Annotated in this window: 52 protein-coding genes, 1 other RNA gene and 1 pseudogene (1 of these 54 running past the window's edge); 31 read left to right on the forward strand and 23 right to left on the reverse strand. The window is 67.1% G+C overall.

The window, feature by feature from the left end:
* A partial coding sequence (locus tag AC56KL_RS19145) for an ISNCY family transposase (protein ID WP_497181761.1) occupies positions 1–877 on the forward strand: 877 nt, incomplete at its 5' end.
* A gap of 93 nt (positions 878–970) precedes the next feature.
* Here AC56KL_RS19145 and AC56KL_RS19150 read toward each other — a convergent pair.
* A complete protein-coding gene (locus AC56KL_RS19150; protein ID WP_497181762.1) occupies positions 971–1,855 on the reverse strand; it encodes an alpha/beta hydrolase in 885 nt (294 codons plus the stop codon).
* Between the two features lie 211 nt (positions 1,856–2,066).
* On the opposite strand from AC56KL_RS19150, the gene AC56KL_RS19155 reads away from it, so the two are divergent.
* The 6 genes from AC56KL_RS19155 to glk all read left to right on the forward strand — a co-directional run bounded on the left by AC56KL_RS19155 (position 2,067) and on the right by glk (position 11,193).
* Positions 2,067–3,404, forward strand: coding sequence for an MFS transporter (locus tag AC56KL_RS19155; RefSeq protein WP_497181763.1), 1,338 nt, complete (start codon positions 2,067–2,069; stop codon positions 3,402–3,404).
* 102 nt (positions 3,405–3,506) lie between these two features.
* Positions 3,507–5,150, forward strand: coding sequence for an alpha-D-glucose phosphate-specific phosphoglucomutase (locus AC56KL_RS19160; protein WP_497181764.1), 1,644 nt, complete (start codon positions 3,507–3,509; stop codon positions 5,148–5,150).
* A 25-nt stretch (positions 5,151–5,175) separates the two neighbouring features.
* Positions 5,176–6,843, forward strand: a complete 1,668-nt coding sequence (locus tag AC56KL_RS19165; protein ID WP_497181765.1) for an alpha-amylase family glycosyl hydrolase — start codon at positions 5,176–5,178, stop codon at positions 6,841–6,843.
* A 146-nt stretch (positions 6,844–6,989) separates the two neighbouring features.
* Complete coding sequence (locus tag AC56KL_RS19170; protein ID WP_497181766.1) at positions 6,990–8,165, forward strand: sensor histidine kinase; 1,176 nt, start codon at positions 6,990–6,992, stop codon at positions 8,163–8,165.
* A gap of 70 nt (positions 8,166–8,235) precedes the next feature.
* Complete coding sequence (locus tag AC56KL_RS19175; RefSeq protein ID WP_497181767.1) at positions 8,236–9,261, forward strand: alpha/beta fold hydrolase; 1,026 nt, start codon at positions 8,236–8,238, stop codon at positions 9,259–9,261.
* Positions 9,262–9,336: 75 nt separating this feature from the next.
* Entirely contained in the window at positions 9,337–11,193 is a 1,857-nt protein-coding gene (gene glk / locus AC56KL_RS19180; protein ID WP_497181768.1) for a glucokinase, read from the forward strand.
* 22 nt (positions 11,194–11,215) lie between these two features.
* Here the strand turns inward: glk and AC56KL_RS19185 are convergent, their stop codons facing one another.
* The 3 genes from AC56KL_RS19185 to AC56KL_RS19195 form a co-directional block, all read right to left on the reverse strand.
* Positions 11,216–11,425 (reverse strand): hypothetical protein, encoded by a 210-nt coding sequence (locus tag AC56KL_RS19185; RefSeq protein WP_497181769.1) that lies wholly within the window; start codon positions 11,423–11,425, stop codon positions 11,216–11,218.
* Positions 11,426–11,491: 66 nt separating this feature from the next.
* Positions 11,492–11,743, reverse strand: coding sequence for a hypothetical protein (locus AC56KL_RS19190; protein ID WP_497181770.1), 252 nt, complete (start codon positions 11,741–11,743; stop codon positions 11,492–11,494).
* Positions 11,744–11,949: 206 nt separating this feature from the next.
* A complete protein-coding gene (locus AC56KL_RS19195; RefSeq protein ID WP_497181771.1) occupies positions 11,950–13,110 on the reverse strand; it encodes a glycerophosphodiester phosphodiesterase family protein in 1,161 nt (386 codons plus the stop codon).
* 375 nt (positions 13,111–13,485) lie between these two features.
* On the opposite strand from AC56KL_RS19195, the gene AC56KL_RS19200 reads away from it, so the two are divergent.
* The 7 genes from AC56KL_RS19200 to AC56KL_RS19230 all read left to right on the forward strand — a co-directional run bounded on the left by AC56KL_RS19200 (position 13,486) and on the right by AC56KL_RS19230 (position 18,463).
* Positions 13,486–14,346, forward strand: a complete 861-nt coding sequence (locus AC56KL_RS19200; protein WP_497181772.1) for an alpha/beta fold hydrolase — start codon at positions 13,486–13,488, stop codon at positions 14,344–14,346.
* Positions 14,347–14,493: 147 nt separating this feature from the next.
* Positions 14,494–15,528 carry an ABC transporter substrate-binding protein gene (locus AC56KL_RS19205; RefSeq protein ID WP_497181773.1) on the forward strand — a complete coding sequence of 345 codons (1,035 nt, stop codon included), beginning with the start codon at positions 14,494–14,496 and terminating at the stop codon, positions 15,526–15,528.
* Positions 15,525–16,097 (forward strand): SCO family protein, encoded by a 573-nt coding sequence (locus AC56KL_RS19210; RefSeq protein ID WP_497181774.1) that lies wholly within the window; start codon positions 15,525–15,527, stop codon positions 16,095–16,097. The genes AC56KL_RS19205 and AC56KL_RS19210 overlap by 4 nt, the downstream gene beginning before the upstream one ends.
* Entirely contained in the window at positions 16,098–16,547 is a 450-nt protein-coding gene (locus tag AC56KL_RS19215) for a cupredoxin domain-containing protein (protein WP_497181775.1), read from the forward strand.
* A 13-nt stretch (positions 16,548–16,560) separates the two neighbouring features.
* Complete coding sequence (locus AC56KL_RS19220) at positions 16,561–17,319, forward strand: ABC transporter permease (RefSeq protein ID WP_497181776.1); 759 nt, start codon at positions 16,561–16,563, stop codon at positions 17,317–17,319.
* Position 17,320: 1 nt separating this feature from the next.
* The gene (locus AC56KL_RS19225; protein ID WP_497181777.1) at positions 17,321–18,058 is read left to right on the forward strand and encodes an ABC transporter ATP-binding protein; all 738 of its coding nucleotides are present in this window, start codon (positions 17,321–17,323) and stop codon (positions 18,056–18,058) included.
* 90 nt (positions 18,059–18,148) lie between these two features.
* Positions 18,149–18,463 (forward strand): hypothetical protein, encoded by a 315-nt coding sequence (locus tag AC56KL_RS19230; protein WP_497181778.1) that lies wholly within the window; start codon positions 18,149–18,151, stop codon positions 18,461–18,463.
* Between the two features lie 12 nt (positions 18,464–18,475).
* Here AC56KL_RS19230 and AC56KL_RS19235 read toward each other — a convergent pair whose 3' ends face one another.
* Complete coding sequence (locus tag AC56KL_RS19235) at positions 18,476–21,187, reverse strand: alpha-1,6-glucosidase domain-containing protein (protein ID WP_497181779.1); 2,712 nt, start codon at positions 21,185–21,187, stop codon at positions 18,476–18,478.
* 130 nt (positions 21,188–21,317) lie between these two features.
* Positions 21,318–22,907: a POT-type proton-dependent oligopeptide transporter gene (locus tag AC56KL_RS19240; protein WP_497181780.1), complete on the reverse strand. Its 1,590-nt coding sequence runs from the start codon at positions 22,905–22,907 to the stop codon at positions 21,318–21,320.
* 260 nt (positions 22,908–23,167) lie between these two features.
* Here AC56KL_RS19240 and AC56KL_RS19245 point away from each other — a divergent pair, with 260 nt between their 5' ends.
* Both AC56KL_RS19245 and AC56KL_RS19250 read left to right on the forward strand, forming a co-directional pair.
* Positions 23,168–24,823 carry an alpha-glucosidase gene (locus tag AC56KL_RS19245; protein WP_497181781.1) on the forward strand — a complete coding sequence of 552 codons (1,656 nt, stop codon included), beginning with the start codon at positions 23,168–23,170 and terminating at the stop codon, positions 24,821–24,823.
* The gene (locus tag AC56KL_RS19250) at positions 24,823–26,730 is read left to right on the forward strand and encodes a glucokinase (RefSeq protein WP_497181782.1); all 1,908 of its coding nucleotides are present in this window, start codon (positions 24,823–24,825) and stop codon (positions 26,728–26,730) included. Before AC56KL_RS19245 ends, AC56KL_RS19250 begins: the two co-directional genes overlap by 1 nt.
* Before the next feature lie 163 nt (positions 26,731–26,893).
* Here AC56KL_RS19250 and AC56KL_RS19255 read toward each other — a convergent pair whose 3' ends face one another.
* Both AC56KL_RS19255 and AC56KL_RS19260 read right to left on the reverse strand, forming a co-directional pair.
* Positions 26,894–27,286, reverse strand: a complete 393-nt coding sequence (locus AC56KL_RS19255) for a hypothetical protein (protein WP_497181783.1) — start codon at positions 27,284–27,286, stop codon at positions 26,894–26,896.
* A 173-nt stretch (positions 27,287–27,459) separates the two neighbouring features.
* Positions 27,460–27,840 carry an energy transducer TonB gene (locus AC56KL_RS19260; RefSeq protein ID WP_497181784.1) on the reverse strand — a complete coding sequence of 127 codons (381 nt, stop codon included), beginning with the start codon at positions 27,838–27,840 and terminating at the stop codon, positions 27,460–27,462.
* 140 nt (positions 27,841–27,980) lie between these two features.
* On the opposite strand from AC56KL_RS19260, the pseudogene AC56KL_RS19265 reads away from it, so the two are divergent.
* A pseudogene (locus AC56KL_RS19265) lies at positions 27,981–29,405 on the forward strand (IS1182 family transposase); the annotation flags it as partial.
* 244 nt (positions 29,406–29,649) lie between these two features.
* On the opposite strand, the gene AC56KL_RS19270 reads toward AC56KL_RS19265, so the two are convergent.
* The 6 genes from AC56KL_RS19270 to AC56KL_RS19295 all read right to left on the reverse strand — a co-directional run bounded on the left by AC56KL_RS19270 (position 29,650) and on the right by AC56KL_RS19295 (position 36,390).
* Positions 29,650–30,516, reverse strand: a complete 867-nt coding sequence (locus tag AC56KL_RS19270; protein WP_497181785.1) for an alpha/beta fold hydrolase — start codon at positions 30,514–30,516, stop codon at positions 29,650–29,652.
* An 84-nt stretch (positions 30,517–30,600) separates the two neighbouring features.
* Positions 30,601–31,068, reverse strand: coding sequence for a hypothetical protein (locus AC56KL_RS19275; protein WP_497181786.1), 468 nt, complete (start codon positions 31,066–31,068; stop codon positions 30,601–30,603).
* A 58-nt stretch (positions 31,069–31,126) separates the two neighbouring features.
* Positions 31,127–33,169: a S9 family peptidase gene (locus AC56KL_RS19280; RefSeq protein WP_497181787.1), complete on the reverse strand. Its 2,043-nt coding sequence runs from the start codon at positions 33,167–33,169 to the stop codon at positions 31,127–31,129.
* A 10-nt stretch (positions 33,170–33,179) separates the two neighbouring features.
* Positions 33,180–35,018: a hypothetical protein gene (locus AC56KL_RS19285; protein WP_497181788.1), complete on the reverse strand. Its 1,839-nt coding sequence runs from the start codon at positions 35,016–35,018 to the stop codon at positions 33,180–33,182.
* A 10-nt stretch (positions 35,019–35,028) separates the two neighbouring features.
* Positions 35,029–35,946: an ABC transporter ATP-binding protein gene (locus tag AC56KL_RS19290; protein WP_497181789.1), complete on the reverse strand. Its 918-nt coding sequence runs from the start codon at positions 35,944–35,946 to the stop codon at positions 35,029–35,031.
* A 33-nt stretch (positions 35,947–35,979) separates the two neighbouring features.
* Complete coding sequence (locus tag AC56KL_RS19295) at positions 35,980–36,390, reverse strand: GntR family transcriptional regulator (protein WP_497181790.1); 411 nt, start codon at positions 36,388–36,390, stop codon at positions 35,980–35,982.
* Between the two features lie 116 nt (positions 36,391–36,506).
* On the opposite strand from AC56KL_RS19295, the gene AC56KL_RS19300 reads away from it, so the two are divergent.
* Positions 36,507–37,277, forward strand: coding sequence for a helix-turn-helix domain-containing protein (locus AC56KL_RS19300; RefSeq protein WP_497181791.1), 771 nt, complete (start codon positions 36,507–36,509; stop codon positions 37,275–37,277).
* A gap of 82 nt (positions 37,278–37,359) precedes the next feature.
* Complete coding sequence (locus AC56KL_RS19305) at positions 37,360–38,601, forward strand: glycosyltransferase (RefSeq protein WP_497181792.1); 1,242 nt, start codon at positions 37,360–37,362, stop codon at positions 38,599–38,601.
* Positions 38,602–38,605: 4 nt separating this feature from the next.
* Here the strand turns inward: AC56KL_RS19305 and AC56KL_RS19310 are convergent, their stop codons facing one another.
* Positions 38,606–39,502 (reverse strand): LysR family transcriptional regulator, encoded by an 897-nt coding sequence (locus tag AC56KL_RS19310; RefSeq protein ID WP_497181793.1) that lies wholly within the window; start codon positions 39,500–39,502, stop codon positions 38,606–38,608.
* A gap of 85 nt (positions 39,503–39,587) precedes the next feature.
* On the opposite strand from AC56KL_RS19310, the gene gstA reads away from it, so the two are divergent.
* Together gstA and AC56KL_RS19320 are read left to right on the forward strand one after the other, a co-directional pair.
* Positions 39,588–40,202 carry a glutathione transferase GstA gene (gene gstA, locus AC56KL_RS19315; protein WP_497181794.1) on the forward strand — a complete coding sequence of 205 codons (615 nt, stop codon included), beginning with the start codon at positions 39,588–39,590 and terminating at the stop codon, positions 40,200–40,202.
* Positions 40,199–40,873 (forward strand): glutathione S-transferase family protein, encoded by a 675-nt coding sequence (locus AC56KL_RS19320; RefSeq protein ID WP_497181795.1) that lies wholly within the window; start codon positions 40,199–40,201, stop codon positions 40,871–40,873. The genes gstA and AC56KL_RS19320 overlap by 4 nt, the downstream gene beginning before the upstream one ends.
* Here AC56KL_RS19320 and AC56KL_RS19325 read toward each other — a convergent pair.
* Positions 40,865–41,425 (reverse strand): YdeI/OmpD-associated family protein, encoded by a 561-nt coding sequence (locus AC56KL_RS19325; protein WP_497181796.1) that lies wholly within the window; start codon positions 41,423–41,425, stop codon positions 40,865–40,867. The two genes, AC56KL_RS19320 and AC56KL_RS19325, sit on opposite strands and share 9 nt — an antisense overlap.
* The gene (locus tag AC56KL_RS19330) at positions 41,422–42,327 is read right to left on the reverse strand and encodes a LysR family transcriptional regulator (RefSeq protein WP_497181797.1); all 906 of its coding nucleotides are present in this window, start codon (positions 42,325–42,327) and stop codon (positions 41,422–41,424) included. Before AC56KL_RS19330 ends, AC56KL_RS19325 begins: the two co-directional genes overlap by 4 nt.
* A 72-nt stretch (positions 42,328–42,399) precedes the next feature.
* Between AC56KL_RS19330 and AC56KL_RS19335 the strand changes: the two genes are divergently transcribed.
* A complete protein-coding gene (locus AC56KL_RS19335; protein ID WP_497181798.1) occupies positions 42,400–42,864 on the forward strand; it encodes a DoxX family protein in 465 nt (154 codons plus the stop codon).
* On the opposite strand, the gene AC56KL_RS19340 is transcribed toward AC56KL_RS19335, so the two are convergent.
* Genes AC56KL_RS19340 through groES form a run of 3 tightly spaced genes read right to left on the reverse strand, consistent with a single transcriptional unit; the run spans position 42,798 to position 45,320 of the window.
* On the reverse strand, positions 42,798–43,328 hold the full coding sequence (locus tag AC56KL_RS19340) for a hypothetical protein (RefSeq protein ID WP_497181799.1): 531 nt from the start codon (positions 43,326–43,328) through the stop codon (positions 42,798–42,800). The genes AC56KL_RS19335 and AC56KL_RS19340 overlap by 67 nt on opposite strands.
* 3 nt (positions 43,329–43,331) lie before the next feature.
* Positions 43,332–44,978 (reverse strand): chaperonin GroEL, encoded by a 1,647-nt coding sequence (gene groL / locus AC56KL_RS19345; protein ID WP_497181800.1) that lies wholly within the window; start codon positions 44,976–44,978, stop codon positions 43,332–43,334.
* Between the two features lie 51 nt (positions 44,979–45,029).
* Positions 45,030–45,320 carry a co-chaperone GroES gene (gene groES, locus AC56KL_RS19350; RefSeq protein WP_036244728.1) on the reverse strand — a complete coding sequence of 97 codons (291 nt, stop codon included), beginning with the start codon at positions 45,318–45,320 and terminating at the stop codon, positions 45,030–45,032.
* A 379-nt stretch (positions 45,321–45,699) separates the two neighbouring features.
* Between groES and AC56KL_RS19355 the strand changes: the two genes are divergently transcribed.
* The 6 genes from AC56KL_RS19355 (at position 45,700) to AC56KL_RS19380 (ending at position 49,326) form a co-directional block, all read left to right on the forward strand.
* A complete protein-coding gene (locus tag AC56KL_RS19355; protein ID WP_497181801.1) occupies positions 45,700–45,957 on the forward strand; it encodes a hypothetical protein in 258 nt (85 codons plus the stop codon).
* Positions 45,954–46,265 (forward strand): cell division protein ZapA, encoded by a 312-nt coding sequence (locus tag AC56KL_RS19360; RefSeq protein WP_497181802.1) that lies wholly within the window; start codon positions 45,954–45,956, stop codon positions 46,263–46,265. The genes AC56KL_RS19355 and AC56KL_RS19360 overlap by 4 nt, the downstream gene beginning before the upstream one ends.
* A 45-nt stretch (positions 46,266–46,310) precedes the next feature.
* Positions 46,311–46,491: non-coding RNA, 6S RNA (gene ssrS, locus AC56KL_RS19365), on the forward strand.
* A 172-nt stretch (positions 46,492–46,663) separates the two neighbouring features.
* Positions 46,664–47,134: an EVE domain-containing protein gene (locus tag AC56KL_RS19370; RefSeq protein WP_497181803.1), complete on the forward strand. Its 471-nt coding sequence runs from the start codon at positions 46,664–46,666 to the stop codon at positions 47,132–47,134.
* Positions 47,134–47,940: a sulfite exporter TauE/SafE family protein gene (locus tag AC56KL_RS19375; protein WP_497181804.1), complete on the forward strand. Its 807-nt coding sequence runs from the start codon at positions 47,134–47,136 to the stop codon at positions 47,938–47,940. The genes AC56KL_RS19370 and AC56KL_RS19375 overlap by 1 nt, the downstream gene beginning before the upstream one ends.
* A 219-nt stretch (positions 47,941–48,159) precedes the next feature.
* Positions 48,160–49,326, forward strand: a complete 1,167-nt coding sequence (locus AC56KL_RS19380) for a hypothetical protein (protein WP_497181805.1) — start codon at positions 48,160–48,162, stop codon at positions 49,324–49,326.
* Between the two features lie 7 nt (positions 49,327–49,333).
* Here AC56KL_RS19380 and AC56KL_RS19385 read toward each other — a convergent pair whose 3' ends face one another.
* The 3 genes from AC56KL_RS19385 to AC56KL_RS19395 are packed head-to-tail and all read right to left on the reverse strand — an operon-like array spanning position 49,334 to position 53,356.
* Positions 49,334–51,565, reverse strand: a complete 2,232-nt coding sequence (locus AC56KL_RS19385; protein WP_497181806.1) for a xanthine dehydrogenase family protein molybdopterin-binding subunit — start codon at positions 51,563–51,565, stop codon at positions 49,334–49,336.
* On the reverse strand, positions 51,565–52,053 hold the full coding sequence (locus tag AC56KL_RS19390) for a (2Fe-2S)-binding protein (protein ID WP_497181807.1): 489 nt from the start codon (positions 52,051–52,053) through the stop codon (positions 51,565–51,567). The genes AC56KL_RS19385 and AC56KL_RS19390 overlap by 1 nt, the downstream gene beginning before the upstream one ends.
* Positions 52,054–52,066: 13 nt before the next feature.
* The gene (locus AC56KL_RS19395) at positions 52,067–53,356 is read right to left on the reverse strand and encodes a c-type cytochrome (RefSeq protein ID WP_497181808.1); all 1,290 of its coding nucleotides are present in this window, start codon (positions 53,354–53,356) and stop codon (positions 52,067–52,069) included.
* 112 nt (positions 53,357–53,468) lie between these two features.
* Between AC56KL_RS19395 and AC56KL_RS19400 the strand changes: the two genes are divergently transcribed.
* The 3 genes from AC56KL_RS19400 to AC56KL_RS19410 form a co-directional block, all read left to right on the forward strand.
* Complete coding sequence (locus AC56KL_RS19400; protein ID WP_497181809.1) at positions 53,469–53,684, forward strand: DUF4287 domain-containing protein; 216 nt, start codon at positions 53,469–53,471, stop codon at positions 53,682–53,684.
* Between the two features lie 34 nt (positions 53,685–53,718).
* Positions 53,719–54,063, forward strand: coding sequence for a hypothetical protein (locus AC56KL_RS19405; RefSeq protein ID WP_497181810.1), 345 nt, complete (start codon positions 53,719–53,721; stop codon positions 54,061–54,063).
* 89 nt (positions 54,064–54,152) lie between these two features.
* Positions 54,153–55,868: the 5' portion of a hybrid sensor histidine kinase/response regulator gene (locus tag AC56KL_RS19410; RefSeq protein WP_497181811.1), read on the forward strand. The gene runs 450 nt beyond the window's last position; 1,716 of the gene's 2,166 nt are visible here — the first part of the coding sequence; its start codon is at positions 54,153–54,155; the stop codon falls past the right edge of the window.

Consider the following 55,868-nt stretch of genomic DNA (forward strand, 5'->3'; position numbering starts at 1 on the left):
CGACGGTAGCCGCCATGCGTGGTTTGAGAAGCGCCGCGCACCATGTTCGGTTCTGGTTTTCATCGACGATGCCACCGGGCGCATTCTCCATTTGCACTTTTCCGAAACGGAGTGCACTGACGGCTATTTTGAGGCGCTACAGGCGTATTTGCCGCAGCACGGCAAGCCGCAGGCGTTCTATGCCGACAGGGCGTCCGTGTTCCGCTCCCCGTCTGCAAACAAACATATCCCAACGCAATTCCAGCGCGCTGCCGATGAGCTTGGCATTGAACTCATCTGTGCCAATTCACCGCAGGCAAAAGGCCGCGTCGAACGCGTCAATCGCACGTTGCAAGACCGCCTTGTCAAGCAGATGCGACTGGATGACATCAAGGATATCGACACCGCCAACAAGTGGGTCTGGCAGTTCATCAAGCGGTATAACGAGCAGTTTTCCTGCGTGGCGCGCAGCCAGCTCGACATGCACATTCCGCTGCGTCCTGCCGAAGACCTAAAGCGCATCCTGTCGATCCGGGATACCCGTAAGCTTAGCAACAAGCTGACGCTACAGCATAACCAGCAGCAGTACATCCTCCAGGATGAGCCATGGCTGCGTACCATGATCGGCCAACCGATTGCCATCCACAGCTACCGCGATGGCCAGGTCGAATTACGCGCCAATGGCGTGACCGTGCAGTATTCCACGCTGCAGCTTCTCAAGCGATCCAAGCGCACTCTCGTGGATGACAAATCCCTGCATCACTGTGTCGACGAACTAACGGCAGCGGCGCCCCGGCGCGTACGTCCGTATCGCGAAAACCAGACTCAGGCGATGGTGTCAACAGGCGTCGTCGCAGCAAAGAAAATGTCCGCTCAAAAGCGCGTTAGCTCGCGCTAACCTGGGCAACCAAGCGGACATTTCAACTTTGCCAGAAGCGGACATTTCAACTTTGCCTTTACAGGGTGGGCGGGTCCCCCGCCCACCCTACAGTTAACGGCTGCTTGCGACTTTGGTTTCTGTTGGTGCAAACATCCACAGCAGCGCCTCGCGCAGTTCCCCCGCCCAGAACGCCTCGTTGTGCTCCGCCTCCGGCACGATCTTCAGCACTGTGCCGGACGCCGGATGCCCGGTCTTCTGCACCACCTGCGCCATGCGCTTGACGTCCGACACCATTTGCGGACCTTCCTTCTCGCCCATCAGCATGAATACGCGTGCATCCTTCGGCACCGGCTTTTGCGCCACGAAATCGAATGCCGGCTGCGCCGTCCAGTAAGCCGGCGAGAACACGCCTGCCTTGCTGAAAACGTTCGGATACTGCACCAGGGCATAGTGCGAGGCCAGGCCGCCCATCGAGCTGCCCATGATGGCCGTATGTTCGCGGCCCGGCAGGGTGCGGTACTTCCCGTCGACCATCGGCTTGACGGTCTTGACGATGAAGTCCGTGTAGTCGCGGCCTTCGCCCTTGCCGAACCGCTCGTGGTCCCAGGCATTCAGCTCCGTCATGCGTTTTTCCTGGCCGTTGTCGATACCGACCACGATCATTTCCAGCTTGCCTTCCCTGGCAAGCGCGTCGAGCGTCTCGTCCACCTTCCATTCGCCGGCATAGGCCGTGGCCTCGTCGAACAGGTTTTGGCCGTCGTGCATGTAGAGCACCGGATAGCGCTTGCCGGAAGTCGCATAACCCGGCGGCAGGTAGATGCGCAGCTGGCGCTCGCGCTGCAAGCCCGGCATGACGATCGGGTTGCCCAGCAGGCTCACACCCGGCAGCGCGGTCGAGGTTTTCGGCTTCTCGGCAGGTTGGTAGGCAACGGCGGCGACAGTGCCGACGACGGCCGCCAGGAGCAGGGGAAGGGCAAAGGTGCGGAACGACGGCATGCAAGGGTCTCCTTGGTCAATTCTTCTGTTGTTTGACTACAGAGTCGCCGTTTCGGGACAGCTCTGTTGTGGCGATTCTACTATGAGAGCTCTTCGATTGACACTTAGAAATCGCCATGTTATTTTGCTACAACTATCTGTAGGTTAGGCTCATCCGGGCTGCCTGCATCACACGAGAGCCCGCCAGGTCCGGGCCATTTTGGGGACACACATGGATATGCACACCGGCGTGCTCAAGCCGCGCCTGTCGTTCTGGCAGCTCTGGAACATGAGCTTCGGCTTCTTCGGCATCCAGTTCGGCTTCGCGCTGCAGAACGTCAATACCAGCCGCATCTTCTCGACGCTCGGCGCCAACCCCGACGAGCTGGCTCTGTTCTGGCTCGCCGCGCCGGTGACCGGCCTGCTGGTGCAGCCCGTGATCGGCTACCTGAGCGACAACACCTGGCACCCGAAATGGGGCCGCCGCCGTCCCTTCTTCTTCCTCGGCGCCCTGCTGGCTGCCATCGCGCTGTTCCTGATGCCGAACTCCAGCGTCCTGTGGATGGCCGTGGCCGTGGTGTGGATGATGGATGCAGCCATCAACATGTCGATGGAACCGTTCCGGGCGTTTGTCGGCGATAAGCTGGATCCCTCGCAGCAGACTGCCGGCTATGCGATGCAGACCTTCTTCATCGGCTGCGGCGCAGTGATCGCATCGCTCCTCCCGGCCTTCTTCGAATCGATGGGCGTGTCCAACGAAGCGGCCGGCGGCACGATCCCGGACACCGTGCGCTACGCGTTCTATGCCGGTGGCGCCGTCTTCTTCCTGGCCGTGCTCTGGACCGTCGTCACCGTCGAGGAAACGCCTCCCACGGACCTGGAGAGCTTCAGGGCCGAACGCAAGCAGTCGCGTGGTATGGGCGTGGCCCTGAAGGAGATCGTCGGCGGTTTCACCAAGATGCCGAAAACCATGGTGCAGCTGGCCTTCGTGCAGTTCTTCACCTGGATCGCCTTGTTCGCGATGTGGATCTACACCGGATCGGCGATCGCCGACAACGTGTACGGCACGACCGATGCCCAGTCTTCCGGGTACCAGGCTGCCGGCAACTTCGTGGGCATCATGTTCGCGGTGTACAACGGCGTCTCGGCGCTGGCCGCCTTCATCCTGCCGGTCTTTGCCCGCGCCACCAGCCGCAAGGCTGTGCACGCCACCTGCCTGGCGATCGGCGGCCTGAGCCTGGCCAGCATCTACCTGATCACCGACCGCGACATGCTGATGCTGCCAATGATCGGCGTCGGCCTGGCCTGGGCCTCGATCCTGACCATGCCCTACGCGATCCTGGCGGGCTCGCTGCCGGCCAAGCGCATGGGCTACTTCATGGGCCTGTTCAATTTCTTCGTCACGCTTCCGCAAATCTGCAGCGGCCTGCTGCTGGGTGCCGCCATCAAACACCTCTTCGATGGGCGCACCGTGCTGACCCTGGTCCTGGGCGGCGCCAGCATGCTGCTCGCGGCCGTGCTGACCCTGTTCGTGACCGACCGTGCGGCCCACGTGAAAGACGCCGTCTGAGCTGCGCGCGCCAATGATTTCGCGCCTGTCGTATCGTAACGTTTTATCAACATTGCCAAACTGTGGCGATATTGCACGACGTTATTACGACAGGAGCGAAGCATGACCACCCAGATCGTCCCGACCACGCCGTTCGCCGGACAACGGCCCGGCACCTCGGGCCTGCGCAAGAAGGTGACCGAATTCCAGCAGGCGGGCTACCTCGAGAATTTTGTCGAAGCCATCTTCCTGACCGTCGGCCGGGGTGAAGGGCGCACCCTGGTCGTCGGCGGCGACGGCCGCTATTTCAACCGCGAAGCGATCCAGACGATCCTGCGCATGGCCGCCGCCCACGGCGTGGCGCGCTGCCTGGTGGGACGCGGCGGCATCCTGTCCACCCCGGCGGTCAGCTGCGTGATCCGCAAGCACGCGGCGTTTGGTGGCATCGTGCTCTCGGCCAGCCACAATCCGGGCGGCCCGGACGGCGACTTCGGCATCAAGTACAACATCGGGAACGGCGGCCCGGCGCCCGAGAAGATCACCGAAGCGATCTTCGCCAACACCCAGTCCCTGCACGCCTACGCCATCAGCGACGCCGGCCCGGTCGACCTCGACCAGCTGGGCCGCACCCAGCTCGACGGCATGGTGGTGGAGGTGATCGACCCGGTGGCCGACTACGGCGAGCTGATGGCGCGCCTGTTCGACTTCGACGCGATCCGCAGCCTGTTTGCCAGCGGCTTCCGCATGCGCTTCGACGCCATGCACGCGGTGTCCGGTCCCTACGCGAAAGCCATCATCGAAGGCATGCTGGGCGCCCCTGCCGGCACGGTGGTCAACGGCGACCCGCTGGAAGACTTCGGCGGCGGCCACCCGGACCCGAACCCCGTCAATGCGGCCGAGCTGATCGCCCACATGGACGGCCCGGATGCGCCCGACTTCGGCTCCGCCTCGGACGGCGACGGCGACCGCAACATGATCGTCGGCCGGCACCTGGCGGTGACGCCCTCGGACAGCCTGGCCATCATCGCCGCCAACGCCACCGTGGCGCCCGGCTACGCCAAGGGCGTCGCCGGCATCGCGCGTTCGATGCCCACCTCGCAGGCGGCCGACCGCGTCGCGCAAAGCCTCGGCATTCCCTGCTTCGAGACCCCGACCGGCTGGAAGTATTTCGGCAACCTGATGGATGCTGGCCTGGTGACCCTGTGCGGCGAAGAGAGCTACGGCACCGGCTCCGACCACGTCCGCGAAAAGGATGGCCTGTGGGCCGTGCTGTTCTGGCTGAACCTGCTGGCGGCGCGCAAGGATGCCGGCAAGCCCTCGGTGAACGAGATCGTGCGCGCGCACTGGGCGCGCTTCGGCCGCAACTATTATTCGCGCCACGACTACGAGGCGGTCGACGCCGCCGCCGCCGACGCACTGATGGCCTCCCTGCGCGCGAAATTGCCCGACCTGGCCGGCCAGGCGCTGGGCAGCTTCCGCGTGGCCGAGGCCGACGACTTCGTCTATAAAGACCCGGTCGACGGCTCCGTGGCGACGCGCCAGGGCATCCGCATCATCATGGCGGACGGCTCGCGCATCGTGTTCCGCCTGTCCGGCACCGGCACCGAGGGCGCCACCATCCGCCTCTACCTCGAACGCTTCGAGGCCGACCCGGCGCGCCACGCGCTCGACACCCAGCAGGCCTTGTCCGAACTGATCGCCCTCGCCGACAGCGTGGCGGAACTGCGCCTGCGCACCGGCCGGGAGCAGCCGACCGTGATTACTTGATTTACCCACCCACACAGGAACCCGCATGAAACTTTCCGTCCTTGCCGCCTCCCTGCTGCTCGCCTCCAGCGCTGCGGCAGCAGCACCCGCCGCCGCCCAGGCCGCCAAGCCTTTCGTCTGGGAGAACGCCACCGTCTACTTCCTGCTGACGGACCGCTTCCACAATGGCGACAAGACGAACGACCTGGCCTACGGCCGCAAGGCGGATGCAGCCAAGCTGCGGGGTTTCATGGGCGGCGACCTGGCCGGCATCACGGCCAGGATCAAGGAGGGCTACTTCAAGGAGCTGGGCGTGAACGCCATCTGGCTCACGCCCCCGGTCGAGCAGATCCACGCCCCGACCGACGAAGGCACCGGGCTGTCCTACGGCTTCCACGGCTACTGGGCCAAGGACTTCACCGCGGTGGACGCCAACCTGGGCACCGAGCAGGACTTCCGCAACTTTGTCGAGACCGCGCACGCGAACGGCATCCGGGTGGTCCTCGACGTGGTGATGAACCACACCGGCCCGGTGACGGCGCGCGATCCGGTGTGGCCCGCCGACTGGGTGCGCACCAAGCCGAAGTGCACCTACAAGGACGTGCCGACCACGGTCGACTGCACCCTGGTGGACAACCTGCCCGACATCCTCACCAACAGCAATGCCAACGTGGCGCTGCCGCCGGCGCTGGTGGCGAAGTGGAAGAAGGAAGGGCGCTACGAGCGCGAGGTGAAGGAACTGGACGCCTTCTTCAAGCGCACCGGCTATCCGCGTGCGCCGCGCTACTATCTCATCAAGTGGCATGCCGACTGGGTGCGCAAGTACGGCATCGACGCCTTCCGCGCCGACACGGTCAAGCACACCGAGCCGGGCGTATGGAAAGAGCTGAAGAAAGAAGCCAGCCTGGCCTACGAAGAATGGAAGCGCGCCAACCCGGCCAAGCGCCTCGGCGACCTGCCGTTCTTCATGACCTCGGAAGTCTATAACTATTCGATCAACCACGGCCACAGCTTCGACATGGGCGGTGGCGTCAAGGTCGACTGGCTGGCCAACGGCTTCGACAGCATGATCAACTTCAGCATGAAGTCCGATGCCGCCCAGAACTACGAGAAGCTGTTCTCGGATTACTCCAAGGCGCTGCAGGGCCCGATGAAGGGCTATTCGGTGCTGAACTACGTCAGCTCGCACGACGACGGCAGCCCCTTCGACCCGGCGCGCCAGCGCCCGTTCGAGTCGGCCAACAAGCTGATGCTGGCCCCTGGCTCGGCCCAGATCTACTACGGCGACGAGACCGCGCGGCGGCTGGACATCGAGGGCGCGGAAGGCGACGCCAAACTGCGCTCCTACATGAACTGGGACGAGCTGGCGGCCAACGCGCAGCGCGGCGCCTACCGCGTGGCCGAGGTGCGCGAGCACTGGGCCAGACTGGGGCGCTTCCGCGCCGCCCACCCCGCCGTGGGCGCGGGCGTGCACCAGATGATCGCCTCCAGCCCGTACACCTTCAAGCGCACCTGGCAGAAGGACGGCGCCAGCGACCGCGTCGTGGTGGCGCTCGACTTGCCGAACGACAAGGCCGTGCCGATTTCCGTGGCGGGCGTGTTCAACGACGGCCAGACGGTGCGCGACTGGTACACGGGCAAGACGGCGGTCGTCAGCGGCGGCAAGGTGCAGTTCGCCTCGCCGGCGCCGGTCGCGTTGATCGCGCAGGACTGATTCGTCCGGCAATCAGGCCGCCGCGGCCATACCGTGCGCGGCGTGGCTCCCTTTACAATGACGGTTCAAGATGATCGAACTGAGCGCCGGCAGCTGCGCGTTTGCGCGTCTGCCGGGCGGGAGCCCACATGAACGATAGCGGACACATGTCCTGGAAACCCGAGGACGGCCAGGCCCTGCAGGCGCTGCTGCTGCAAAAGACGCACCAGTACGGCGTGATCTTCTATGACGGCGAGCTGCGGATCACCGGCTGGAACGCCGGCGCCGAGTTCATCACCGGCTGGAGCGCCGCCGAAGTGCGGGGCCAGCCCACTGCCATGTTGTTCATCCAGGAAGACCGCGAAAAAAAGCTCCACGAGCATGAAGCGAACACGGCCGCGCTGGTCGGCGCGGGCGAGGACGAACGCTGGCACCTGCGGCGGGACGGTTCCTGGTTCTGGTCGAGCGGTATCAGCCTGCCGCTGCACCGCGATGGCGAGCGTGTCACTGGCTATGTCAAGATCTTCCGCGACGCCACCCATTTGCGCGTACGCACGCGCTACCTCGAGAACGAACTGAAGGAACACGCCGAGCGCGATGCGGAACGCGAGGTATTCCTCGGGACGATCGCGCACGAGATGCGCAATCCGCTTTCACCGCTCAAGACGGCCGTGCAGCTGATGCGCATGCAGGCAGCCAATCCAGAGCAGCTGGCCAGGCCGCTGCAGGTGATGGAGCGCCAGCTCGGCCTGCTCGAGCGCCTGGTCGAAGACCTGGTCGACATCACCCGCGTCCATGCCGGCAAGATGAATATCACCTACGAGCGCGTGGAATACCAGGCGATGCTGCACGAGGCCGTGGACAGCTGCGCCACCGCAGCGCAGTTCAAGGGCATCGCCATTCACCGCGGCTTTCCGACCGTGCCGATCGAAGTCGAAGCAGACACCCGCCGCATGCAGCAGGTGATCGTCAACCTGCTCAACAACGCGATCAAGTTCACGCCGCACGGCGGGCACGTGTGGGTCACGGCGACGGTCGACCAGACCCATTTCATCTGCTACGTCAAGGATAACGGCCAGGGCATCGAGCCCGAGCTGCTGCCGAAGATCTTCGACGTGTTTACCCAGGCCGAAAGCGGGCGCGCCGATCGCGGCGCCGGGCTCGGCATCGGCCTGGCGGTCGTCAAGGAAATCGTTTCCCTCCACCTGGGAACGGTGGAGGTGCGCAGCGAAGGCCCCGGCAAGGGCAGCGAGTTCACGATCCGCATTCCCTTGCGCCGGCCCGATGCCGAACAGGGCGAGCGCGAGCGCCTGGAACAGCCCGAAAGGCCGGGCAGGCCTTGAGCCAGGCGTGAGCCTCGCGTCATGCGTTTCCGCTAGACTGGCCGTTCCGTCAACCAGCCTGTCGATCCCCATGACCGTACTGACACCTTTACATGGCGCACTGCTGTGCGCCGCGCTGGCCGTCGCGCTCCCTGCCGGAGCACAGGCAGCACAGCCGGCTGCCGAACCGGCCTACGGCCCCGAGCTGGAAGGCTTCGACTATCCCTATCCGGTGCAGCGCTTCGCCTTCACTTCGCAGGGCGTGAAGCTGCAGATGGCCTACATGGACGTCAAGCCGGCGCAGCCGAATGGCCGCACGGTGGTGCTCATGCATGGCAAGAACTTCTGCGGCGCGACGTGGGAAGACAGCATCAGGGAACTGAGCGCGGCCGGCTACCGGGTGGTGGCGCCCGACCAGGCGGGCTTCTGCAAGTCCACCAAGCCGGCCCACTACCAGTACAGCTTCCAGCAGCTGGCCGCCAACACGCGCGCACTGCTCGATGCGATCGGCGTGAAGAAGGCCATCGTCATGGGCCATTCGACCGGCGGCATGCTGGCGGTGCGCTACGGGTTGATGTACCCACAGCAATCCGAACAGCTGGTGCTGGTCAACCCGATCGGCCTGGAAGACTGGAAGGCGCTCGGCGTCCCCTCGCTGGGCGTGGACAAGTGGTACGCGCGCGAGTTGCAGACCACGGCCGAGCGCATCCGCAATTACGAGAAATCGACCTATTACGTGAACACCTGGAAGCCGGAATACGAGCCCTGGGTGCAGATGCTGGCCGGGATGTACCGCGGACCGGGCAAGCAGATCGTGGCCTGGAATTCGGCGCTGCTCTACGACATGATCTATACCCAGCCGGTCGTGTACGAATTCCCGCTCCTGCAGATGCCGGTGCTGCTCCTGATCGGCCTGAAGGACAGCACTGCGATCGGCAAGGATGCGGCGCCGGAGGCCGTGCGGCCGACGCTCGGCAACTATCCGGTGCTGGCGCGGCAGGCCGCGCGCAGCATCCCGAAGGCGACCCTGGTGAGCTTCCCGGACATGGGCCACGCGCCGCAGATGCAGGATCCGGCCCGCTTCCACCGGGAGCTGTTGAAGGGCCTGGTGAAATAATCCGCGTTTTTTTGTCATTCGTTCAATGGTATGCTAGCGCGATCCGCTACAAGCGTCCTGCAGCCGTGAACCGCAATGACCGTTGAACCCGAAACCGACCTGAAACCTTCCCGCGCCGCATTTGCCGACGGTCCGCGCCTGCTGGCGGACATCGGCGCCACCCATGCGCGCCTCGGCCTCGAGACCGCGCCCGGCGTGCTGCGCCAGGTAGCGGTGCTGCACTGCGACGACTACGACGGCATCGTGCCGCTGCTGCACGCCTACCTGGCCCAGGCCGGTGGGGTGCGCATCAACCACGCCGCCTTTGCCCTGGCCAACCCGATCAGCGGCGACTACATCCGCATGACCAACCGCGACTGGGAGTTCTCCACCGACGAGGTGCGCCGCGCGCTCGGCCTGTCGACCCTCCTGATCGTCAACGACTTCACGGCACTGGCGATGGCGCTGCCGGGCTTCGCGCCGAAGGACCTGCTGCAGGTCGGCGGCGGCGCGCCCCAAAGCCATGCGGTGGCCGGCGTGTTGGGGCCGGGCACAGGCCTGGGCGTGTCGGGCGTGATCCCGACCATCGACGGCTTCGTGACGCTGGGCAGCGAGGGCGGCCACGTGAACTTCGCGCCGGCCGACGAGCGCGAGTTCGCGATCCTGCAATACGCCTGGAAGGAGTGGCCGCACGTCTCGAACGAGCGCCTGATCTCCGGTCCCGGCATCGAGCTGATGTACCGCGCGCTGGCCAAACGCAATGGCGTGGCGGCCCTGCCGCGCAGCACCGCCGACATCGTCAGCGGCGCGCTGGACGATGGCGATGCGCTATGCCTCGAAACGCTCGAGGTCTTCGCCGGCATGCTGGGCGGCGCGGCCGCCAACCTGGCGGTGACGCTGGGCGCCTTTGGCGGCATCTTCATCGGCGGCGGCATCGTGCCGCGCATCGCCGAGTGGTTCGCGACGTCCCCCTTCCGCGCCCGCTTCGAGGCGAAAGGGCGCTTTACCGACTATATCGCGCAGATCCCGACCTACGTCATCATGACGCCCAACCCGGCGCTGTACGGCGTGTCGCGCATCCTGTCCGAGCACCTGCGCGGCCGCAGCGGCGCCAATACCCTGATGGACCGCGTGCAGCAGCTGCGCCATGAACTCTCGCCGGCCGAGCAGCGCGTCGCCGCCCTGGTGCTGGAGCACCCGCGCAAGCTGCTGTCCGAACCGATCGCCGAGATCGCGCGCCTGGCGGACGTGAGTCAGCCCACCGTGATCCGCTTCTGCCGCTCGCTCGGCTTCCAGGGCCTGGCCGAATTCAAGCTCAAGTTCGCCGGCAGCCTGACCGGCACCATTCCCGTGCGCCACAGCCAGGTGCGCATGAGCGACAGCACCCACGACCTGTCGGCCAAGGTGATCGACAACACGGTGTCGGCGATCCTGAAGTTCCGCGACCAGCTGGACGTGCATGCGATCGACCGCGCCATCGAACTGCTGCGCCGTGCCCGCCGCGTCGAGTTCTACGCGATGGGCAATGCGCGCGCGGTGGCGCTGGACGGCCAGCACAAGTTCTTCCGCTTCCGCATCCCGGCCGCGCTGTACGGCGACTCGCACCTGTTCACCCTGGCCGCCGGCCTGCTGGGACCGGGCGACGTGGTGATCGCCATTTCCACCGCCGGCCAGCTGCCGGAACTGCTCGAGGCCGTGGACACCGCGCGCGCCACCGGCGCCGACGTGATCGCCATCACCAGCAGCAAGTCGCTGCTGGCCAGGAAAGCCACGGTCTGCCTGGCGGTCGACCACAGCGAGGACAGCACGACCTTCCTGTCGATGATTTCGCGCATCCTGCAACTGCTCCTGATCGACATCATGTCGGTCGGGATCTCGCTCGGCGCGCAGGCGGAATCGGCAGGCGAGGGCGATGCGGAGCGCAGGCTGCTGATCTCGCACCTGGATATATAAGCGCCCGGCAGGGTGCAGCGACCTATTTGAGGCGCATGAACAGGACCTTGTTCGCGTCGAAATAATAGGTATCGCCTTTCGGCTTCACCAGGGCATACACATCGCCCTGGACATGTTCCAGATGCCCGCTGCGCGATTCATCCGCAATGAAGTGGACCTGCCATTCCGAATCGGGGCTGGCGCCCTGGTGTTGCCTTGCGTACTCCAGCGCAGCACTGACGACCTTGCTCATCGTTTCCTCCATGGTGTGACGCGGACGCGCTCGGATCGGCGTCGCGGCGTTCGTTCATCAATAATTTTAATCCCAGGCAACTGGATTGTCGCGCGATAACTGGTCCTTCTCCCGGATGACGCCGCCTGATAGCACCCGGCCGATCACCGCAGCATGGATGCTGTGCGCCTTCATGTACTCGACCGCCCCGCGCGTTCCGACAGCAGCCTGGAGCAGGATCGCCTGGCGTACGAACTGTTCCAGTTCAATCGGCCTGGCGCAGGGGGAGGTGGAGGTAGAAGCGCACGTCATGCGGCGCTCGCGATGCTTGGTGTCCATAAGACCTCTGCAGATGTAGAGTAGGGATATTGACCAGATTCCTGGACAGCTGCCTTCTATCGCAGCGCGATGAACAGCCGTGGAAACCGCGAGAAACGACGAGGGGTGAGCTGCTGTCCTGCCGATAAAAAAGTCCGCCACATGATCGTGGCGGACAACACGTCGGTGTACGTGAGGAGACCATGCCACGATAACGCAGCTTCATGTCAGGGCAATGACATCGCGCCGCGAATAGCCGCGAGCGCGAGCGCGGTGTCGTCGGAAAACAGTCCGTCGATACCGGTCTCCAGATAACGGCGCATCTCGGCAATCGAGCCCGCTTCGTTGCGCGCATCAGGGCCATCGCCGTTGCGAAAATCCGCCGCCAGGAAGGCATTTTCCGGGCGAAAGGTCCACGCGACAACCTGCAAGCCCGCGTCATGGGCGTCCCTGACCAGGGTGCTCGGCGCGCCGAGGCGATCATCTTTTCCGAGCGGAATCACCGCCCGGTGGATCGGTGCAAGGATGTCGGCATACGCCGCCACCTTCGTCAGCCCGCGGCGCGAGACCATCTCGCCATAGGTCAGCGCGCCGCCGGCGAGCGCCACATCGGCAGGACGCATCATGTCGGCGCGGCCACCCGCAATGACCAGTTGAGCGAGTCGAACATGGGTGGAGCGGCCCAGTGCTTCGCGCAGCTTTTTCAGATTGGCGGTTTCGAAGGATTGCACGGTCAGCGGAGCTTGCCGCGTATAGGCGTGCGCGTTCAGGGTCGCGACCAACCGGTCTTCCAGGGCCAGGCCCGCGGCGGCGGACCAGCTCGAATGCTTCAGCTCGGGAACCAGGCCGATCACGCGCCCGCGCGCCGCCGCCTCGGCAGCCACGAACTCGATGATCTCCTCGAAGCTCGGCACCTGGAACTGGCCATCGTAACGGGTGCCGCGCATCGCCGGCAGGCGCTCCCTGGCGCGCAAGGTTTTCAGTTCCGCCAGCGTGAAGTCACAGGCGAACCAGCCCTCGTGGCTCGCGCCGTCGATCTGCCTGCGCGTCTTGCGACCGGCGAACTCGGCGCGCCAGGCCACGTCGGTGGTGTCCGTGATGGCGTATTCATGACGCGCGACCAGGACGCCGTCCCGCGTGCACACCAGGTCGGGCTCGATGAAATCGGCGCCGTCCTGGATCGCCCTGGCATACGCCGCCAGCGTATGCTCGGGAAACAGGGCACTGGCGCCACGGTGGGCATACACGCGCGGCGGCGCGGCCGCGTCGCGCCTGGGGACGGGCGGCCGGGCGGCTGCGAAGGCGGGCAGGGCCGTCAGGGCCAGGCCGCGGCCCAGGCGCTGGAACAGGCGGCGGCGGCTGGCGCTTGCCGGAAGGATAATTGGCATCAGATGTCTGCCTCCGGGGTCAGGAAGCCTTTGTACGGGGGAATCAGGTAAATATCGCTGCCGCTGCCGCTGCGGGCCCGCGTTCGGCTGCAGCACGGTCTTGCGGTCGGCCAGCCTGGTCACCTTGACGATACAGGGCCTTGCCAGCATTGCCCGATTTTAGCGGAATCATTCGGCAGGAAGCGTGGTTGAGGTATGTGGAGCGTAAGCCCGGTAAATGACGAAGACGTGACATGGGTGGCCAATCGATGACCCGGGCGTGTCCGTAACGCACGATCGACAGACGCCGCCGAATTGCCCATCCCTAAGGAACGCGCAGCACAAGACAGTTCGGCTACCCTTCCAGGGCATGCACGATTCCGAGGGGAGAACGATATGTATCATGTCCGTTGCGGCACCGGGAAACCGCTGCTCCTGATACACGGCCTCGGCGGCCACTGGCAGAGCTGGGAGCCCATACTGGACCAGCTCGCCGCGACCCGCGAAGTGATCGCCCTGGACTTGCCCGGCTTCGGCCGGACACCGCGCCTGCGCGGCGAAACCTCGATCCGCAGCCTGGCCGATGCGGTCACCCGCTTTGTCCATGCCAACGGTCTGGCCGGTATCGACGCCGTGGGCAGTTCAATGGGCGCGCGCCTGGTATTGGAGCTGGCGCGTCGCGGCGGCGTCGTCGGCGGGGTGGTGTCGCTCAACCCGGGCGGTTTCTGGCAAGGATGGGAACGCCACGCTTTCTTCAGCTCGATCTACCTGTCGATCCGTTTACTGCGCCTGCTGCGCCCGGTGCTTCCTTCGCTGTGCAACACAGCCATGGGACGTGCGCTGCTGCTGGCCCAGTTCAGCGCCCGGCCGACCAGGCTCGACCCGGGCATCGTGAGCAGGGAGCTGTGCAGCTACGTGGCGGCGCCTGCCTTCGACGAACTGTTGGCTGAACTTGCCTACGGCGAAGAACAGCGGGGCGCCCCGCGCCACAGCATTGCACATCCGCTCGTGATCGGCTGGGGACGCCGCGACCGGGTCTGTTATCCGCGCCAGGCGCAGCGCGCGCTGGCTGCCTTTCCGGATGCACAGCTTCACTGGTTCGACCGCTGCGGCCATTTTCCACACTGGGATGCACCCGACGAGACGGTGCACCTGATCCGGCACGCCTTGTCCGGCCGGCGGGCGTCGCCGGTGCTGGACGGCGGTGCAGCCCTGATTCGTCCGTTCGCACAGCCGCGGAGGGTCGTCAGCGCCTAGCTTGCGCACGAATATGCGGTCTCGTACTGCGGCATCCTTCCAGGCGCGGGACCCTGATGTATGGCGTCCAGTCCTTGGCTACATATGGGTTGATTCAAATCAATACGGTGCTAGAATGGACCCACCCTGGATTTTGGAACCGTTTCCATGCATGAGTATTCCCCGCGCCGGCGCCAGCTGCTCGGCGGCGCACTGGCCCTGCCGCTGGCCGGCGTGGGCGGCAGCGCGGGCGCTGCCACCGGACGCGCCGCTGCTGGTCCGCTGCGGGTGGGCGGCCTTCCCGTCACCTGCAACCTGACCCTGCCGATCGCCTGCAAGGCCCGGGCCGCGGCCGACGGCAAGCCGGATGCGCCGTTCACCGCCTTCGAATACAACAAGTTCTCGGGCTGGCCGGAGATCAAGGAATCCCTGATGACCGGCCGCATCCAGGCAGCCTACATGCTGGCGCCGCTGGTCATGGACCTGACCGACTGGCGCATTCCGCTGAAGATCGTCTCGCTCGGCCACCGCTCGGGCGCCGTCATCATGGTGCGCACCGATTCGCCCTACCGCAAGTTTTCCGACATGCGCGGCAAGAGCATCGCCATTCCCAGCCGCTTCGCCGTGGACTACCTGTTCCTGCGCAAGATGCTGGCGCGCGAGGGCATGTCGGCCAAGGACATCGAGATCATCGAGATGGCGCCGCCCGACATGCCGGCCGCACTGTACGCCAAGGCCGTGGACGGCTACTGCACCGGCGAGCCCTTCGGGGCCGCGGCCCAGCGCGCCGGCTATGCGCGCCCGCTGTCGATGACACGCGACGAGTGGCGCAACTACATCTGCTGCGTGCTGACGGTGCGCCAGGAACTCATCGATACCAACCGCCCGCTGGTACAGGATCTGGTGAACTACGTGCAGGCGGCCGGCACCTGGCTGGATGCGGCGCCCGCCAACCGCGACAAGGCGGCGGTCATCGCGGCGAAGCGCCAGTTCTTCAACCAGGACCCCAACATCATCCGCTTCGTCATGAACAATCCCCATGATCGCGTCACCTATGGCGACCTGCGCATGCTGCGCGCCGAGTTCGACGAGCTGATGCAGCTGTCGGTGCAGGCCGGCACCCTGAAGCGCCCGGTACGCTACGAACAGTACGTGGACGAGAGCTTCGTGAAGAACATCCGGCCCGTGAAGGTGGCCTTGTGAAGACCATCCTGCTCGCCGCACTGCTTCTCGCCGCCCCCGTCCAGGCAGCGCCCGCCCTGAAATCCGGCAGCTTCTCGCCTCCGCGCCCCGCGCCCGAGATCGCCCAGCAGGCTGCCGACGGCAGCGAATTCCGCCTGTCTTCCCTGCGCGGCAAGGTGGTGGTGCTGGAATTCGGCTTCACCCATTGCCCGGCCGTGTGCCCGGCCTCGCTGGCCATGCTGGCGCAGGCGCGCCAGAAGCTGGGGCCGAACGCCGACCGGCTGCAGGTGGTGTTCGTCTCGGTCGACCCGGAACGCGACACGCCGGCGCGCCTCAAAAGCTACCTGGCCCAGTTCGACAAGGGTTTCATCGGCCTGACCGGCACCCCGGAGCAGATGGCGGTGATCCGCAAGGATTACGGCATCAGCGCCGCGCGCATGCCGGCCCCGGGCGGCCAGGCCGGGTACCAGATGGGACACTCGTCCTACCTGTACTTCATCGACAAGAAGGGCATGCTGCGGGCCCTGGCGCCCTTCGGCCGCCCGGCGGACGAGATCGTGCACGACGTGAACGTGCTGGCGGCGGAGTAGATGAAGAAACGGGCCGGCTTCGGCATGATCCTGGCGCTGCTGGCGGCGCTGGCGGCGCTGGCGGCGCTGCTGGCCTGGACGGCTTTCGCGCCCTTGCCGGTTCCGCAGGGAGGGCAGCGCGAGGAGCTGTTCGAGATCCCGAAAGGCACCTGGGAGCGCCGCATGAAGGGCGACAGGACCAGCATCCTCCCGGAGCAGATCACCCTGACCCTGGGCCTGCGCGACGTACTCCTGCTGCGCAACAGCGACACGGTGCCGCAGATGTTCGGCCCTGTGCTCATCATGCCGGGCCAGGACTTCCGCCTGCCGTTCGGGCAAGCCGGCGAGCATCCCTTCGACTGTACCGCCCACGCCAGCGGCAAGATGACGGTGCTGGTCGAGGAAGCCCCCGGCGCCGGCCTGCCGCGCCTGCGCTGGCGCCTGCACTCCTTTTTCAACAGAACCACGTAACAGCGCACAAGTCATGGAAAGACTGCACAAAATATGGCCCCCGCTGCTGGTGCTCGCAGCCATCGTCACGGTCTGGTGGGCGGCGATCGTGTACAGCGGCAGCCTGATCTTCCCATCGCCGCAACAGGTGGCGCATGGCGCGCTCGAACTGGCCCGCGACGGCACGCTCTGGCAGCATATCGTTGCCTCGCTGGTAAGGGTGGCAACCGGTTTCCTGCTGGCGCTCATGGTGGCGCTGCCGCTCGGGCTGTGGATGGGACGGGTGGACGGCGCCTACCGCACGCTCAACCCGATTTTCCAGATCATGCGCCCGATCTCGCCGATCGCCTGGATCCCGATCGCGATCCTGTGGTTCGGGGTGGGCGACGTCGCCCCGGTGTTCCTGATCTTCCTGGCCGCCGTGTTTCCGCTGATCGTGCAAACCTCGGCGGGCGTCCACGCGATCGACGGCCGCTACCTGCGCGCCGCCGAGAATTTCGGCGTGCCGCGGGCCAAGCTGTTCCGCCAGGTGATCGTGCCGGCGGTGCTGCCCGAAGTCCTGACCGGCATGCGCATCGCCCTCGGCGTGGCCTGGCTGGTGGTGGTGGCTGCCGAGATGATCGTGCGCAGCTCGGGCCTGGGTTTCCTGATCATGGACGCGCGCAATGCCGGCAACCGCTACGACCTGGTGGTGGCGGCCATGATCATCATCGGTGTCATCGGCCTGGGGCTGGACGCGCTGATGCGCCGCCTCGAAGGCCTCAAAGGGGTAAGGTGGCGCTATGGACGCTAGAGTGGACACGAAAATCGCGATCCGCGCCCTGCGCAAGGGCTTCAAGTCGCTGCAGGTGGTGGGCGGCATCGACCTGGCGGTCGCGCCGGGCGAATTCGTCGCCATCGTCGGTCCGTCCGGCTGTGGCAAGTCGACCCTCATGAAGCTGCTGTCCGGCTTTGAGCGTCCCGACGGCGGAGAAGTGACGATCGACGGCATGCGGGTGACGGGACCGTCGCCGAACGCCATCGTCATCTCGCAGCAGGGCTCCGTGTTCCCGTGGCTGACCGTGCGCGAGAACCTGATGTTCGGGCTGTCGGGCAGGGACGATGCGGCCAAGGTGGCGACCGCCGACCACTACGCCGAGGTCGTGGGCCTGAAGGGTTTCGAGAAGGCCTATCCGCACGAGCTCTCGGGCGGCATGCTCAAGCGCGTCGAGATCGCGCGGGCGCTGGCGGTGAAACCGGACATCCTGCTCATGGACGAACCGTTTTCGGCGCTCGACGCACTCACGGCCCTCAAGATGCGCAACGAACTGCTGCGCGTGCTGCGCGAGGAACGCCACACCGTCATCCTGATCACGCACGACGTGGAAGAGGCGATCTACCTGGCCGACCGGGTGGTGGTGCTGTCGCCGCGCCCGACCACGATCCGGTCGGTGTTCCCGATCGCCCAGCCGCACCCGCGCAGGGTGTCGGAGCCGGCGCTGCAGCAACTCAAGGAAGACATCCTGGTGCAACTCGGCCTCGAGATTGCCTGAGGCCATCCATCGGCGCCGGCTGCGTAGCTGTGCGTCGCCTGCCGGGGGCTTCTGCTATGGTTTGTTCCACATTACTGCAGAGGAGCCGGCATGGAACGATATCTGCTCGTGTACCGGGGCGCGACCATCGGCGAGGCGGAAGGCCCGCAGCACGACCCCGGTCTTTGGATGAACTGGTTCAACACGCTCGGAACTGCGCTCGTCGACCGCGGCGCCTTGGCCCACAACAGCGTCGACATACCCAGCCGCCTGCTCGGGCCGAAACTGAGCAGCGCCTCGCTGTCCGGCTATTCGGTCATCAGCGCGAGCGACTTCAACGAGGCCGTGCGGCTGGCCGAAACCTGCCCGATCTTCGACGAAAAAGGTTCCGTCGAGATCGCACGCCTGATGGAGCCGCTCGGCTGACGGCGCCGGGTTTTACTGCGCGACGAACACCACCGCAGTACGCGCCGGCACGGTGAAGCTGCCGCTCGCGCTGTCGAAACGCGCCTGGGCGGCCCGTTCGTCGGCGGCGCCGGCGGCCGTGTGGACCGGGTGCAGCTTCAGGCGCTTGCCGCGCAGCTGCGCGTCGCTCACCCGTTTTTCCACCTTGTCCACGTTCACCAAATAGCCCAGGCCGGCATAGCCCGCGCCCGGATAGCCCTTGCCGTCGATCCAGGCGGCCAGCACGGTCGGATCCTGGTCCGGCCCGGTATTGAAGAAGCGCAGGCGCTGCACGATGTCTTCGGTCGAGCGCATGCGCAGCAAGGTCGAGCTGGCGCGGATGGTCAGCAGGTCGCGGAAGGCGTCGCGCGCGAAGGCGATGTCGGCCGGCTGCGGCCTGATGCCCGCGGCCTGGGCCAGGAAGGGCTTGAGCAGCGGCCAGTCCTTGCCGTTGTCATCCTGCTGCGGCAGGCCCGTGCCGAAGTAATTGTCCTGGTAGGTCCAGTCGATGCGGTTGAACCAGTCGCCCGAATTGAAGCTGTTCTTGTCCAGCGACTTCGAGCGCAGGGTGTCGATGCCGGCGTGGTAGTAGGCCACGCCCTGGCTGAAGGCGTTGATCGCCATGCCCAGCACCTGCACGCGGGCGCGGTCGCGGCTGCTGGTAGTCAGCGGCAGCTTGAGCACGTTGATGTCGAACAGGGTCTGGTTGTCGTGGTTCTCGACGTAGTTCACGACCTCGCCCGGCTGGCTGGCGTAACCGGCCGGCTGGTTGCCATAGGCAATCTCTTCCAGCTTGCGCGTCTGGCCGTCGAAGGTCTGCAAGCGGTAGGGGCGCAGCGAGCCGGCCAGGCCGACGCGGATCATGTCGGCCGCCTTCATCAGGTCCTCGGCCTTGTGGCCGCTGCCCAGCGCATTTGGATCGTAGAGCAGGCCATTGATATAGCCCTGGCGGCGGATCATCGCCTCGCCCGAATCGCCCGCCGAGCCGCCGCGCACGGCGTCGCGCGCGCGGTCGCTGAAGGTGCCGATGCCCGAGCCGTTCAGCGACAGCTGCGAAGCCTGCACGAAGCGGGCGCCGTCCGCCACCTCGCCGAAGTTCCAGCCTTCGCCGATCAGCTGCACGTGGCGGCCGGCGGCCTTGTTCACGCGCTTTTGCAAAACTTCCATCGCCGTGCGCGGCTGGTGGCCCATCAGGTCGAAGCGGAAGGAATCGATCTTGTAATGGCGCGTCCACAGCTCCGCCGAGTCGATCATCAGCTTGGCCATCATGGTGTTTTCGGTGGCCGTGTTGTCGCAGCAGGTGGAGCGCTCGATGACGCCGGATGCATTGAGACGGTGGTAGTAGCCCGGCACCACGCGGTCCAGCACCGACTTCTCGTTCTGGCCGGCGATGAAGGTGTGGTTGTAGACCACATCGGTGCCGACGCGCAGGCCGGCGCGGTGCAGGTCCATCACCATCTGGCGGAACTCGAGGATGCGGCGCGCGCCGTCCGACGGGTCGCTCGCGTAGCTGCCTTCCAGTGCATTGTAGTGGTAAGGGTCGTAGCCCCAGTTGAAACAGTCGGTGTCGGCCGTCTTGCGGATGAGGGCCTGCTGGCTGTCGCCGTCCGGGCTGCCTGCCGGCTGCGGCACGGCGCAGTCCTTCTCGGGCACGCTGCCCAGGTCGTACACCGGCAGCAGGTGGATGTCGGTCAGGCCGGCCTTCGCCAGCGCCTTCAGGTGGCGCATGCCGTTCGAATTGGCCTCGCCGAAGGCCGTGTACTTGCCGCGCTTCTCCAGCGGCACGCTCGGGTCATTGATCGAGAAGTCGCGCACGTGCAGCTCGTAGATGACCATGTCGGTCTGTGCCTTGACGGTGTCCGGCGCACGGGTGGCGTCCCAGCCCTTCGGCTTGAGCTTCGCCGCACCCAGGTCCGCGATGTAGCTGCGCTTCGAATCGGTCGTCAGGCTGACGGAATAGGGATCGGTGACGAGGTTGCGCACCAGGCCCACGCCGTCCACCGCGACGTCCACGGCGTAGCGGTAATAGCTGCCCGACAGGTCGCGCGGCACGGCGGCTTCCCAGGCGCCGGTGCGCGTATCGAAGCGCATGTCGTGCACGGCGCTGGCCTTGCCGGTGGCGCTGTCGTAGGTGCAGACGGCGGCCGTGCGCGCGGTCGGCGCCCACAGGCGGAAGCTAGTCCCGCCTCGCTTCGGCGTGGCGCCGAGATCCGGAATTTGTTCCGCCGCAGCGTACAAGTCGTCCAGCGCCCCGGCGACCTGGATGCGGGTGGCGGCGCGCACCGCGCCGTCCCGTCCTTCCTGCACCAGCACCAGCTGGCCGCGGTGCAGCGCCTGCATGCGGGGCAAGTCTGCCGCGCGCACCGACAGCACCGGGCCGGCGCCGACCCACTTGAAGCGCGCCGGAAGCCTGGCGCCGGACGCCTCGAGCACGAGGCTGCCGTCGGCGCCTTCGACCTTCGCCCCCGGCCTGGCGACGATCGAGGCCTTGCTGGAGTGGTAGAGGCGGAAGCTGCTTCCTGAATCGGCGCCGGGCCAGCTCAAGAGGCGGCGGTCGAGCCAGACGGCGCGCGCGTCGAGGGTGGCGCTGGAGGCGTGCAGGACCTGCTGGAAGCCGGGGTCGTTGCAGGTGTCGAGAGGAACCGCAGCGTGGGCGGAGGTGGCGAGGGCTGCTGCCGCCAACGCGGCATAAGGGAGTCGTGTCATGTAGGGTGGGCAGGCTTCCTGCCCACGCGGTCAGGCGTCGGCGCTCCTGCTGATCAAGTGGATGAACTGCGGGTGGTTGAACGCGCGGACGGCAAAGCCGTCCACCCTACGACCGTACCGCAACGGCCTGTTACGCGCGGTAGTGGTCGACCATCTTGTAGCGCCTGGCGTACAGGCCGAAGGCCAGCGCGGCCAGCATCGCGAAGCCGGCGAAGAAATACATCTGGAAGGCGATGACGCCCACGCCCGAGTTCTCGATGTGCGCGATCACGGCCTCGTTCTTCACGCCCTGGTTCACGATCAGCACCCACAGGTTGCCGACCGTGACCGCCAGGTACCAGAGCGCCATGATCACGCCCTTCATCGAGCCTGGGGCCTGGCTGTAGGCGAATTCGAGGCCGGTCGCCGAGACCAGCACCTCGCCCAGGGTCAGCAGCGCATAGGGCAGGATCTGCCAGGCGATCGACACCGCGTCGCCGCCGTCGAGCTGCACCTGCAGGTGGCCCACCACGATCCAGGCCAGCGCCGAGAAGGCAATGCCGGCGGTCATGCGGCGCAGGGCGGTCGGCACCAGGCCCATTCTATTCAGGAGCGGAAAGAGCACCAGGTTGTTGAACGGGATCAGCAGCATCACCAGCAGCGGATTGAGCGCCTGCATCTGCGCCGGAAGGACCTCGAAGGTCCAGCCCAGCAGGTCGACTTCGGTGGTCATGGTGTTGGCCTGCACGATCCAGGTCGATGCCTTCTGGTCGAACAGCGACCAGAACGGCGTCACCAGGCCGAACACGATCAGGAGGCGCAGCACGGCGCGTACGCCGTCCACGGCCATGTCGGGGTGCACGCCGCGCGCGCGGTCCAGCTGCATCGAGGCGCCGATGCCGACGCCGGCCATCAGCAGCACCAGGCCGGTACAGATGGCAATGAGGGGACCCCAGCCCGGGACCATGGCCATCGACGCCAGGGCGCCGAGCGCACCCGCGCCGGCCACGAACAGGCCGGGACGGCCCGCGCCCGGCTGTTTCGCGAACAGGGCGGTGCGCACCACGCGCAGGAAGGAGTGCGGATCGGCGGGTGCGGGAGGGACGTGAACGTACTTCTTCTTGCCGCTCCACAGGATGATGGTGGCGATGAACATCAGGATGCCCGGCACGCCGAAGGCGACCGACGGACCATAGTCGCGCAACAGGATCGGCATGGAAATCGAAGCGAAGAAGGAGCCGAAGTTGATGATCCAGTAGAAGGCGTCGAACACCACCTTCGCCTTGCTCTTGTTGGTCTTGTCGAACTGGTCGCCGACAAAGGAAGCCACCAGCGGCTTGATGCCGCCCGAGCCGAAGGCGATCAGGAACAGGCCGAAGTAGAAGCCGTGGACGCTGTCCTCGAAAATGGCCAGGCAGGCGTGGCCGGCGCAGTAGATCAGGCTGAACCAGAAGATGGTGTTGTATTTGCCGAAGTAGCGGTCGGCCAGCCAGCCGCCCAGCAGCGGGAAGAAGTACACGCCCATCATGAAGGCGTGGAACACATGCTTGGCTTCGCTGGCGCGCTGGTCCTGGGCCACGAACACCAGCAGGGTCGAAATCAGGAAGGGCGTGAGGATGTTGCGCATCCCGTAGAAGCTGAAACGCTCGCAGCCCTCGTTGGCGATGATGTAGGGGATCTGGCGCGGCATGCGCCCGCTGCTCGTTGGTTCGCTGTTTGCTTCGGTAGATGGAGAAGTCATGGCTTCCTCGAAAAATCGCAACAGACGCGATCCTATGACGAGGCCGAGTTACTTTGCAATAAAAATATCACTGCGAAACAAACCTGATACATGTCCAGCGTAGTTTAGCTACTTATCGTTCTGGATCGCAAAATGGCTATATGAGCTAAGTCGCTGAAATATAAGGAGTAAGTGGCTTAAACAGGTAAAATTAGCCAATTGTAAAGTTTCAAATCCTGCTGTATATTGCCTAGAATTCTGATCATTTCCACGGACCAGCCATGACCCAGACTTCCCGGACCGACAAAGCCGACTGGTGGAAAGAAGCCATCATCTACCAGGTCTACCCGCGCAGCTACCTCGACACGAACGGCGACGGCATAGGCGACCTGCCCGGCATTACCGCAAAGCTCGACTACATCGCGAGCCTGGGCGTGGACATCGTCTGGCTGTCTCCCTTCTTCACCTCGCCGATGAAGGACTTCGGTTACGACATCGCCGACTATTGCGACGTCGACCCGATGTTCGGCACCCTGGCCGACTTCGACGAACTGGTCGCCAAGGCGCACAGCCTGGGCCTGAAGATCATGATCGACCAGGTGATGTCGCACACCGCCGACACCCATCCCTGGTTCGTCGAAAGCCGCAGGAGCCGCGACAATCCGAAGTCGGACTGGTATGTGTGGGCCGACCCGCTGCCGGACGGCTGCCCGCCGAACAACTGGCTGTCGGTCTTCGGCGGCTCGGCCTGGCAGTGGGATACCCGCCGCAAGCAGTACTACATGCACAACTTCCTGGTCAGCCAGCCGCAGCTGAACTTTCATAACCCGGAAGTGCAGCAGGCCCACCTGGACGCGCAGCGCTTCTGGCTCGCGCGCGGCGTGGACGGCGTGCGCATGGACGCCTGCGTGTTCCACTTCCACGACCGCGAGCTGCGCAGCAACCCGCCGGCGCTGGTGCGCGACACCTCGACCGTGACGGACGTGAACCCCTACGGCATGCAGGCCCACATCCATGACAAGACCCAGCCGGAGAACGTCGCCTTCCTGCAGCGCGTGCGCGCCCAGCTGAACGAGTTCGGCGCCGTCTCGATCGGCGAAGTCAGCTCGGACGACGCGCTGGCGCAGATGGCCGAGTACACCGAAGGCGGCGACAAGCTGCACATGGCCTACAGCTTCAACCTGCTGACGCCCGTATTCACGGCAGGCCACGTCCGCAGGCAGGTCGAGGAATTCAAGGAACGCGTCAGGGACGGTTGGGCTTCCTGGTCGGTGGGCAACCACGACGCCATCCGCGTCATGACCCGTTGGGGCGGCGCTCATGCAACGCCCGCATTGGCGAAGCTGGTGCTGGCGATGCAGCTCTCGCTCAGGGGCACGCCCTGCCTGTACCAGGGCGATGAACTGGCGCTGACCGAGGCGGACGTACCCTTCGAACTGCTGCAGGACCCGTACGGCATCACCTTCTGGCCCGAATTCAAGGGCCGCGACGGCTGCCGCACGCCGATGCCCTGGACTGCCGAGGCGCCGCACGCCGGCTTCACCACGGGCAAGCCCTGGCTGCCGGTGGCCGGGCCGCACCTGGCCGCGAACGCCGACGCGCAGGACAAGGATCCCGCCTCGATGCTGAACTTCCAGCGCCGCTTCATCGCCTGGCGCAAGACCATGCCGGAGCTGACCCGCGGCGAGATCGCCTTCTTCGATGCGCCCGAGCCGGTGCTGGCCCTGCGCCGCTGGGTGGACGACGACGCCGGCGCGGATGCCGTGCTGGCCGCCTTCAACCTCTCCGGCCGCGAAGTGAGCTTCGACTGGCCGGACAGCAGCGGCGCGCGTACGCTCGACGCCCATGGCCTGCCGGGACAGGCCGCGGGTGGCCGCGTGACCCTGCCGCCCTACGGCGCCTGGTTCGGCAGCCTGGCCGCGGGCGGCGCCGCATAATGGGCAAGCAGGGGGAGGCGGCCGATAGGCAAGCGCGCCCGGCGCGGCAGCACGCGCCTACCGCGTTTGCCGACGGCCCGCGCCTGCTGGCGGACATCGGCGCCACCCATGCACGCCTGGCGCTGCTGACCGCGCCCGGCGTGTTCAGCGCCGTGCGCGTGCTCAAGTGCGAAGACTTCGAAGGCATCGTCCCGCTGCTGCGCCACTACCTGGCGGATCATGCCGGCCAGGACCACGCTAACCTGCGCCTGCACCATGCGGCGCTGGCCGTGGCCAACCCGATCAGCGGCGACTTCGTCCGCATGACCAACCGCGACTGGCAGTTCTCGACCGACGTGGTGCGGCGCGAGCTGGGCCTGTCCACGCTCCTGATCGTCAACGACTTTACCGCGCTGGCGATGGCCATCCCCGGATTCAGCCAGGACGACCTGATGCAGGTGGGGCAGGGCGCGCCGGCGCCGAACGCCGTGATCGGCGTGCTTGGACCGGGCACCGGCCTGGGCGTGTCGGGCGTGATCCCGACCGCCGACGGCTTCGTGACCCTCGGCAGCGAGGGCGGCCACGTGAACTTCGCCCCAGCCGACGAGCGCGAGTTCGCCATCCTGCAGTACGCCTGGAAGGAATGGCAGCACGTCTCCAACGAACGCCTGGTCTCGGGGCCGGGCATGGAGATCATCTACCGGGCGCTCGCCTTGCGCAATGGCGCAAGCGGCGAGGAAGCGCCGCCCCGCAAGGCGGCCGCCATCATCGCCAGCGCGCTGGACGACGGCGACGCCCTGTGCCTGGAAACCCTGGAATGCTTCTGCGGCATGCTGGGCGGCGCCGCCGCCAACCTGGCGGTGACGCTGGGCGCTTTCGGGGGCGTCTTCATCGGCGGCGGCATCGTGCCGCGCATGGGCGAGTGGTTCGCCGCCTCGCCTTTCCGCGCGCGTTTCGAAGCCAAGGGGCGCTTCTCGCGCTACCTGGCCGACATCCCGACCTACGTCATCACCACCCCCAACCCGGCCCTGCACGGCGTGGCGACCATCCTGGCCGAGCACCTGCGCGGTCGCAGCGGCGCCAATACGCTGATGGAACGCATCACCCAGCTGCGCCATACCCTGAGCCCGGCCGAACAGCGCGTGGCCAGCCTGGTGCTGGAGCAGCCGCGCCTGGTGCTCAACGAGCCGATCGCCGAGATCGCGCGCTTGGCCGACGTGAGCCAGCCGACCGTGATCCGCTTCTGCCGCTCGCTCGGCTTCCAGGGCCTGGCCGAGTTCAAGCTCAAGTTCGCGAGCAGCCTGACCGGCTCGATCCCGGTGCGGCACAGCCAGGTGCGCACCAGCGACAGCACCCATGACCTGTCGGCCAAGGTGATCGACAACACGGTGTCGGCGATCCTGCAGTTCCGCGACCAGCTCGACGTGCGCGCGCTCGACCGCGCCATCGAACTGGTGAGCCGGGCGCGCCGCGTCGAATTCTTCGCCATGGGGAATTCGCGCGCGGTGGCGCTGGACGGGCAGCACAAGTTCTTCCGCTTCCGCATCCCGACCTCGCTGTATGGCGACTCGCACCTGTTCAAGCTGGCGGCCGGACTGCTGGCGCCGGGCGACGTGGTGATCGCGGTGTCGAATTCGGGCAGCATCGCCGAGCTGCTGGAGGCGGTCGACATCGCGCGCGCCGCCGGCGCCGACGTGATCGCCATCAGCAACAGCCAGTCGCCGCTGGCGCGCAAGGCCAGCGTCTGCCTGGCGGTGGACCATGCCGAGGACAGCACCAGCTTCCTGTCGATGATCTCGCGCATCCTGCAGCTGCTGCTGATCGACATCCTGGCGGTGGGTATTTCGGTGGATGGGCAGCACGGCGAAGCCCATGCGGCGCAGGGAAGCGATCCGCGCAGGCTCCTGATTTCGCACCTGGACGGCTGAGGGGACAGCGGCCGGGCACATGACCAGTCGTGTCAGTGACTGGCGCAGCCCTTGCCGCCGGATCGCAGCATCGGGACGCACAGCAAGGCGAACGCGACGATCTGATCAATCACTGCCAGGTCGCATCTGCGGACGACGTCTCAGGCCGCTTGGCGCTCGATGGTCAAGCGCCAAGCGGTGGATCAACGACCAATTCAGGCTGCAGTGCGCGGATGCGCAATTTCGTGAAATAACCGCCGGCCTCGTTGTAGCGCAGGTAATGTCGGCCGCAGTCGAGACAGCGCACCACGGTACAGCGGTTATAGGGGTAGAAAGCAATGGCGATCGGGGCGGCGTCGCTATCGTAGCGGGTACCGGCCGGATGAAACTCCGCGAAGCTTGGTTCGTCGTAAGGATCCTCGAACAGGGTGCCGACTTCATCGAAGCGGTCCAGTTCCAGACTCAAGGGCAAGGGGCGCCAGGCGGCGAGCGATTCCTTGTTGCAGTGGCAGGGCGCGGTCACGGAGGCGGAGGCCTGCGCTATGCACATCAGCGATTCGAAGGCGATTTTCGGCATCTGTACCCTGTCAGTCTGTTGCCCGATGTTCTAGGCGCCGCGGGCGCAACGGGCGCGTGGAAGTAACGGAAACATGTAGATGAGCGCGGCGTTTCCACTTCTCTCTGGGGCAAGCGAAAACGGAGCTTGGGTAGCGCCTGATCTCGACCCGGAGCGGTCATCGAGATAGCTAATCACGGCTTCCAAACGTATTGAATAATCGTCCATCCCTCGACCGCCTTTCCATCGACCGAAAGCGGATTGAAGCGGCATTTAGAGATCGCAACACGTGCGGCCTCATCAAGCGCTGGGTAGCCTGACGAAGTGTGGATCAACGACTGTTTGACTATGCCATCTGCTCCAAGAAGGAACCTTAGCGTGACCATTCCCTGATGGTTTAGTTCGAGTTCCGCCTTGGGGTACTCAGGGCGGGCACAAGTATCAGTCCTGATGTATCCTGGTGAACTGGCCGTGGCCTTCATCGGCACAATCTTCTCGGTGGCATGCGCAACACCTAGTCCTATAGATACCGACCCAATAGCAGCGAAAATAACGTTTTTCATAGCGAAACGCATCCGAATCCCCTTCGCAATCAATACTGCCTCGGTTTCATATCAGCGTCCGTTGTTGGCCCAGGCTGTGTAAAAACGCAGGACCGTGTAAACGGACCCGGCTCGGTAAACGTTGAAGAAGTATCTTATCACTGGGGTGCCAAATGAAGCGCTTTATCGAAGGCGAAGACCGTGGACAAGGCACCCTACTGCCAGAACATCTGGATGACTACGTCACCGAGGAAAACCCGGTTCGCGTGGTCGACGTATTCGTCGATGAACTCGACATGGTCGGCCTGGGTTTTGCGCGGGTAGTGCCTGCAAAAACTGGCCGGCCAGCGTACCACCCGGCTGTGCTGCTCAAGCTCTACATTTACGGCTACCTGAACCGCATCCAGTCGAGCCGCCGGCTCGAGCGCGAAGCGCAACGCAATGTCGAGCTGATGTGGCTGACCAGGCGCCTGGCCCCGGACTTCAAGACGATAGCGAACTTCCGCAAGGACAACGGCAAGGCCATACGCAACGTCTGCAGGCAGTTCGTCGTCTTGTGCCAGCAACTGGATCTGTTCTCGGATGCAGTCGTGGCGATCGACGGCAGCAAGTTCAAGGCCGTGAACAGCAGCGATCGGAACTTCACCGATGCCAAGCTCAAGCGCAGGATAGCCGAGATAGAAGCGAACATCAGCCGATACCTGGCAGAACTGGACACGGCGGACCGACAGGAGCCGGCTACTGCCCAAGCGAAAAGCGTTCGCCTGAACGACAAGATCGCAGCGCTGAAATCGCAGATGGCTACGCTCAAGGAAATCGAAGCGAAGCTGGAAAGACTGGCGAAACGCAAATCTCCCTCACCGATCCGGACTCTCGCTCGATGATCACGCGCGGCTCCGGCATCGTCGGCTACAACGTGCAAACTGCGGTCGACGCGAGGCACCATTTGATCGTCGAACACGAGGTGACCAACAACGGCAGCGACCGCGATCAATTGTTCGGCATGGCAAAGAAGGCCGCACAGCAATCGGTACGACAACGTTGACAGCAATTGCCGACCGAGGCTACTTCAAGGGCGAGGAAATCGTGGCCTGTCACGAGGCAGGCATTCGAGCCATGGTGCCGCCGACGAAAACCTCCAACGCCAAGGCCGACGGTCGATTCGACAAGGCCGACTTCATCTACGATCCCGAAAAGAACGAGTACCGCTGCCGGCTGGCGAAGCCTTGATATGGCGATTTGCCAGCGTCGAAAAAGGCATGACGAATCACCGCTACTGGAGCTCGAACTGCAAGGGCTGCTCGCTCAAAAGCATGTGCACGCCGAGCGCGCAGCGACGCGTGACGCGCTGGGAACATCAGGACGTGTTAGACGAGATGCAGGTGCATCTCGAGCAGACTCCTGACGCGATGCGCATCCGTCGCTCGACTGTCGAGCATCCGTTTGCAACAATCAAAGCATGGATGGGATCGACACACTTCCTAACGAAAGGCTTGGAGCGTGTGAAGGTCGAGATGAGCCTGCACGTGCTCGCCTACAATTTCGGTAGACTGCTAACGCTGCTTGGCTTGCAGGGCATGCTGGCAGCGATCAGGGCGTATGCCCGTTTTCTGCCGCAAAACGGCCTGTTTGGAGCGCTTTCTCTGCTGGTTTTGCAAAGCACTAGAAAACAGGTTGGCCACGACCGTGGCGCTTCTATATGCTCCTGGATTTACCGTGAGCCGTATAATTTGGCTCACGAATCCGGTTCATAAGTTTTTACACAGCCTGGGCCGAAAGCGGTCTCAATTGTCTCGATGCATGTGCTCGCCGTCAGATCCGAAAAAAGTGAAGAAAGTCCAATTAATCCTGTACGGCGCGTTTGTCCGCGGCCGCGATCACCTTGTTGACCGCAGCGACCACGAGTTCCGGCTCCTCGAGCTGGATGTTGTGGCCGCTTTTTGCCGTCACGACCTGTGAACCGTCGCGGAACTGGCGCACGAAGTCCGCGTGCAGGTCTTTCTTGACCGCCACCGCCGCATCGGTCTCGAGGAAGAACATCGGCTTCTCCGCTTTCTGCACTGACGTCAGCACCACGGTCGGTACGTCGGGCAGCTTGCCGGCCAGCGGCAGGCTGCCGCTGTCGAGCACGGGCTGCAGCAGCTTGAGCTCGGGCTGGAACTTGGGCGGGACGATGGCGGCGAACTGGCGGTCGTCTTCCGCCACGCGGGCGGCGTCGAGCTTGCGCAGGGCCGGATTGAAGCGTTCGTCGCTCGGGTCGACCAGCACCATGCCGGCCACCTGGCCGGGATGGCGCGCGGCGTAGGCGCGCATCAGGAGGGCGCCATAGGAATGGCCCACCAGGATGAAGGGCGGCGCCAGCTTGGCGGCCGCGATCAGCTGTTCGAGTTCCGCCGTGTTCTGTTCGATGGTGCGCGGCTCCGGGCGCGGGCTCGAGGCGCCATGGCCGGCGCGCGAATACGTGAACACGCGGGCGGTCTGCGCCAGTTCGGGCGCCACCTTGCGCCAGGAGCGCAGGTCGGTGCCGAAGCCGGATTCGAAGATCACGGTGTAGCGGCCGGCGCCCGCGGTGGCATATTGCACCTGGTAGGGCGAGGAGCCGACGGCAATCTGGGTGGGAACGAGGGCGGCCGGAGCCTGGGTCTGAGCCTGTGTAGTGGCGCACAGGAAGGCGAGGGCGGCGCCCATGCTGCAAACGAGAGCTTTCATGCGGAGGCTTTCAGGGACGAGAATGCGCAAGCATAGTCGAATCGCGCGCACCAAATCTCACACAAAGTCACGCGGCAAAGTACTTCAGTCCGCGCTCTTGAGGTTCACCCGCTTGATCTTGCGGCGCCACTCCTGCAGGCTGAGCAGGGTGTCGGTCTCGACGTCTTCCACCAGGATCTCCTCGCCCTGCTGCGCCACGAGGAAGCTCTCGCGGCGTCGCACGTCGTCGGCGCGGTTTTCCACGAAAGTGAGCTGGTAGTACTTCTTGCCGTTGATCTCGCGCGGCGCCGGATCGTCCTCGATGACGGCGCCGTGCGCCTTGCCCTTCGAGCGCTTCTCGATCTGCTCGGACCAGGACTTCAGCTCGGGCACGGCAAGCAGGCTGGCCATCGCCTGTTCCCGGGTGCGCTGCGGCGCCTCCTTGACCACGGCCGGGGGCGGCTTGGGGACCTCCCGTTCGGCGCGCCTGCAGCCGGCCGCGCCCACTGCCAGCAGCAGGGACAGGGCCGCCAGCAGCGGCATGGAGGGACGGATTGCGGTGCGTTTCGACATGGGATGCCTCACAGGGTGTGCGGGGAGTCTACACCCTGTGTGTTGGAGCGGCAACAATTCACCGGGCCAGGGCGCCGTTGGCGCGCAGCGTGCGCGCCAGGTAGCGCGCCAGCCCGGCGTCCGGCGCGGGGGGCGGCGGGGCGCCCAGGTAGCGGTGCAGCATCTGCAGCAGCAGGTGCATCTGGGCCCTGCGCGCCAACGGGTTGCGTGGATTGTGTCCCTCGTCGGCGTCGACCAGCAGGCTGACCGGCTTGCCCAGTTCCTGCAGGCGCGCGACGTAGTCGGCGACCGCCTCCACCTCGACCAGTTCGTCCTTGCCGCCGGCCACCAGCACGAGCGGCACGCGCACCCGCGCGGCCAGGCCGTGCGGCGCGGCGCGGCCGATCGGCGCCATCTGCGCCCGGTTGTCCGGATCGATGCCCAGTTCCGCCAGCATGAGGCGCAGTGGGCGCTCGCCGGGCCGCGTCGGTGCGGCGCTGGATACGCGCATGGTGCGGGCGAAGTCGGTGGGCGGCTGCGCGGCCAGGCCGAAGCGGAACATGTCCGGCGTATGGGTGAGCGCCAGCAGGGTGGCGTAGCCGCCGAAGGATGCGCCCGCGATGCCGAGCCGCTGCCGGTCGCCGACGCCCTGGGCCAGCAGCCAGCGCACGCCGTCGATGATGTCGGCCTGGGCGCGGCCGTTGCCGTAGTCGGCGCCGGGCGCGCGCGTGTAGCGTTCGCCATAGCCGGTGGAGCCGCGGAAGTTCGGTTCGAAGACCGCGACACCGCGGTTGGCCAGCAGTTGCGCGCCCGCGCTGTAGCCGCCGCCCACGTGGCCCCAGGGCCCGCCATGCACCATGGTCACCAGAGGCAGCTTGTGCGCCGGCAGGCCGGGCGGCAGGGTCAGGTAGCCGTGCACGGTGGCGCCGTCCGAGGCCGGATAGCGCAGGGCGATGCGCTGCGCCAGGTGGCGCTCGTCCGGCCCGCCGGCGCGGGTCCGCAGCTCGTCGAGGACGGGGCGGAAAGCTTGCCGCTGCAGGTCCAGCAGCCAGTAGCGGGTGTGCGCCATGCGCGCGCCGCGTTCGGCCAGCAGGCAGGTGGCCGGGGTGCAGGATTCGACCTGCACGTCGCCATCCGGGAAGCGGCGCGCAATGGCCGCCGCGATGCGCTTGCCGTCGGCATCGAGCCCAAGCAGGCGCGGCTTCGGCAACTGGTAGGAGGCCAGCATCGGCTGCCCGCCGTGCGGGTTCAGTGTTACACCGGCCAGGTCCGCCATCCCCTCGGGATCGGTGTGGACGAGGCGCTGCGCGCCGGTGGCGAGCAGGACCTCGACCAGCGCCTCGCGGTCATCCGCGTGCAGGGTACGCAGGAACAGGCGCGCGCCGTCCGCCGACAGCGCCACGGGCACGCAGGTGCGCAGCGGCCGGCAGCGCACAAGCTCGCGCCAGCCCCGGCCCTGGCGCTGCAGGATGGTGTGGGCGAAGTCCTGTTCCTGGCGGCGCAGGATGGCGGGTACGCCGTCCGGCGTGAGCAGCTGCGCGGTGACCATGCCCGCCTTGTCGACCAGGATGCTGCGCGCGCCGTCGGCGCCGATGCGCACCAGCCGCGTGCCCTTCGTCCCCTCCTGCTCTTCGATGAGGGCGTGGCGCGGCATGCTGCGGTCGATGCCGGCAAAGCGCTTGCTACCGTCCTTGCCGAGCATGGCGATCCGGCCGCCCGCGCCGTCGCGCACGCCGATGGCCGCCACGGCTTCCTGCTGCGCGATGAACAGCACGGCGCCGTCGCGCGACCAGTGCACCCGGTCCTGCGGGTCGAGGCTGGCCAGCGGCCGGGCCGGTCCGCCCGCCAGCGGCGTGACGTGGAGCTCGGCCTTGCCGTCTACTTCCTCGACCCAGGCGAGGTGGGCGCCGTCGGGGGAGAGGCGCACCTCGCGCAAGCGCTCGGGGCGCTCGAACACGCTTGGGTCCAGCAGAGGGGCGCGCGGCAGCGCGGCATTGCGCGCCAGGACGCTCGCGAGCGGCGCAGCCTGGGCCCAGGAAAGGGCGGATGTTGTGGCCAGCAGGACGCCCAGGCACAGGCGTGCGCCGGCCCGCGCCGGTGCGGCGCAGTTCGGATGTCGCATATCGGTCCTTTCAGGCGGCCGCGGGCACGGGGTGCGCAGCGGCTGCTTCTTTGGCAGGGACGGCTGCGGGGACGGCGCGCGGCGCCAGCAGCCACAGGGCGGCGAGGCAGGGCGGGCCCAGCACCAGGCAGGCCGTGCTCCAGGCCAGCCGGGGGCGCAGCGGATGCCGGCGCAGGCGCCATGCCGCCAGCGCAGCCGAGAGCAGGGCGGCAAGCAGCGCCGCCGCCAACACGCCTTGCGGGCGCTGGCTGGCCGGCAGTTCCGGCACGTCCGCGATCAGGCCCTTGTCGAGCAGTTGCCCGGGCAGATCGAGCACCGCCTTGGACAGGGGCGACAGCCACCAGTCCTTGTGCTCGAACAGCAGCGGGAAATCGTGGGCGAGGGGGCGCGAGGCGACCGGCTGCACGCGGCCTGCGGCATCGACGAACACCACCTGCTGGCGCGAGCCGGCCTCGCCTTCGGTCATGCGCCGGCCGAAGCTGAACGAGAGCAGGGTGCCGTCCAGCAGGCGGGCGACGTCGACCCGCGCCAGGTTCCCGAACGGGCCGGGCAGCGGCACGCTGTACAGTTGTTCCAGCGGCGCCTGCGGGTCAAGCGGACGGCGGAAGGCGATCAGACGCTGGTTGGTCAGCACGAAGGGCTGGCGGCCGACTTCCTGCACGCTTCCCGTGATCGTCTCGGGTGCGCGCACCTGGACCAGGGTGGCGGCGCGGCCGCCGTCCGCATCGGGCAGCAGCAGCCGCTGTCGGGTGAGAATGTATTTGCCCACCATGACGGGCGCCGAGTCGAAGGGCTGCAGATCGTTCATGCCGCCGAGTCCGAACCAGCCGCGCGGCGTATCGGTATGCATGTCGCGTCCTTCGAACAGCATGCGGTCCTGGTTGAAGGTCCACAGGATGTTGCGCTGCGAGTCGCCCCATTGGGTGGCGTCGAGGTTGGCGATTGCGCCGCGCACCGGGTGTTCGCGGAGCTCCGGCTGGACCTTGCCGACTTCGAGCAGCGCCAGCTGGCGGCCCCAGTGCGCGGCGCGCGGATCGGCCGACGTCGCCAGCGCGCGCTGGAGGTTGACGCTGCCGGGCTTGCGCACCAGTTCCGTGTAGCCGCCGGCTGGCGGAACCGTGCCGTTGAGCGGATGCACGCCGAACAGCATCTGGCCGTACTGGAAGCCGAGCGAACCGCCCCACAGCATGACCCAGTAGCAGCCCAGTACCAGCGGGATGGCGGCCGCCAGCTGCCCGGCGCTCGTGGCAGGCGCGGCCATGCGGTCGGGCTTGAACGTGGTGTAGGCCAGTGCCGCCATCATGGCGAGGCAGGCGAGCGCCGGCGCCAGCAGCGCCGCGCCGGAGGCGAGGTGGCAGGCAAGCACCAGGGGAACGAACAGCACCACGAAGGCGCCGCGCCGGCCGCACAGCATCAGGTAGGCGCCGCCCAGCCAGGCAGTGAAGCTTGTGATCAGGAGGTGCAGCGCGATCAGATAATGGCGGGTGTCGACGGTGCGTCCCGTGTAGCGGTCGTTCCCAAGCACCGCCAGCAGGGACGGCAGGGCGATGACGAACACCAGCAGCGCCAGGGAGGCCAGCGACAGCGCGCCGAAGATGCGGATGCGCGGCAGCGGGCGGTGCATCAGCCACAACCAGCGGCTCGGCTGGCGGTAGCCGTTGAACTGGACGGCGGCGAAGGCCAGCCCGGCGATGGCGCCGGCAACCAGGAACAGGGTTTGCACCTGCCAGCGCTGCTGCAGCGGTTCGATCATGCGCGAGGCCAGCAGCAAGAGCATCAGGTGAACGGCGCTTGCAACCAGGGCCATGGTGCGGAAGCGCCGGCACTCGCTGAGGAAGAGTTCTTTCATGTCGGGTCTTTCAGGCTGCGGCGGAGAAGGGATCGGCGCCGGCATGGCCGCGCGTGAGGAAGCCGTTGACGGCGCGGTCCAGGCTTACCGGCATCTGCTGCGCGCTGCGCGCACCCAGCAGCCGCAGGCGGTGGCCGAAATCGACGCCGCCGTCGAACACCACCAAATGCGTGAGGCCGTCGATCATGCGCACATCCAGCACGCCGTCCAGCCGCGCAGCATCCGGCTGGCGGAACGGGAAGTCCGCGATCCACAGGCTGACCCGTTCGCAGAATGCGTCGGGCGGCGACATGTGGCGCAGCACACCGCGTTCCATGATGACGAGGTTGTCGGCGACCCGCTCGATCTCTTCCATCTGGTGCGAGCAGTAGACAATGGTGGCGCCGTCGTCCAGGCTGGTCTGCAGCAGGGCGTCGAGGAAGGCGCGCTTGGCCACCACGTCCAGGCCGAGCGTGGGCTCGTCGAGGATCAGGAGTTCCGGTCCCTGCGCCAGGGCCAGGGCCAGGCTCACCCCGGCGCGCTCGCCGCGCGACAGCTCCGCGATCCGCTGGCGGTCGCCGACGTGAAAATTGGACAGGACCTGGCGGTAGCGCGCCTCGTTCCACAGCGGGTAGAGCCGCGCCTGCATGACCGCCAGTTCCTGCACCCGCATCCAGCCGGGCAGGGTGTGCTCTTCGTTGACGAAGCCGATGCGCGAGCGCAGCTGCGGGCTCAGGAAGCGGCTGTCGCAGCCGAGTACCGAGGCCGTGCCGCTGTCGGCGCAAGCGAAGCCGAGCAGGATCCGGAACAGGGTCGACTTGCCGGCGCCGTTGGCGCCGACGATGGCATGCACGCCGCCGCGCGGCAGGTGCAGGCTGAGGTGGTCGAGGGCGGGCTTGCCCTTGTACGACAGGCACAGGCCGTCGGTACGGATGACGAGATCGTTCATGGTGTGCTCAGGGTGGGCTCATGGTGTGCAAGATCAGGCGCGCTTGCGCGGCAGGCAGGCCGCCAGTTCGGCGGCGACGCGGTCCAGGACTTCGGTATCGCTGTAGCCCAGGCCGATCACGTCGCCGGTAAAGCGGTCAACCGCCTCGCCCAGGCGGCGCGCGCGCTCGCCGTCCGACAGCAGCTGGCGCGGCGGCAGCACGAACAGGCCGAGGCCCGCGCGCGACTCCACCCAGCCTTCTAGGGTCAGTTCGCCGTAGGCCTTGGCCACGGTGTTGGGATTGATCGACAGCTGCTGGGCCAGGCCGCGCACGCTGGGAAGCAGGGCTCCCACCGGCAGCTCGCCGCTGGCGATCAGGCGGCGCACGCCGTCGACGATCTGGCGGTTGATCGGCCGGGTGTCGCCGGTGGCGATGTTCAGCATCAGGGGTGTGCGGCGGCTCATGGTGTCTTTCAACTGTACTATTACGGTTAGTACAGTAGCGCCAGCCGAAGGCGATGTCAATATATGCATGGGCAGGGCCGCGTACAATATGCGCCATCCATGAAAGGAGGGGGCGGGTGTTCCACAGGCTGCATGTGCCGGATGGCGAACTGGGAGAAGCGGTGCGCGGTTTCGTCGCCGTGTCCGGCCTCGGTGCGCCGGGTGTGCTCAGTGCGGCCGCCGGCGGCATCAACCGGTTCCCCGCCATGCCCTTCTGCGGACTGACCCTGATCACCGAGGGCGCGGTGGCGCTGCTCGATGGCGACGGCAGGCCCGCCCCGCACTGGCTGATCTTCGGACCGCGTACGCGGCCGGTGGCATCCAGCACGCTGGCCCCGCTGCGCTGCATCACCGCCATCTTCCACGCGCCGGCGTTCCGCCTGCTGACCGGCTGCGAACCGGCGCAATTGCGCGACCGCGACGAAGCGGCCGCCGACTGGCTTTCCGCCGACTGGCAGGCATGGCCGGCCGCACTGGCGGCCCGCGCGCACGATCCGGACGCCCAGTTCGCCTGGATGACGGAGTGGCTGGCGCCGCGCTGGCGGGCCGTGCGCACCTTGCCGGCAGCGCAGGAGGCGGTGACCGGGGCGCGCCAGCGCCAGCGCCGCAGCCGTGCGCTGGCCGGCCTGGGACCGGCGCAACTGCAGCGGCTCGCGCGCATCGAAGACGCGCTGGCGCGGCTCAGGCGCGGCGAGGGCGCCGACCTGGCCGGGCTCGCTGCCAGCCTGGGCTATGCCGACCAGGCCCATTTCACGCGCGAGACGCGCGCCCTGACCGGGCTGCCGCCGGCGCGCCTGCTCCGTGCGGTGCAGGAAGATCCGGATTACTGGGCCTTCCGCATCGAATAGACACGGGGCGCCATGTCGCATTTGTTCAATACGGCGTGAAGCCGCTCTGCCAGAATCCGGCATTTCGCTGGATTCCCGCACCATGAAGTTCACTTTTCTCACCTACGGCACCGAAGGCGATACCCGCCCGCTGGTCGCCCTTGCCAGCGCCCTGGCGGCACGGGGACATGCCGTCCACCTGCTGGCCGACGCCGCCACCGCCGGCAGTGCGCACGCGCACGGCGTCGCCTTCACCGCGCTGGCCGGCAGCATGCAGGATGCGCTGGGGCCGGGCGGCGCCCTGGCCGGCGTGGTGGCCGGCAAAGGGGGCGCCGCGGCGCTGGCGCGCGCATTTGCGGAGTCGGCGCGCGACCAGACCGTGGCATGGATGCGGACGGCGCGCGACGCGGCGCAGGATAGCGACGTGCTGGTGTTCTCGGGCCTGGCCAGCTACGCCGGCCTGGCCGTGGCCGACGGACTCGGGCTGCCTTGCGTGGGCCCCGGCCTGTGGCCGATGACGCCTACCGGCGACTTCCCCTCGCTGTTCCTGCGCGCGCCGCGCCTTCCGCGCTGGGCCAACCGCCTGTCGCATCACGCGGTCGGCCGCCTGACGTGGAGCCTGTTCCGCCCGGCCATCAACGAGGGCCGCAAGGCCGTGTTCGCCCAGGCCCCGCGTACGCGCATGTGGCAGGGCTACCCGATCCTGTACGGCTGCTCGCCGGCCCTGCTGCCGCGTCCGCGCGACTGGACGCCTGACATCGCGCTATGCGGCGCGTGGTGGCTGCCGCCATCCGAGTGGGCTCCGCCGCCGGCCCTGCGCGACTTCCTGGAGGCGGGCGAGGCGCCGCTCTACATCGGTTTCGGCAGCATGGCCGGCTTCGACCGCGGTGCGCTGCTGGCTGCCTTGAAAAGCGCCGTCGGCACGCGCCGCGCGCTGTTCTATCCCGGCTGGAGCGGCATCGACGGGGCGCAGCTGCCGTCGAATTTCTTCGTGCTCGGCGACACGCCGCATGACTGGCTGTTCCCGCGCACCGCGCTCATTGTCCACCACGGCGGCGCCGGCACCGCCCACGCCGCGGCGCGCTCGGGCGTGCCCTCGGTGGTGCTGCCGTTTGCGGGCGACCAGTTCTTCTGGGCGCGGCGCCTGTGCGAACTGGGCGCCGCGGCGAGCGCCGATGCCGCGCGACTGGACGGAGCCCGGCTCGCGCAGCTGTTCGCGCAGGCCTCCACGGCGGTGTGCCGCGCCAATGCGCTGGCGCTGGCGGCGCGCCTGCGCGAGGAAGACGGCGTGCGCTTCGCCTGCGACCGCCTGGAGTCCGGCATGGCGGCGCGCCTGCGGCCTTGATGCCTCAAGGGGGCAGGCCGAGCGCGCCGCGCAGGAAATCGAACATCGCCTTCATGCGCTGCAGGTGGCGGGTGTCGGGATGGGCCAGCGCCCACAGCTCGGTCTCGAGCTCGGCGATCGGGCCGTCGACGATCTGTACCTGTGGATGGTCGCGGAACACCGCCAGCGGCACCACGCCCACGCCCATGCCCTGGATGATCGCGCCCGCCACCGACAGCACGCTGTTCATGCGGTAGCGCGGCGTCACCTTCGGCATGTGCTGGCGGCGCCAGCGCTGCGACGGATGGTCGGGCAGGGTGGCGTCGAGCGCGATCCACTCCATGTCGCGGTAGTCGGGAATATGCCGGTTCGCCTCCAGGTAAGCCTTGCTGGCATACACGGCCGCCTCCAGCCTGCCGAGCCGGATCCCGACCAGGTGCTCGGGTGGATTCCTGGTGGCGCGGATCGCGATGTCCGCATCGCGATGGCTCAGGTTGGCCAGCGTGTTGGAGGCGACCAGTTCGAGCTCGATGCCGGGATAGGCGATGGCGAACTTCGCCATCGCCGGCAACAGCAGGCTGTGCATCACCGAATCGGTGCTGGTGATGCGCAGCGTCCCCGAGGGCGTCGCCCCGGTATGCAGGGCGGCTTCCCTGGCCTGTTCGAGCTGCGACTCGATGCGTTCGGCATGGCCCGCCAGTTCCAGCCCCAGTTCGGTGGCCGTGTAGCCCTGGCGGCTGCGGTCGAACAGCAGTTCGCCGAGGTCTTTTTCGATGCGCTTGATCGAACGGAACACCGTCGAGGTATCGAGCTGCAGCCGCTCGGCGGCGCCGGCCAGCGTGCGGCCGCGGTGCAGGGCCAGGATCAGTTCGAGGTCGGGAAGGTCGAGCTTCGATTGCGTTTTTGCATACGATGGTTTCATGGGCGCCTATTTCAATTGCAGTTTCGCATAGCTAGAGTAGCACCATCCCGAACGGGAATCCCGCAACCATCCTGAAAGGCACGTCATGAAACTGTACTACTCCCCGGGCGCCTGCTCGCTGGCTCCCCACATTGCCCTGCGCGAAGCGGGCCTGGACTTCTCGCTGGAGAAAGTCGACATGGCCACCCGGCGCAATGATGGCGGCGAGGATTTCCGTACCGTCAATCCGAACGGCTACGTGCCGGCGCTGGAAATCGAACCCGGTTTCGTCCTGACCGAAGGCCCGGCCATCATGCAGTTCATCGCCGACAAGGCGCCGAACACCCAGCTGGCGCCTGCCAATGGCACACCTGCACGCTACCAGCTGCAGTCGTGGCTGAACTTCATCACCTCCGAGAATTACAAGGGTTTCTCGCCGCTGTTCAAGCCGGCCATGCCGGAAGCAGCGAAGGCCCTGTTCGTCGAGGGCCTGGGCCAGCGCTTCGACTTCGTGGAGCGCCATCTGGCGGCCAACGACTACCTGCTGCAGGGGCGCTTCACGGTGGCCGATGCCTACCTGTTCGTGACCACCGGCTGGGCGGGCTACCTCGGCATCGCGCTGGACCGCTGGCCGGCCCTGCAGGCCTTCCGCGCCCGCGTGGCGAGCCGCCCGGCAGTGCAGGCCGCGCTGGCGGCGGAAGGGCTGAAGGCGGCCGCATGAGCCTCAGGCTCGTGAGCCATCCGCTGTGTCCCTACGTGCAGCGGGCCGTCATCGCCCTCGAGGAAAAGGGCGCGCAGTACGAGCGCGTCGACATCGACCTGGCCGACAAGCCGGCCTGGTTCCTGGCGGTCTCGCCGCTCGGCAAGACGCCGGTGCTGCTGGCGGACGGGCAGCCGGTGTTCGAGTCGGCGGTGATCTGCGACTACCTCGACGACACCCTGCCGCCGCGCCTGCATCCGCTCGATCCCCTGGCGCGCGCCCGCCACCGCGGCTGGATCGAATATGCATCGTCGGTCCTGAACACGATCGGCAGCCTGTACGGGGCGCAGGACGAGGAAAGCTTCGAGGCGGCCTTGCAGCTGTTGCGCGAGCGTTTCGCTTACCTGGAAACGGTGCTGGGCGAGGGGCCGTACTTCGGCGGCGCAGCTTTCTCGCTGGTGGATGCGGCGTTCGCGCCGGTGTTCCGCTACCTCGACCTGTTCGATGCGCATGGGGTGCAGGCCATCGCGCCGGGGCTGCCCAGGCTGAGGGCGTGGCGCGCGGCGCTGGCTGCCCGTCCTTCGGTGAAGAACGCGGTGGCTGCCGGTTATCCGCAGCGCCTGCACGCCTTCATCCTCCGGCGCGGCGGCGTGCTGGCCCGTATCCTCGTGGGCGAAATCGCGCTAGCTTAAGCGCTTGCCTGCCGCGCAGGCCCGCACCAGCCTGTCCAGCCGGCCTGCGCGCGTCTCGGCCTTTTTCGCCCCCGTAATCCAGTGCAGCACCGTCTTGCGGTAACCCGGCGGGACGGTTTCGAAATACGCCCATGCCGCCGCGTGCTGGCGGAAGCGGGCCAGTTCGTCGCCTGTCAGCTCGGGCGTATCGAGGCGCTCGTGCGAATACACGCCCGACTTCGCCGCCGAGCGGTGGGCGAAGGCCGCTTCCCCGGCCGGCGTCATTCTCCCTTCGGCAAGCAGCTTGTCCATCTTGGCGATGTTGACCACGCTCCAGATCGAGTCGCGCTTGCGCGGCGTGAAGCGGATCGCGTAGCTGTCTTCGTCGATGCGCCGGCGCACGCCGTCGATCCAGCCGAAGCACAGCGCCTCGTCGACTGACTCCGACCAGCTCATGCAGGGCCGTCCAGTGTCCACCTTGTGGAAGCCCACCAGCAGTTCGGCCGCCGTGGCCGCATGCGCCGCCAGCCAGGCGCGGAAGGCTGCGGGGTCGGCGAAGAAGACCGGATTCACGCCGCATCTCCCGGCAGCTTGACGGCCGCGCGCAGGAAATCGAACATCGCCTTCATGCGCCCGAGGTAGCGGGTGTCGGGGTGGGCCAGCACCCACAGGCCGATGTCCAGTTCAGGCAGGGGTGCGCCGATCATCTCTGCCTGCGGGTGATCGCGCATGACGGCCAGCGGCGCCACGCCGACCCCCAGGCCATTGACGACCGCCCCGGCCACCGCCAACAGGTTGCCGACTTTGTAGCGCGGCGCCACCGCCGGCAGGGCGCCGCGGCGCCACAGCTGGGACGGGTGTTCCGGCAGGCTGTCGTCCAGCGAGATCCAGTCCATCTCGCCGAGCTGCCGTCCGGCCGGCTGCGCGGCCAGGTAGTCGCGTCCGCCCCATACCGCCGAGCGCATGGTGCCGAGCCGGATGCCCACCAGGTGCTCGGGCGGCGCATTGGTGGCGCGGATGGCGATGTCGGCCTCGCGCTGCCCCAGGTTGGCGATGGCGTTCGAGGTCACCAGTTCCAGCGCGATGCCCGGGTAGGCGGCGGTGAAGCGCGGCAGCACCGGCAGCAGCACGGTGTGGAACAGGGTTTCGGTGAGCGTGATGCGCAGCAGGCCGGAAGGCGCGGCGTCCTGGTTGAAAGCGGTTTCGCGGGCTGCCTCGAGTTGCTGCTCGATGCGTTCCGCGTGGGCCGCAAGGGCGCGGCCCAGCGCGGTGGCCGTGTAGCCGTGGCGGCCGCGGTCGAACAGCACGTCGCCGATATCCCGCTCGATGCGCCGCACCGCGCGGAACACCGTGGATGCATCCACCCGCAGGCGTTCGGCGGCGCGCGCCAGGGTACGGCCGCGGTGCAGGGCCAGGATGGTTTCCAGGTCGGGCAGGCCCAGCTTCGTCGGCAGTGGTGCAGGAGGTGCTTTCATGGCTGCTTATTTTAATGGCGCTCCTGCGTGGCTAGAGTGAAGGCCTTCCCACCACCACCGCAAAGGCTGATCATGACGACGTACCGCATCGCTCCTTGTTTCGCCATGCTGCTGCGCCTCGCGCTCGGCGCCGCCTGGCTGTCCCACGCCTTCCTGAAGCTGGCGGCCTTCAGTATGCCTTCACTTGCCGCCTTCCTCAATGCCGCAGGCATGCCGACCCCGATGGCATGGCCGGTGGCGCTGCTGGAACTGGCCGGCGGCATCCTGATCGTCCTCGGCATCCACGGCCGCGTGGCTTCCCTGGCGCTGCTGCCACTCCTCGCCAGCGCCCTGGTCGCCCATGCCGGCAACGGCTGGACCGCCGCCGTTCCCGGAGGCGGCTGGCTGTATCCCGCGATCCTGATGATGGCGACGCTGCTCCATGTGAAGCTCGGCGACGGCGCCGCCGCGCTTTGGACGTCGCCCGCCGTTCAGGCGCTTAGCCGTAAGCCGTTCTCTTCGCACCAGTCGCGCAATGCAGCCAGGGTGCGCTCCTGACGGAATGCATGCCAACGCTCGCGCAGGCCGTGACCGTCGATCAGGTCACCGAAGTGGCGATAGGCACCCGGGCGCCGGAATATCTGCCTGATGCGCTCGTACTCGTCCGGCATCTCGGCTTTGGCGAAGCCGAACACCAGAGCATGGCCGAGGTCGAGGCTGCGCGAGTCCGGCACGCCGACGTAGCGCTCGGAAGTATCGATATCTTCCGGCAGGGGGCCGGCTTCGGGGGAAATGCTGTCGCCGCGCAGGTACACGGCGCCGGTATCGAGGCATACCCATGCCTCGACTACATCACCAGGGCCGCTGACCATGATCACGGCGTCTTCGAGTTCGTTTGCATCGACTGTCGCCACTTTTTGCTCCTTGATAAATAAAAAGCCTGCAAGGCGCGAACCTTGCAGGCTTTGGACAGGGGAGGCGCCGGATGGATTCGGCGCCAAACCTCCCTTACAGGGAGTCATGAATTACATCATGCCGTCCATGCCGCCCATGCCACCCATACCGCCCATGCCGCCCATGCCGCCGGCCGGCTTGTCTTCGGTGACTTCCGAGACCATGCAGTCGGTGGTCAGCATCAGGCCGGCGATCGACGCTGCATTTTGCAGGGCCGAGCGGGTGACCTTGGCCGGATCCAGCACGCCCATTTCGACCATGTCGCCATAGGTGCCGTTGGCGGCGTTGTAGCCGTAGTTGCCGGTGCCGGCGATGACGGCGGCGACCACGACCGACGGCTCGTCGCCGGCGTTCTGGACGATCATGCGCAGCGGCTCTTCCATCGCGCGCAGGACGATCTTGATGCCTGCGTCCTGGTCAGGGTTGTCGCCCTTGATGTCGATGTTCGAGCGTGCGCGCAGCAGGGCCACGCCGCCGCCAGGAACGATGCCTTCTTCGACGGCAGCGCGGGTGGCGTGCAGTGCGTCTTCCACGCGCGCCTTCTTCTCTTTCATCTCGACTTCGGTGGCTGCACCGACGCGGATCACGGCAACGCCGCCGGCCAGCTTGGCCACGCGCTCTTGCAGTTTTTCGCGGTCGTAGTCCGAGGTCGCTTCTTCGATCTGGACGCGGACCATCTTGACGCGCGCTTCGATCGATTCAGCGGCGCCGGCGCCGTCGATGATGATGGTGTTTTCCTTGCCCACTTCGACGCGCTTGGCCTGGCCCAGTTCCTGCAGCGTGACCTTTTCCAGGGTCAGGCCGACTTCTTCAGCGATCACCTGGCCGCCGGTCAGGACGGCGATGTCTTCCAGCATGGCCTTGCGGCGGTCGCCGAAGCCCGGGGCCTTGACGGCGACGGTCTTCAGGATGCCACGGATGTTGTTGACCACCAGGGTGGCCAGCGCTTCGCCTTCGATGTCTTCGGCGACGATCACCAGCGGACGGCCGGCTTTCGCAACTTGCTCCAGCACCGGCAGCAGGTCACGGATGTTCGAGATCTTCTTGTCGCACAGCAGGATGAACGGGTTTTCGTGAACGGCGACCTGCTTGTCCGGGTTGTTGATGAAGTACGGCGAGAGGTAGCCGCGGTCGAACTGCATGCCTTCCACGATGTCCAGCTCGTCGTTCAGCGACTTGCCGTCTTCGACGGTGATGACGCCTTCCTTGCCGACTTTTTCCATCGCCTCGGCGATGCGCTCGCCGATCGAGGTTTCCGAGTTGGCCGAGATGGCGCCGACCTGGGCGATCTCTTTCGAGGTGGTGGTCGGCTTGGCGATCTTCTTCAGTTCTTCGACGGTGGCGGCGACGGCCTTGTCGATGCCGCGCTTCAGGTCCATCGGGTTCATGCCGGCGGCAACGAACTTCATGCCTTCGCGGACGATAGCTTGCGCCAGCACGGTCGCGGTGGTGGTGCCGTCACCGGCGTTGTCGCTGGTCTTCGACGCGACTTCCTTGACCATCTGCGCGCCCATGTTCTGCAGCTTGTCCTTCAGTTCGATCTCTTTCGCGACCGAGACGCCGTCCTTGGTGACGGTCGGGGCGCCGAACGAGCGCTCCAGCACGACGTTGCGGCCTTTCGGGCCCAGGGTGACCTTGACTGCGTTGGCGAGGATGTTGACGCCTTCAACCATCTTGGCGCGCGCTGCGTCGCCGAAAATTACTTCTTTAGCTGCCATTTCTTGTTCTCCGAATGAGTTCGTGAATGTGTACTACAGGAGGATGCGGAATTACAGGGCCACGACGGCCATGATGTCTTCTTCGCGCATGACCAGCAGTTCCTGGCCATCGACCTTGACGGCCTGGCCCGAATACTTGCCGAACAGGACGCGGTCGCCGACCTTCACTTCGAGCGCGCGGACTTGGCCGTTTTCCTGCACCTTGCCGTTGCCGACGGCGAGGATCTCACCCTGGTCCGGCTTCTCGGCGGCTGCATCGGGGATGATCAGGCCGGATGCAGTTTTGGTTTCCTGGTCGAGACGCTTCACGATCACGCGGTCGTGCAGAGGACGAAGGTTCATGCAAAACTCCTTATTTTTCAATGGTTTGACTAGCTATTCGCGCCGCCGCCAGGTGGCGTCGGCTGGGGAATTTGGTAAGCACCAGTTGTTAGCACTCTCAGCTAACGAGTGCTAACGCTTCGTGATTATAGGGATCATGACAAGCCATTTCAAGCGGCAATGTGGGGGACCGAACCGATTTTTTTGCGAAAACACAATCTAATGGGCAGGTTGTACACTAGCGGCTGTGGCGATCGAGGCAAGAGCCGGGCAGGGTACACCGGAACCTGGCCGAGGGGCCGCACGGCTGGCCGCCTGGCGGCCGCGGTCCGGGCGCCGTCCTCCTTCATGGGCGTGCGATTCGGTTGACGGAAAAACCATCTCAGTCCTATAGTGTCGAATGATTTCCGAATTTCAAGACCTCTCCGATAAGATCGAGCGGCTCGCCCAGCTGACGCAGTCGCAGCGCGCCGAGATCTACCTGCTGCGCCAGGCCAACGGCCTGCTGGGCACTGAAAACCAGGCGCTCAAGGAGCGGCTGGCCCAGGCCCAGCAGCGCGTCGAGGCGCTGCTCGACCAGTTCCCCGCGCCGGAAGCGCTCGATGCACCTGATGCGCCCGATACCGGCGCCGGCGAAGCAAACGAGGCCACCCAATGATCTACCTGGATTGCACCATCATGGGCCAAGCCTACCGCCTGGCCTGCCGCGAAGGCGAAGAGCGCACCCTGCGCGAAGCGGTCAGCTACCTGGACGGCAAGATGTGCGCGCTGCGCGACTCGGGCAAGGTCAAGGGCACCGACCGTATCGCGGTGATGGCGGCGCTGAGCGTCGCGGCCGAATTCCTGTCCGTGAAGTCGCCCCAGGGACCGCTGTCCGACATGTCGATCCTGGAAGTCAAGCAGAAGCTGGAAGCGATGCACACCGTCCTCGACAAGGCCCTGGCGCCGCCGGAAAATCGCTACTGAATTCCGGATTCGGTTGACATGCCCGGCCAAGGGAGTAAACTGCGATCTACCCTGCGGTGTTCGAGATTTGTCATATATTCCTTGAACCATTCTTTCGCATAGGTTGTGGGACATGCTTGGTGGGCGCGAGCGTCACTAGTCTGACGAACCCGAAACTGAGCTGACCGCGACCACCTTGAGCCTTTTGGTTCGGGATGCCGGCAATAACGACACAGGCGGGGCTACATGCACGAGCGGTTGCGCACCTTGGTACGCAGCCGCTTTTTTTTGCGGCTGTTCTTTGTAGGGTGGTCGGCAGAGCCGACCGCGCGTCCAACTTGCAGATGCGCCGTGGCAGATCAAATCGGAGCTGAACGCGCGGTCGGCAGAGCCCACCACCCTACATTCATGGAGAATCGATGCGCTATTGGTTGATGAAGTCAGAACCCGACGAAGTCAGTTTCGACGACGTCCTGGCTGCGCCACAGGGAACGGTGTCCTGGTTCGGCGTGCGCAACTACCAGGCCCGCAACTTCATGCGCGACGGGATGTCCGTCGGCGACGGCATCCTGTTCTACCATTCCAGCTGCGCCGTGCCCGGCGTGGCCGGCATCGCCGAGGTGGCGAGCAGCCCCTATCCTGATGCGACCCAGTTCGATCCCGCATCGCCCTACCACGACCCCAAGGCCACTGCCGAAAACCCGCGCTGGATCTCGGTCGACGTGCGCGCCGTGGAGCAGGGGCGCTACCTGCCCCTGAGCGAGATGCGCGCCATTCCGGCGCTCGACGACATGGTGCTGCTGCAGAAGGGCAGCAGGCTGTCGGTGTCGCCGGTATCAAGCGCGCAGTGGAAGGCCATCGTGGCGCTGCTGCGCGAAGGGAAGCGCTGATGGACCTCGGCCTGGTTCTGGCGCTGCTGGCGATGGGCACCTTCGGCGGCTTCGCGGCCGGGCTGCTCGGCATCGGCGGCGGCATGGTGCTGGTCCCGTTCATCACGATGATCTTCACCGCGCGCGGCTTCCCGCCGGAGCTGACCATCCACATGGCGATCGCCACCTCGCTCGCCACCATCCTGTTTACGTCCCTGTCCTCGGTGCGCGCCCACCACAAGCACGGCGCGGTGCTGTGGCCGGTGGTGAAGCTGCTGGCGCCCGGCATCCTGATCGGCTCCTGGATCGGGCCCTGGATCGGCAAGCAGATGGATGCCTCGGTACTGGCGGCCTTCTTCGGCGTGTTCGTCGCCTTCTCGGCCACCCAGATGCTGATCGGGAAGAAGCCGGCCGCGGCGCGCACGCTCCCGGGCGCACCGGGCATGTTCGCGGCCGGCGGCTTGATCGGCACGCTGTCGGGCATCGTCGGCGCCGGCGGCGGCTTCGTGTCGGTGCCCTTCATGACCTGGTGCGGGGTGCGCATCCACAACGCGGTGGCGACCAGCGCGGCGCTTGGTTTTCCGATCGCGCTGTCGGGGACCCTCTCGAACATCTATTTCGGCTGGGGCGAACCCGGCCTGCCCGAGTACGCGCTGGGCTTCATCTATTTGCCGGCGCTGGCGATCATCGTGCTGGCCAGCGTCAGCATGGCGCCGGTGGGGGCGCGCACCGCGCACCGCATGCCGGTGAGGCAGCTGCAGAAGGTGTTCGCCGTGATCCTGTACCTGCTGGCGGCCTACATGTTCTGGAAGGCTGCGAGCGCGTAGGGTGGTCGGCTTGCCGACCGCGCGTCCAACTCATCGATGCGCCGTGGCAGAGCCCGTGGCAGAACATGTCGTAGCTGAACGCGCGGTCGGCAGTGCCGACCACCCTACAAGCCGGTGTTGCCGCCAGGTGACGAAACCCCCCGGCCCGGCTACAATCCCGCGCCCGCCGTGACATGCATATTGACGCTGTGCCGTGGCTTGGTTACCTTGAATGACAGCATGCCAGCCGACACCGTCCATCTCTCTCCGCTCACGTCTTCCGCCAGCCGGGGCGCGATGCCGCGTGTTGTCGCGGGCTTCCTGCTGTTCGCCTTTTTCTGGATCGTAGCGGCGGCGGCCTTCTCGGGCTTTGCCGGCAAGTGGGGACTGCGCGACGGCGATCCGCGCTTCGGGGTGTCGGCCATGCTGGAACAAGCGGCGCACAAGCCTTTCGTCTACCGCCAGCTGGTGCCGGACCTGGCGCGCCGCCTCGACGGCCTCGCCTCCGGGCGCCTGAAGGAGCGGGTCGCCGAGCGCTTCCGTCCGGATAGTGTCTTCGCCAAGAGCCAGCCCGGCAGCACCCCCAGCGAGCGCTTCCGCTACGCGATCGTCTACTACGCCAGTTTCCTCGCGCTGCTCGGCAGCCTGTTCGTGCTGCGCCGCATCCTCCTGCACTTCAACGTCTCCCCCTTGGCCGCCGTGCTGGCGCCGACTGCCTTTGCCCTGAGCTTCCCCTACCTGCAGACCGTGGGCGGCTACTTCTACGACACGGTGGAACTGCTGTTCGGCAGCCTGGCCTTCCTGCTTGCCCTGCGCGGCCGGCTGATTGCGCTGGCGGCGCTGGTGCTGGTGGCGACGCTCAACAAGGAGACCTTCTTCTTCGTGCTGCCGGCCCTGTACCCGCTGCTGCGTCCGCGCCTGTCGCGGCGGGCGGCCTGGATCGCGGTCGGCGTCCTGGTGCTGCTGGCCGGCCTGATGAACGTGGCGCAGAAGACGGCCTACCTGGAAGCCGTCGGCGGCGCGCTCGAATTCCACCTGCTGGCCAATGTCCAGGCCTACCTGTCGGGCCGGTCCTACTTCCGCCTCGAGACCACCTATGGCCTGGTCGGCCCCTCGCGCGCCTTCATCGGCACCCTGGCGGTGCTGGGCATCGTCCTGTGGCGCGCCTGGCCGCTGGCGCCGCGCGTGGTGCGCCGTCACCTCGTCATTTGCGCGGCCGTGAACCTGCCGCTGTTCCTGGCCTTCTGCGCCACCGGCGAGCTGCGCAACCTGAGCACCGCCTTCACCGGGCTGGTGCTGCTGGTGGCCTTCCTGATCGACCGCGAGGCCAGCCTGCGCGTGGCCTTGCATGGCGCGGCACCCGTGGCGCCGGAGGAACCGGTCCTGCGGGAGAGCCGCCAGGCTTGACGCCGCGTCAGGTCGCCAGCCGGCGCATGCGCGCCCGGTCCAGCGGCAGCTCGCGCACGCGCTTGCCGCAGGCGTCCATCACGGCGTTGGCCAGTGCGCCGGCGAGCGGTCCCTGGGCCGCTTCGCCGGTGCCGAGGAAGGGCTGGCCGGGACGGTCCAGCAGGTGGACGTCGATCCGGTCCGGCACGCTGTCGAAGCGCAGGATCGGGTAGCCGGCCCAGTCCTGGCTGAGCACCCGGGCGGCATCGAAGCGCACCTGTTCGAACAGGGTCCAACTGGCCGACTGGAGCATGCCGCCCTCGATCTGGTTGCGCACCCCGTCCGGGCTCACCACCTCGCCGCAATCGACGGCGGCATCGGCGCGCACGATGCGCACGAAGCCGGTGTCGAGCGCCACTTCCACCTCGAGCGCGATGGCGCAATAGGCCGCCGAATTCTTGTAGCGGGCAAAGGCGAAGCCGCGCCCCCGTCGCGCCCGGCGCTGGTAGGCGTCCCAGCCGAACCGGGCGGCGGCCAGCTTCACCACCTCGATGGCGCGCGCATCATCCAGGTGGCGCAGGCGGAAGGCCACCGGGTCGGCGCCGGCCAGCCGCGCCAGCTCGTCCATGAAGCTCTCGATCGCGAACACGTTGCAGTAGGCGCCCAGCGAGCGCAGCGCCGAGGTGCGGAACGGGGCGGCCGGCTGGAAGCGGTGGGTCACGCGCGCGTTTGGCAGCACGTAGTACGGGATGGCGTTGCGGTCGCCGCCGCCGTCCGGCAAGGGGATCGGCCTGGGCGCGGGCGGCGCGAACGGGCGCGCCAGCAGGGTGGCGGCCAGCAGGTTCCCGGCCCGGCCGGGGCGGGTGGCGTGCGGCGGGCTCCATACCTCGTATTGCCAGTCGCTGATCCTGCCCGTCGCGTCGAGCGTGGCGGCCACGTCCGCCACCATCGCGGGACCGAAGGGTTCCCACGCGTGTTCGTCCTCGCGCATCCACTGCACCCGCACGGGAATGCCGGGAAAGGCGCGCGCCAGCAGCGCCGCGTCGGCGGCGGCGTCGTCGGCCCCGTTGTGGCCGTAGCAGCCGGAACCCTCGGCGTGGATGCAGCGCACCGCTGCCTCGGGCGCGCCGAGCAGCTCGGCCAGCGCGCGGCGCAGCGGGAACACGCCCTGCGAATGGGTCCAGACCGTATAGCGTCCGCCTTCCAGCAGCGCGATCGCGCACGAAGGGCCGATCGAGGCGTGCAGCTGGAAGGGTCGGGTGTAGCTGGCGCGCAGGCTGCGGCCCGCGGTGCCCGCGGTGCTCGGGACGCCACGGACGAGCACATCGTGCCGCTGCGCGGGCAGGCTGCGCACCAGGGTCGCGACGTCGCGTCCGGCCGGCAGGGTGGCCGGCACTTCCCAGCGCGCCGCCTGCGCCAGGGCGCGCGCCGCCTTCACGGCGCGGTATTCCTCGTCGGCGATCACGCCCAGGAAGCGGCCGTCCTGCACCACCTCGAGCACGCCGGGCAGGCGCGCCACCGCCGCGCGATCCACCCCGAGCAGGCGCGCGTCCGGCGAGGGCGGACGCACCACGCGGCCATGCATCATGGCGGGCACGCGAATGTCCTGGATGTAGGCGAGGTGGCCCTTCAGCTTGGCCGGGATGTCGACCCGCGGCAGGGTGGCGCCAATCCAGCGCCGTGCATCCGGCATCCGCGGCGGCAGCGCATCGGTGGCGCGCACGTGCTGGCTTTCTCCTTCCACCAGCTGGTTGAAGCTCACGCGGCGCCCGTCGGGTGTGCGGAACACGCTGTTGTCCTGGGCCAGCGCCGCAGCCGGCACGTTCAGGCGCGCCGCCGCCTTCTCGTGCAGCAGGGCGCGCACCTGGGCCGCCGCATGGCGGATGGCGGTGGCGCTGTCCTGCATCGAATGGCTGCCGGCGGTATACCCTTCGTCGGGCGTGCGTTCGGTGTCGGCCGTGACCAGCACCAGCCGTCCCGGATCGATCTGCAGTTCGTGCGCGGCCACCTGCAGCAGGGCGGTGCGGATGCCCTGGCCCAGCTCCACCTTGCCGGTATAGACCGTGATGCGGTTGTCCGCGCCAACCCGGATCCAGGCATCCAGCCAGGGCGCGCGCGCCAGGCTGCCCGGCGGGCCGGCGCCGGGCGCGGCGCGCAGCGGGATCGTGAAGGACAGGGTCAGGGCGCCGCCCGCGGCCAGGAAGCGGCGGCGGCCGGCGCGGTGGGCCGGGCGGGGAGCGGCTGGCGTCTCGTCGTTCATCAGTAGTTCCGGATCGGCTGGGCCTTGAGCACGTCGGCGGCGCGCCGCACCGCGCGCAGGATGCGCAGCTGGGTGCCGCAGCGGCACAGGTTGGGCTGCATCCAGGCCTTGATCTGGGCGTCGGTGGGCGAGGCCACCTGCTCGAACAGGGCGGTGGCGCGCATGATCATGCCGGTGATGCAGTAGCCGCACTGCGCCGCCTGCTCCTCGATGAAGGCCTGCTGCAATACCACGCTCGGCACCCAGCGCGTGCCGCCCGATTCCGCGGTCCGGACGGCGCGGCTGCCCACCAGCGACACCGGCAGCAGGCAGGACATCACCGGCTCCTTGTCGAGCATGACGGTGCAGGAGCCGCACTGGCCCAGGCCGCAGCCGAACCTGGCGCCGTTCAGTTTCAGGTCGTTGCGCAGCACGTAGAGCAGCGGCGTGTCGGCGTCGACGTCGACCGTGTGCGGCTTGCCATTGACCTGCAGTTGAAATTTGCTCATGGCCGGGTTCCCATCATTGCCTCGCTTTCTGCACCGCGTCCTCCAGGCCGGCCCACGGTTCCTGCCCCGCGCCGTAGCGCCGCAGGTAGGCGGCCAGCGCCGTCAGCTGGGCGTCGTCCAGCAGCCTGTCGTAGCCGGGCATCCAGCGTCCAGGCTCGCCCGCCGGCGGCGCGATGCCCTGGCGGATGATGTGGATCAGGCTGCGCGGATCGGGATCGTACAGGGCCACCGCCTTCTGCAGCTGCAGGGCGCCGCCGGAACCGGGCGCGCGTCCGGCGTCGTGGCAGCTGGCGCAGGCCATCGCATAGGTATCGTAGCCCAGGCGCATGCGCGCCAGGTCCGGGTCCTTGGCGGCGGGCGGCGGCAGCGGTCCTGCCTGCCGGGCCGGCGTACGCCGTGCGGGCGCCTGGGCCAGGTAGCCATGGATATAGGTGGCGATGGCGGCCACGTCGCCCGGCGCGGCCTGGCCGAGCTGCACCACGACGTCCTGCATCGGGCCGCCTGCGATGGCGTGCTCGCGAGCGATGCCGCTGCGCAGGTAGTCCAGCAGCTGCGCGCGCGTCCACGGAAGGGGCGAGGGGGAATGCGCATTGAGCGCGGGCGCGTACCAGTCATTGGCCTCGCCGCCGTCGAAGCGGCGCGCCAGGTCCGGGCCGCCCAGCAGGGTGCGCGGTGTGTGGCATGCGCTGCAGTGCGCCAGCGCCTCCGCCACGTAGGCGCCGCGGTTCCATTCGGCGCCCTGGCGCGGGTCCGGCTGCCAGGGCGATTCGTCGAGGTAGAGCAGGTTCCAGAAGGCGATCAGCGGACGGAAGCCGAAGGGGAAGCGCATCCGATTCTCGCGCGCCGGCGCGGCCAGGGGCGGGCGCGTCAACAGAAAGGCGTACAGCGCGCGCATGTCGTCCGGCGCCAGCCTGGTGTAGTGCGGGTAGGGGAAGGCGGGGTAGAGCAGGCGGCCGTCGCGCGAGACACCCTGGCGCATGGCGCGCTCGAAGGCGTCGAAGCTCCAGTTGCCGATGCCGGTGCCGATGTCGGGGGTGATGTTGGTGCTGTAGACGGCGCCGAACGGCGTGTTCACGGCCAGGCCGCCGGCGAAGGGGCGGGCCGGGTCGGCCGTGTGGCAGGATGCACACATGCCGAGGCGGGCCAGGTTGGCGCCGCGCGCGACCAGCGCCGCCTCGACGCGCGGGGGAGCCGGCTGCGGCGCCAGCGCCGGACGCCACACGATGAACGCGGCCGCCAGCAACAGCAGGGCGGCCAGCGCCAGCCACCATCGATACCGCCATGCGCTTCCCGCCCGCTTCATGTCCCGCCTGCGCTCCTCGTAAAATGGGTCGCGGCGCAGGCAGCATGTCGATTCCCGCGTGCGCCGTTCGTCGTGACAGGCACCCACCTCTCAACAACGCATGGAGAATAGCATGAGCGAATCGGCAACACCCAAGGGTCCGGCATCGTACTTTCCCTCGATCGAGAAAAAGGTTGGGCAGCCGGTGGAACACTGGCTCGGCCTGCTGGCCGCCAGGCCCGGCATGAAGCACATGGAACTGGTCGGCTGGCTCAAGGCCGAGCACGCACTCGGGCATGGCCATGCCAACGCCCTGGTCGCCCACCACCTGGCGGCGCGCACGGCTTGAGGTGCCCGCCGCGCGGCGGTGGTATGCTGGCGCCATGAGCCAAGATTCCGACATCGAACTGTCCGGCCCCTTCCAGGCCAGGGACGGAAACGGCCGTACCCTCGACGTGGAGGCGATTCGCATCTTCGACGAGGGCTACGGGATCATCGACGTGTACGTCGACTTCAAGGCCAGGCTGGAGCCCGGCGCCTACAAGGACGCGACCCTGGTGCGCCAGATCGTCGAGCGCCTGCGCGCGCTCGGCTACAAGGGCCCCGACTTCGGGCACAGCGACCCGGGGCTGCAGGAGAGCAAGCTGATCGTGCTCGAGGCGCCCGAGGAATTCGCGCCCTTCGCCAAGAGCCGCGGCTGGAAGAACCTGGCCGAAGACTTCGAGTAAGCCTCCGCCTGCCCGCATGACCCGGGGCGGTCCCGGCCTTGGCGCCGCCGTTCGTGCCTATAATGTCCTTTTCCCCATTGGCACACACCATGTTCCTGCGCCAGGGTTCCACCGTTTCGCTCCGGCGCCTGCTGGTGCTGCTGACCGCCCTCGGCCTGCTGCCATTGGCCCTGCTGGGCGTCTGGGGCATGGTCCTGGTCAGCGACTACCAGCAGCGCGAGCAGGAGCGCCACCTGCTCGACCTGGCGCGCGCGCTGTCGAGCGCCGTCGACGCCGAGCTCGATGGCGTCGTGGCCGCCCTCACCATCATGGCGCGCTCGCCCGCCATGGAGATCGGCGACCTGCGCGGCGTCTACGACATTGCACGGGCACAGGCGGCTGCCCAGCCGGAATGGCTGTCCGTGATCCTCACCGACGCCAGCGGCGCAATCCTGTTCCGTACCTCCGAGCCCTTCGGCAGTCACGGCGGCGTCGTTACCGAACCGGCCAGCCTGCGCAGCGTGATCAAGCGCCAGCAACCCGTCGCCGGGCGCGTCGTGCGCGACAAGGAAGGAAGCGTCGCCTTTCCCGTGCGGATTCCGGTGGAGGACAATGCGGGCCGCCGCTATGTCCTGAGCGCGGTGATCCGGCCCAGCCGCATGCTGCGCGTCGTCCAACGCCAGGAGGTGCCGGACAGCTCGGTGATTTCGATCGTGGACGTCAGCGCCAACATCGTCGCACGCTCGAGGGGACAGGAGCGGCTGGTCGGCTCCGCACCCAGCGCCTCGCTGCTGGCGCTGATGCGCAGCGGCGGGCGCGAAGCGGTCGGCGAGACCTCCACGCTGGAAGGCGACCGGGTGACATCGGCCTTCGCGCAGTCACGCTATGGCTGGGCGGTGGCGATCGGGGTCCCGGCCGCCACGCTGGCGGCGGCGTCCTTGCAGGGCGTCGCCCTGTATGCGGCGGGCCTGGCGGCCTCGCTGCTGGCCTGCATGCTCATCGCCACCCTGCTGTCGTCGCGCATCGTGCGCTCCTTCCGTAGCCTGCAGCGGGGCACGCTGGCGCTCGGGGCGGGCAAGCCGGTGGCGGTGGCGCCCTCGCGCATCACGGAAATCGACCAGATGGGCGACGCCCTTGGCGCCGCCGCCGCACAGCGCGACGCCCACGAGGACGAGCGTTCGCGCCTGCTGGCATCGCTGGAGGAGGCGCTGGCCGACAGCCGCGCCGCCGGTACCGTGAAAGATGAATTCCTCGCCATGCTCGGCCACGAACTGCGCAATCCGCTCAGCCCGATCGTGGCTTCGCTCGACCTGATGGACCTGCGCAACGAGGCGTCGAGCCAGCGCGAGCGCGTCATCCTGCGGCGCCAGGCAAACCACCTCAAGCGCCTGGTCGACGACCTGCTCGACGTCTCGCGCATCGCCAGCGGCAAGCTGCAGATCGCGCCGCGGCCGGTCGACCTGGCCGAGCTGGTCCGTCACGTGGCGGCGGCCTTTCCCGGCGCCGCGCTGGACCCGCAGGCGCCGCCGCACGTCTGGGTGCACGGCGACGAGAGCCGCCTGACCCAGGTGCTCAACAACCTGTTGTCGAACGCGGCGCGCTTCGGCGGGGGCACGGCCCGGGTCGCGCTTGCCGTCGTGGGCGGCGCCGCGCGCCTGTCGGTGAGCGACGAGGGGGTCGGCATGGACCGCGACATGCTGGAACGCGTGTTCGAACCCTTCTTCCAGGCGCAGCAGCCGCTGGCGCGCCATACCGGCGGGCTCGGACTGGGACTGGCGATCGTGCGCCGCATCGTGGAGCTGCACGGCGGGACGGTTGCCGCCTAC

The organism is Telluria sp. ZB4P34 (genome assembly GCF_059686055.1).

Bases quoted from the DNA above. Each gene is read 5' to 3' on its own strand.
- AC56KL_RS19150 (WP_497181762.1), bottom strand. From the start codon at position 1,855: ATGCCGTCGTTCCGCACCTTTGCCCTTCCCCTGCTCCTGGCGGCCGTC.
- AC56KL_RS19155 (WP_497181763.1), top strand. From the start codon at position 2,067: ATGGATATGCACACCGGCGTGCTCAAGCCGCGCCTGTCGTTCTGGCAG.
- AC56KL_RS19160 (WP_497181764.1), top strand. From the start codon at position 3,507: ATGACCACCCAGATCGTCCCGACCACGCCGTTCGCCGGACAACGGCCC.
- AC56KL_RS19165 (WP_497181765.1), top strand. From the start codon at position 5,176: ATGAAACTTTCCGTCCTTGCCGCCTCCCTGCTGCTCGCCTCCAGCGCT.
- AC56KL_RS19170 (WP_497181766.1), top strand. From the start codon at position 6,990: ATGTCCTGGAAACCCGAGGACGGCCAGGCCCTGCAGGCGCTGCTGCTG.
- AC56KL_RS19175 (WP_497181767.1), top strand. From the start codon at position 8,236: ATGACCGTACTGACACCTTTACATGGCGCACTGCTGTGCGCCGCGCTG.
- glk (WP_497181768.1), top strand. From the start codon at position 9,337: ATGACCGTTGAACCCGAAACCGACCTGAAACCTTCCCGCGCCGCATTT.
- AC56KL_RS19185 (WP_497181769.1), bottom strand. From the start codon at position 11,425: ATGAGCAAGGTCGTCAGTGCTGCGCTGGAGTACGCAAGGCAACACCAG.
- AC56KL_RS19190 (WP_497181770.1), bottom strand. From the start codon at position 11,743: ATGGACACCAAGCATCGCGAGCGCCGCATGACGTGCGCTTCTACCTCC.
- AC56KL_RS19195 (WP_497181771.1), bottom strand. From the start codon at position 13,110: ATGCCAATTATCCTTCCGGCAAGCGCCAGCCGCCGCCGCCTGTTCCAG.
- AC56KL_RS19200 (WP_497181772.1), top strand. From the start codon at position 13,486: ATGTATCATGTCCGTTGCGGCACCGGGAAACCGCTGCTCCTGATACAC.
- AC56KL_RS19205 (WP_497181773.1), top strand. From the start codon at position 14,494: ATGCATGAGTATTCCCCGCGCCGGCGCCAGCTGCTCGGCGGCGCACTG.
- AC56KL_RS19215 (WP_497181775.1), top strand. From the start codon at position 16,098: ATGAAGAAACGGGCCGGCTTCGGCATGATCCTGGCGCTGCTGGCGGCG.
- AC56KL_RS19220 (WP_497181776.1), top strand. From the start codon at position 16,561: ATGGAAAGACTGCACAAAATATGGCCCCCGCTGCTGGTGCTCGCAGCC.
- AC56KL_RS19230 (WP_497181778.1), top strand. From the start codon at position 18,149: ATGGAACGATATCTGCTCGTGTACCGGGGCGCGACCATCGGCGAGGCG.
- AC56KL_RS19235 (WP_497181779.1), bottom strand. From the start codon at position 21,187: ATGACACGACTCCCTTATGCCGCGTTGGCGGCAGCAGCCCTCGCCACC.
- AC56KL_RS19240 (WP_497181780.1), bottom strand. From the start codon at position 22,907: ATGACTTCTCCATCTACCGAAGCAAACAGCGAACCAACGAGCAGCGGG.
- AC56KL_RS19245 (WP_497181781.1), top strand. From the start codon at position 23,168: ATGACCCAGACTTCCCGGACCGACAAAGCCGACTGGTGGAAAGAAGCC.
- AC56KL_RS19250 (WP_497181782.1), top strand. From the start codon at position 24,823: ATGGGCAAGCAGGGGGAGGCGGCCGATAGGCAAGCGCGCCCGGCGCGG.
- AC56KL_RS19255 (WP_497181783.1), bottom strand. From the start codon at position 27,286: ATGCCGAAAATCGCCTTCGAATCGCTGATGTGCATAGCGCAGGCCTCC.
- AC56KL_RS19260 (WP_497181784.1), bottom strand. From the start codon at position 27,840: ATGCGTTTCGCTATGAAAAACGTTATTTTCGCTGCTATTGGGTCGGTA.
- AC56KL_RS19270 (WP_497181785.1), bottom strand. From the start codon at position 30,516: ATGAAAGCTCTCGTTTGCAGCATGGGCGCCGCCCTCGCCTTCCTGTGC.
- AC56KL_RS19275 (WP_497181786.1), bottom strand. From the start codon at position 31,068: ATGTCGAAACGCACCGCAATCCGTCCCTCCATGCCGCTGCTGGCGGCC.
- AC56KL_RS19280 (WP_497181787.1), bottom strand. From the start codon at position 33,169: ATGCGACATCCGAACTGCGCCGCACCGGCGCGGGCCGGCGCACGCCTG.
- AC56KL_RS19285 (WP_497181788.1), bottom strand. From the start codon at position 35,018: ATGAAAGAACTCTTCCTCAGCGAGTGCCGGCGCTTCCGCACCATGGCC.
- AC56KL_RS19290 (WP_497181789.1), bottom strand. From the start codon at position 35,946: ATGAACGATCTCGTCATCCGTACCGACGGCCTGTGCCTGTCGTACAAG.
- AC56KL_RS19295 (WP_497181790.1), bottom strand. From the start codon at position 36,390: ATGAGCCGCCGCACACCCCTGATGCTGAACATCGCCACCGGCGACACC.
- AC56KL_RS19305 (WP_497181792.1), top strand. From the start codon at position 37,360: ATGAAGTTCACTTTTCTCACCTACGGCACCGAAGGCGATACCCGCCCG.
- AC56KL_RS19310 (WP_497181793.1), bottom strand. From the start codon at position 39,502: ATGAAACCATCGTATGCAAAAACGCAATCGAAGCTCGACCTTCCCGAC.
- gstA (WP_497181794.1), top strand. From the start codon at position 39,588: ATGAAACTGTACTACTCCCCGGGCGCCTGCTCGCTGGCTCCCCACATT.
- AC56KL_RS19320 (WP_497181795.1), top strand. From the start codon at position 40,199: ATGAGCCTCAGGCTCGTGAGCCATCCGCTGTGTCCCTACGTGCAGCGG.
- AC56KL_RS19330 (WP_497181797.1), bottom strand. From the start codon at position 42,327: ATGAAAGCACCTCCTGCACCACTGCCGACGAAGCTGGGCCTGCCCGAC.
- AC56KL_RS19335 (WP_497181798.1), top strand. From the start codon at position 42,400: ATGACGACGTACCGCATCGCTCCTTGTTTCGCCATGCTGCTGCGCCTC.
- AC56KL_RS19340 (WP_497181799.1), bottom strand. From the start codon at position 43,328: ATGACTCCCTGTAAGGGAGGTTTGGCGCCGAATCCATCCGGCGCCTCC.
- groL (WP_497181800.1), bottom strand. From the start codon at position 44,978: ATGGCAGCTAAAGAAGTAATTTTCGGCGACGCAGCGCGCGCCAAGATG.
- groES (WP_036244728.1), bottom strand. From the start codon at position 45,320: ATGAACCTTCGTCCTCTGCACGACCGCGTGATCGTGAAGCGTCTCGAC.
- AC56KL_RS19355 (WP_497181801.1), top strand. From the start codon at position 45,700: ATGATTTCCGAATTTCAAGACCTCTCCGATAAGATCGAGCGGCTCGCC.
- AC56KL_RS19360 (WP_497181802.1), top strand. From the start codon at position 45,954: ATGATCTACCTGGATTGCACCATCATGGGCCAAGCCTACCGCCTGGCC.
- AC56KL_RS19370 (WP_497181803.1), top strand. From the start codon at position 46,664: ATGCGCTATTGGTTGATGAAGTCAGAACCCGACGAAGTCAGTTTCGAC.
- AC56KL_RS19375 (WP_497181804.1), top strand. From the start codon at position 47,134: ATGGACCTCGGCCTGGTTCTGGCGCTGCTGGCGATGGGCACCTTCGGC.
- AC56KL_RS19380 (WP_497181805.1), top strand. From the start codon at position 48,160: ATGCCAGCCGACACCGTCCATCTCTCTCCGCTCACGTCTTCCGCCAGC.
- AC56KL_RS19385 (WP_497181806.1), bottom strand. From the start codon at position 51,565: ATGAACGACGAGACGCCAGCCGCTCCCCGCCCGGCCCACCGCGCCGGC.
- AC56KL_RS19390 (WP_497181807.1), bottom strand. From the start codon at position 52,053: ATGAGCAAATTTCAACTGCAGGTCAATGGCAAGCCGCACACGGTCGAC.
- AC56KL_RS19395 (WP_497181808.1), bottom strand. From the start codon at position 53,356: ATGAAGCGGGCGGGAAGCGCATGGCGGTATCGATGGTGGCTGGCGCTG.
- AC56KL_RS19400 (WP_497181809.1), top strand. From the start codon at position 53,469: ATGAGCGAATCGGCAACACCCAAGGGTCCGGCATCGTACTTTCCCTCG.
- AC56KL_RS19405 (WP_497181810.1), top strand. From the start codon at position 53,719: ATGAGCCAAGATTCCGACATCGAACTGTCCGGCCCCTTCCAGGCCAGG.